Raw genomic sequence first — 55316 nt, 5'->3', positions numbered from 1 at the left:
CCTGCTCGCCCGCGGGCCGCCAGGCCTCGGCCGTCCCGCCGGCCGCCGCCCCCGTGGCCCGCAACGCCGACGGCTTCCCGCAGCCCGATCGGCCGGTCGCCCGCATCGTCGCCTCGGAATGGTCGTCGGGCCCCAGCCGCGACGCCGCCGACGAGTCGGGCCAGCTCATCCGCGGCCTGGGCATCGCCCCCGGCATGGCGGTGGCCGACATCGGCGCGGGCTCGGGCTACCACACGCTGCGCCTGTCGCCGGCGGTCGGGCCCAAGGGCGTGGTCTACGCCGAGGACATCGTCGAAGCCTACCTCTCGGGCCTCAAGCGCGAGGCCGAACGGCGGGGCCTGAAGAACGTGAGGATCGTGGTGGGGACCGCCGACGATCCCAACCTGCCCAAGGGGGCGGTGGACCGCGCGGTGCTGGTCCACATGTACCACGAGATCACCAACCCCTACGCCCTGCTCTGGAAACTGGCCGGCTCGCTCAAGCCGGGCGGCCAGGTGGGGGTCATCGACCTCGACCGGCCGACCACCCGCCACGGCACCCCGCCGGCCCTGCTGAAATGCGAGTTCGAGGCGGTGGGCTACCGGCAGGTCAGCGCCGCCACGATGCAGGGCGGGGTCGGCTACCTCGCCATCTTCGAAGCCCCGAAAAGCCGGCCCAAGCCCGCCGACATCCAGCCCTGCAAGGCGCCGCCCGAAGGCTAGGGCAGCCCGGCCCAGAACGTCCCCTGCGGCCCGCCCTCGACGGCCACCACGGCGCCGCGCGCCAGCTCCAGGCCCGACTGCCGATAGCCGCCGGGCGCGAGGCTCATCGCCCCGCCGTTGGTCATCACCACCATCACGTCACCAGTCCGCGGCCAGGCGACCGCCAGGGCCTGGTAGCCCGGATAGTTGAGGCCCCAGTGCCAGACGGCGGGTTGCGGCTGGGTCTGCAGGCCCACGCCCAGGCCCCAGGCGTTGGTCGCGTTCGCACGGACCAGGGGCTTCAGCATCTCGGCGGCGATGGCCGGGTCGATGGTCTGCGGATCGATCAGTTCGTGCAGGAAGCGGGCGTAGTCCTGGGGCGTGGTGATCAGCCCGGCCGCAGGCAGGGCGGTCGGCTTGCGCAACGCCATCGGTAGCGGCGGGCGGAGGGCCAGGGTCGCGACGACGGCGAGCGCGAGGGCCGCGGCGGACAGCTTCGGCCAGGCTCCCCGCCGCGCGGCGAGGATCGCCGCCGCGCCCGCCACGGCGACCAGCGCGGCGACCGCCGCCGCGATGGCGGGATTGGCCGGCCCCGCCATCCGGGCCGTGGCCCCGATCCCCGCGGCGAGGGCCGCCGCGACGATCAGCCGGGGCGGCCAGGTCCGCAGCGCGCGCCGGCGCGGCCGGGCGAGCCGCACGAAGTGGGCGTGGCCGCCCAGCAGCGGAAGCCCGACCACCGCGGCGACCAGCGCCGCCACCGCGAACGGAAGCGCCACGTCGACGCTGGGGCGGGCCAGGTCCGCCGGCTGTGGTCCGCCGAAGCGGCTATGGGTCATGCCGAGCGCGGGCAGCACCTCGCGGTTCATATGGTCGGCGAAGGTCTGGCCCGTCGCCGCCTCGATCGCCTGGCCGACGAACTGGAAGCCCGCGCCGGCGTAGGCGAAGCGGCCGGCGGGCCCCGTGGGCTCCGGATGATCGGAGAGCGCGTTGTCGAAGCCGGCCGTGTGGCTGAGCGCCTGGCGAAGGGTGAAGGTGTGGCCCGCGCGCGAGATCGGCGCGTCCAGGTCCAGGCGGCCCTGGCGGGCCAGGCGCGCCGCGGCATAGGCGGTCAGGGGCTTGGAGAGCGAGGCGCCCTCGAATGGGGTCTGCGGCGTCACCGGGCGGCCGGTCAGCAGGTCGGCCCGGCCCGCGGTCCAGAGGATAGGCGGGACGCCTTTGCGGATCACCGCGACGGAGACGCCCGGCAGGCTGCGCCATGCAAACCTGCCGGCCAGCGCCGTGTCGAGCCGCGCCGGGACCTCGCCCGCCGCCGCCGCGGGTGCGGCCGGCTCCTTCGGCGAATAGGCCGGCCGCACGATCGCCGCCAGCGCCGCGACCAGCATCGCCGCCAGGAACAATCCGTAGCGCATCCATCCCCCCATGGCCCGGCGTCATGGAGGCCGCTTGCCCGTGGCGGCGCACGTGAATTCGGCGAAAGGTTCGCGCGGGCGCTCCTGACGCGGCGCCATCACGCGGCCGCGCTGGTCTTCCCGCAACGACAGGGGAAGGACGACGCCCTGAAGGATTTCGCCGGCATCCGGCCCTGCAAGGCGTCGGCGGCCGACTAGGCCGCCGCGCCGACGGGGTTCAGGCGAACGCGGCGCGCGCCCGGCGGCGCATCGCGCCCCCCACCATCCCGAAGCCGGCGATCAGCAGCGCCCAGGTCGCCGGTTCCGGCACCCCGCCCGTACCCGGTCCTCCCGTGCCTGGGCCCCCCGTGTCCGGCGAGCCGCTCACGGTCAGGAACCCGTGCTGCTCCGGGCCCAGGACGATCGATTCGTGGACGCCGTTCGTGGCGAACGCGCCAAGCTCGAAGTAGTAGTAGAAGTGGTTTTCCCCGCCTTCATAGTTCAGGCCGAAGTCGACCCAGTTGTAGTCTGGACTGGGGAACGTGAAGCCCTGGTTGAGGCAGGACGTGGCGCCGCCGTTCGAGGCGACGACGCTGCACGAGGTGAGCGAGGCCAGGGGAACGACGGTGTTCGACGTCACATAGTCGGCCAGCGTCACTTCGAATGATCCGGTGAAGGTCGTCGATCCGTCCACGAAATTCTCGGACGAGTCCGCGACGAAGGAATAGGTCACCGCCGCCTGCGCCGCCATCGGCAGGCCGGCCAGCGCCGCCGCCGCGGCGAGTTTCAGAATCGTGCGCCTCATGCAATCCACCCCATGCCAAACGACTGCCGCACACCCCTTCGGCGCGGTCCGGAAGTCGTAGGGGGTCGTCCCCCGGGGGGGCTTCCACCAGATGGTGGAGGCCCACTCGCCCCCAGGGCGAAGACGGCGGCGGGACACGGGCGTCAGCCCCGGGGCAGGGCGAGGCTCGCGGCCATGCGGACGAGATCGGCCTGACGGCGCAGGCCCGTCTTGTCGAAGATGCGCAGCAGGTGGGTGCGCACCGTGCTGACGCCGATGCCCATCTCGGCGGCGGCTTCGCCGGGCGTGTGGCCGAGCGCGATCAGCTCGAAGACCCGCGCCTCCTTCGCGCTCAGGCCGAAGAGCTGGGCGATCAGGCTTCCGGCGTCGCTCGGCGCGGGGCCGGCGGAACTGACGAAGATGGCGGCGACGGCCTCGTTCACCAGGCCGGGCCGCAGCGTCCCGCCGCCCAGCGGCAGCACGTGCAGCGCGTGCGGCGCGCCGTCGCCGGCGATCACGGGGATGGCCAGGCCGCGGTGGCCGATGTCCGCCTCGTCGGTCCCGGCCGTCGCGATGGCCACCGCGAGCGCCTGCGTCGCCGCCGGCCGGTTGGTCACGAGGCGCCGTCCGACCTGGGTCAGGGGATCGCGCCGGCCGAGCAGGGCCTGGGCCGGGCCGTTGGCGTAGAGGACGTTGAGCTGGCCGTCGGTGATCAGGATCGGCGCGCCGGTCGCCTCCACCACCGCTTCGAACGTCGCCGCCGCCACGGTCTGGGCGTCGAGCAGCCGGCTGATCGTGACGGCCCGGCGCAGATGCGGCGCCAGCCCGCGCAGGGCCTCCCGCTCAGGCTCGCCGATCGGCCCGAGGCGCTCGTGACGCGCGAAGCTGCAGGTGGAGAGCGAGTGCGCGTCGCGCGTCAGCCCCACCGACACCGAGTCGAGCAGGCCCTGCGGGCGGCGCCACTCCGAATAGAAGCGGTTGTCGCAGGCGCCGGCGAGAACCGCCGGGTTCATGTCGCTGAGCAGCACCGGCTCCTCCAGCGGCGTCGCGGCGATCCGCCCGGCGCCGCCCCACAGCGCGATGACGTCGGGGCCGTACTGGCCGATGCGCTCCAGCCAGGGGCTCGGGATGCCGCTGGACACGTTCAGCAGGACGGCGCCGCTCGGCATCGCCTGGAGGCTCAGCGCCGCGTGGACGAAATGCAGGGCGTCGCCGATATGGGCCAGCGCCCGCGGCCAGAGCGACGGGTCCAGGGCGCAATCGTAGATGAGGCCTATCAGGTCGGGCAGAAGCTCCGGGAAGGACCGACTCGCTGTGCTCACGCTCGCACCTACGCCAGGAAGACGCCGGCCCGCCCGCCCGGGCCCTTCCCGCCCGCGCGGGCCAGCCCGGGGCCGCCGCACACACGCCGTGGACGTTGGCGGCGCCGTCGGGCGTCGTCAAAGCCTAATTGGGCGGGCGGCCCACCGCGCCACGGGTCCGGTCAAGTCTTGGGCGCGGCGCTCCTGACGCAGCGTCATCACACGGCCGCGCTAGTCTCCCCGCAAAGACAGGGGAAGGACGACGCCATGAAGGAATTCGCCGGCAAGCTCGCCGTGGTCACCGGGGGCGGCACGGGCATGGGCCGCGAACTCGCGCGCCAGCTCATCGCCGAGGGCTGCTCGGTGGCCATGTGCGACGTCTCCGACAAGAACATGGCCCAGACCATCGCCCTGGCCGAGGCCGACGGCGTGCCCCAGGGGTGCAAGATCACCGCCCACGTGGCCGACGTCTCCGACGAGGCCGCCCTGGTCCGCTTCCGCGACGAGATGGCCAAGGCGCACGACGCCGACCACCTGCACCTCTTGTTCAACAACGCCGGCATCGGCGGCGGCGGCTCGATCGTGGCCGACGACCGCGCCGAGTGGGAGCGCACCTTCAACGTCTGCTGGGGCGGGGTCTATTTCGGCGTCCGCACCTTCCTGCCCATGCTGCTGGCCGCGTCCGAGGCCCACATCGTCAACACGTCCTCGATCAACGGCTTCTGGGCCAGCCTGGGTCCGCACGTCTCGCACACGGCCTATGCGGCGGCGAAGTTCGCGGTGAAGGGCTTCACCGAGGCGCTCGTCACCGACCTGAGGCTGAACGCCCCGCACGTGAAGTGCTCGGTGGTCATGCCCGGCCACATCGGCACCTCCATCGCCGCCAACTCGCGCAAGGTGATCCGCGGCACGGAGGAGGACGCGCTCACCGCCGACGAACTGGCCCGCGCGCGCCTGCGCATGACCCGGGCGGGGATCGACGCCGCCGCCGTCCCCGACGCGGCCATCCAGGCCATGGTCGCCGAGCAGGCCCGCCGGTTCCTGGAGGACGCCCCCATGACCGCCGCCGAGGCGGCCACGGTGATCCTCGACGGGGTGAAGGCCGAGCGCTGGCGCATCCTGGTCGGCGAGGACGCCAAGATCATCGACCGCATGGTGCGCGAGGCGCCCGACCAGGCCTACGAGCTGGATTTCTTCCAGAAGATAGCCGCCGCCGCCGGCTGGCAGCTCAACGGCATCGTGGGGAACCGCCAGGAGTAGGGGCCTTCGTCGCCCACACGGCATCTTAGGAAATCCCTGTTCTGATTGGCGGCTACCGTTCGACGCCGGGGCCGCCGCCATGACCGATCTTCACCGCCGCCGCCTGGTCTGGGCGCTGGGCGCAGCCCTCGTGGCCGCGCCGGCGCTGGCCTGGGCCGAGGACGATTTCGGCGCGGCCGAACCGCCGCCCAAGCCCAAGGCCAAGGCGAAGCCCAAGGCGAAGGCGGCCGCCAAGCCCGCCGCCGCGCCCGACCACGCGCCCGCGCCCGCCGCCGACGCCGGCCACGCCGCCGCGGCGCCGGCCGTGCCGCCGGAGGAAGCGCTCCAGCGGCTGATGGCCGGCAACACCCGCTACGTTCAGGGCTTCGTCGCCCACCCGAACGCCGACGCCGCGCGGCGGGTCGAGGTGGCCAAGGGCCAGCATCCCTTCGCCGTCATCCTCACCTGCGCCGACAGCCGGGTGCCGCCCGAGCTCATCTTCGACCAGGGCCTGGGCGACCTGTTCGTGATCCGCGTGGCCGGCAACGTCGTGGACGACGCGGTGATCGCCTCGATCGAATACGCCGTGATGCACCTGGGCGTGAGCCTGGTGATGGCGCTGGGCCACGAGCGCTGCGGCGCCGTCACCGCGGCCATGGACGCGCTCGCCGGCAAGGGCGACCCGGCCGACCGCGAGACCCTGATCGGCTCCCTCGTCGCCCTGATCGCGCCGGCCGTCCGCGCCGTGCCGGCCAACGCGCCCGACCGGGTCGACGCCGCGGTCAACCTCAACGCCGCCAACGCCGCCGCCGAGATCTTCGCCGGCAGCCGCCCGCTGCGCGCCAAGGTGCTGGCCGGCCAGCTCAAGATCGTCGCCGCCCGCTACGACCTCGACGACGGGACCGTCACGCCCACCAAGACCGTCCAGGGCTAGAGATCGCCGGCCGGGTCAGACGGTGCGGCCGCCGATCGGGCCGCGGGGCGTGTAGCAGACGCAGGACTGGTTCACCGGACCGGGCTGGGGCATCCAGCACCAGAGGTACGGCGTCAGGCAGATGCTGCCGGGCGGATGGGGAGGAAGCTGCGCGAAGCTCGGCGTCGGCGCGACCAGGCCGGCGGCGGCCAGCGCCGCGGCGACGACCAGCCTGACGAGGCGTCTCGGGCAGTTCAGGTTCGATGTCATTTCCGCCTCCTCGAAATCAGTTCGTCGCGCATGTGGTCTGGCCCCCCGGCAGGCGCACCATCTGGCTTGCAAGACAGCCCTTACCCTGACCCTCATTGTGGGCGCCCGCCGTCGCGCCGGAGAGGAATGTGGCGACGTAGCGGTTGATGCAGGGCTGGATGACGCGCAGGTCCACGCTGCGGTGCAGGACTTCGCAGATCTGGGTCGAGACCATGGTCGATGTGTTGCGGACAGCTTCGAACTGCCTCTCCTGCAACGCCGCCGTCGTCTTGGCGTCCTTCTGCTTCTCGTACTGCCGGTAGGCGGTGAAGCCCGTTCCGCCCGCGCCGGCGACGATGAGCGCGATGAAGGCGACCACGCCGATGCGCGCGACCTGCTGGACGTGATTTGCGTGCTTGAGGAAGCGCGCGGCCTTGTCGAACTCGCCGCCGTATCGGTCGGCCCACTTCGGCGTCGGGTTCCGCTCCTTCCACCATGCATTGTAGGCGCTCAGTTCGGGCGCCGAGAGCGGCAGGGCGACGATATCGCTGTGCGGCGCGGCCGCATTGACCAGCCGGGTCCAGTTGACGCCTTCGGTGACTTCCTGGGCGAACCAGACCGAGAGGCTCCGCCACTTGCGGATCAGGCTTTCGTGCGCGAGATCGACGCGGGCGTCATCTCCCGCTTCGGGCTTCGAGATCCGCAGAAAGCCGCATTCCGGCGCGGCGAACGCGCGGACGACGTCCCGAACGGTGGTGATCGGAAGGCCCGTCTCGGCGGCGAGCTGGTTCAGTGAGCGCACGCGACGGACGGCCAGGGAAAGCGACGGGCCCGTCGCCAAGGCGCGAAACACGCGGCCGACGACCCGCTGGGTGTCCTCGCCGAACGTGGCCTTCAAGTCCTCGACGACTTCGGCCGCGTGCTTGGTGAGGGCCCCCTCGATCCCGCCGATCGCCTTGTAGTCATCCAGGGTCAGGACCGACTCGGCGCCGTGCTTCAGGCGCCACATCCGGTTCAGCACGTGCTGCATGAGCGGCAGCTGGTCGGCTTGGCGGGCCAGCTGCTCGGCTTCGTCCGAGGTCTCCGCGCGATCCCAGGGCGCATACTGGCCGAGGTCCTCCAGCAGCCGGTTCACGAGCTCCGGCTGGATCTTGCCGTTCACGCGCAGCGCGGGACGCTCGATCGCCTCGCGCACCTCCTCCAACGTCATCTGGCTGGTGAGGAACAATCCCTCGCCGATCTTCCGCGAAAGCTCCGGCAGCAGGCTGCAGGCGTCCAGGTATTCGGAGCGCATGGTCAGGACCACGTTGATGCGCCCGGACGGCTCGACCGACGATTCCAGCAGGAGGCGGACGAACGCGTCCCGCTCCTCCCGCTGGGCGTAGTCCTTGTAGCGGAACAGCTCCTCGAACTGGTCGACGAGGATCAGCAGGTTCCAGTCGTCGGGGAAGTTTCCCGCATCCACCCATTCGACGAGGGCTTCCGGCCCCAGCCGCAGGATGCCGTCGAGCACGTCGATCTCGACCTGCTCGGGGGGCTCGGGCCGCGCGGCCGTGAGCAGCGCCCTGGCCAGGTTGCGAAGCGGCTCGGCCTCGGGCCGCATTTCGGCGATCTTCCAGCGATGGCTGGTCGTCGGGTGATCGCCGCGCCGAAGGGCCCGGATGAGCCCGGTCTTGACCAGCGAAGACTTGCCGCTGCCGGAGGCGCCGACCACGGCGAGGAACCGCGTCCTGGCGAGCCGATCGATCATCAGGTCGACCGAGTTCTCCCGGCCGAAGAAGAGGTCGGCCTCGTCCTGCTCGAACGCGCGCATCCCCGGGTACGGGGCGCGGGAGTCCGCCGCCAGCCGGCTCGCCTCGAACCGGATCGCTGTCGCTTCCGCGGCTGTCGACGCCGTCTGGGGCGACGCGGCGCTCACGTATGCAGCTCCTCGATGAACGCCTTGAGCCGAGTGGTCCTGGGCCCGGCGCCGTTCCGGCGCGGCCGGACCGTCGTCACGGTGGCGTCCGACAGCGGGGTCGCGTCGTCACCGATCGAACAGATCCCGAGCGCCTTCGGATCGGGCCTCTGCGCCCGGCTGATGTCGAACCGGTCGAGGTTGTCGTCGATCCAAAGCGTGTCCGGATCGGTGTCCGGAACGAACATCAGGATCTCGGCCTCGCTGAACATCTGGTCCCGATGCCGCCGGATCTCTCCCGCCGTCGCGCCCATCGGAAGGGCGACGCTGAATTCGGCGGCCTCGAAGATACGCCGCAACTCCTCGGCGTGGCCGATCCGCGTGCGCGGCGCATAGATGAAGACGTTCGCCGGCGGCGACCTCGGGGCCGCCGCCGCCAGCGCGATCTGCCGGATCTCGGCCTTGAACTCCTCGAACCCCCGGATCGGGCACGACGACTCGGCGACAAGCTGTCGATGATTGTCGTCGTCGATCTCGTCGAGCCGCAGGTCGGGCAGTCGCCATTGGCGGACGGGCTTTTCCAGGGCGTGCGCGGTTTCGAGTTCGTACTGCGCCCGGCCATCCGGGAAGCCGCCCGTCTCGAGGGGCGCCTCGACGCCCAGCAACTGGACGAAGACCGACGCGCGCCGCAGGTCCGCCTCGAACGCCTTCATCGTCGCCGAGCGATCCGGAAGGCAGGGCCTCGCCGGCAGGACCGTGATCGGATTTGCGCCCATGGCGAGGGACGCCGCAAGTTCGTCCACCCTGGGCTCCATGTCGCGGCCGACGACGCCGACGACGACGCACGGTTCGGGGCCGGATTTCGGACGCGCTGCGGTTCCGCCGGCGCGCCCCGGCTTCGGAGCTTCGGGCTGCGGAACCGAGTCGGGCTTCGTGAGGCTCATCGGGTTCAGCGACGCCACGCCCCTCGGCGGGCGATTGGCTTCGGGCGCCATCCGCTGAAGCGTCGTGCGGATGCGCTCGCCGACCGTGACGACAGCTCTCTTGTAGTCGGACGAGCTGCGATGGAGCTCGATCGGAAAACGCGTCTTCTGGTCGGGCCGCCAGAACCACACCTGGCGCAGTTCGTTCAGCGGGCTGGGATAGCCGCCGGCGTCGGGATCCAGCGGCAGGACTTCGGCGCAGACCAGCCGCTTCGACGCATCGGGCAGCTCCGCGAATAGCTTCAGCTCCGCGAGGGGCCATTGCCGCACGATATAGTTCGGCGAGCCGATGGCCAGGAACACGGCGGACCGGCCGACGGCCTTGAGGATGTCTTCGAGGCGCGGCGCGGTGATCTCGCCATCGAACTGATCGAAGAAGATGCGCGGCGGATTCTGCCAGCCGAGGCGCGCGCGCAGGTGCCCTTCGACGCGCTCGACGATCTGGGTGACCGGTCGGCCGATCTCGCGCCCGTTGTCCCTTTGGGCGTAGCTGACGAAAAGCTCGTAATCGTAGTCATCGGAATATGACACGCGCGCTCCCCCAAAGACACGCTCGGCGTAACGATGATATTGCATAATGAAACTCATAGTTGCATCATGTCAATGTGCAGCTACGGGGGTGCGGGATGAGCAAGCAGCGTCAGCTCAGAGGCGTGATGATTGCCGGCGTCGCAGTTGTCGTCGCCAGCGGCGCCGGCCTCGGCCCAACTGCTTTTGCCGCGACTACGCAGCCCGTCACGGCGGACTTCCCAGCCTATTCCGGCGGCTATTGCGCCAAGCAGACCGCGAATACAGCGCAAGTTTGCCAGAAAATGGAGGCCAATTCCAAAGAGGAACTCAAGAAGGACTGGCCGAAACTGGATGGGGAAAAGCGGATCAGCTGCAAGACGCTTGGTATTCAGGCCGGGGAATCCTATTCTGTCACGCTGATGTGCGTCCGGCCGCAGGTCGAGTGAGCAGGCGGCCCGCGGCGCCGTAGCGCGCGCCGAGGCTCGATCGGCGCCAGCCTCCTTTCGTCGCGCCGGCCGGGCCGGACACGGTTCAGAACTATGTTATGTTGAGTCTTCGGCCTGGCGTTTGGTGTGAGGTCTGTTGCGCCTATGGGAGGCCGGGGATCGCCGCCTGACGCGATGATGCAACTGGACGCCGGCGCGCGGCTGCGCGTCAGCTGCGCCGGGCTCGTGGCGGCGTTGGCGGCCGCCATCCTCATGGCCTTTGTCGGCGGCGGCCTGCGCCAGTCGCTGTACGACGTCTATCAGCGGGTGCTGCCCGCGCCCGAGCCGTCGCACCGGGTGCACGTCGTCGTGGTGGACGCCGAGAGCCTGCGCGAGGTGGGCGGCTGGCCCTGGTCGCGCTTCTACCTGGCCCGGCTGATCGAGCAGATCGCCGACCGCGGGGCCGTCGCCATCGGGCTCGACATGCTGCTGGTCGAACCCGACCGGCTCGACCCGACGCTCTTCGCCGGCCTCTACACCGAGCTGCCCGCCCAGACCGCCGCCGAGATCCGCAAGCTGCCGTCCATGGACGCGATCCTGGCCCGCGTCATCGGCCGCAACCCCGTGGTCGTCGCCCGCGCGGGCGTCCGGCCGGGATCGTTCGACTTCCTCGACCAGGCCGCCGCGCCGCTTCCGCCCGAGGTGGCGTTCCGGGGCGAGGCGCCGGCCCGCGTGCTCACCTTCGCCACCGCGGTCTCCAACCTGCCGATCCTCGACGCGGCGGCCCTGGGCCACGGCCTCGTCAACGGCGATCCCGATCCCGACGGGCTCGTGCGTCGCGTGCCCCTCGTCGCCCGCGCCGCGGGCCCCCTGACGCCGGGGTTCGCGCTGGAGATGGTCCGCGTGGCGACGGGCGCGCAGCAGGTCGAGCTCGTGGGCGATCGCGGCCGGCTTCGGGCCGTGCGCGTGGGCCGCCGGACGATCCCCGCCACCGACGACGGCCAATTCCTCATCCGGTTCGGCGACTGGCGGCGCACCCAGACCACCTCGGCCGTCAACCTGCTGCGCAAGGGCGCGCCCAAGGACCTATTCAAGGGCCAGATCGTGCTGGTCGGCCTCACCAGCGCCGGCGTCGCCGAGCAGGCCAGCACGCCGCGGGCGCGGGCGGTCACCGGCGTCTTCGTCCAGGCCCAGGCGGTCGACGCCATGCTGCGCGGCGCCGGCCTCGTCCGCCCCGGCTGGGCGCCGGCCGCCGAGTGGGGCCTGGCCCTGGTCCTCGCCCTGGCGGCATGGTGGGCGCTGCCCCGGGTGTCGTTCGTGGTGGTGGGCGCCGTCGCGGCGGCCGAGCTCGTCGCGGCCTTCGCGGGCAGTGCGCTCGCCTTCCAGGAGGGCTGGCTGGTCGATCCGATCACGGTCCAGGCGCTGGCCACGGCCACCCTGCTGACCATGGTCACCATGCTCTACGTCGAAGGCCGCCGGCTGCAGGCCCGGCTGCGCCTCGACCTCGACGCCGAGCGCGACCACGCCGCCGAGCGCCAGCAGCTGCTCATCAACGAGCTGAACCACCGGGTGAAGAACACGCTCGCCACCGTGCAGTCGATCGCCGCCCAGTCGTTCCGGCCCGACCGCAGCCCCGCCGAGGCGGGCGAGGCCTTCGTCTCTCGCCTCATCGCGCTCTCGACGGCCCAGAACCTGCTCACCGCCGAGCGCTGGGAATCGGCCGACTTGCTCGACGTCGCCCGCGTGGCCGTGGCCCCCTTCGACGACGCCGACGGCGCCAGCTTCACGATCCAGGGCCCGCCCGTGCGCCTGGAGGCCAACCATGCGCTGGCCATGGCCATGGCCCTGCACGAGCTGGGCGTGAACGCCTCGAAGTACGGCGCCCTGTCCACCGTGGGCGGCCGCGTGCGCGTCTCCTGGAAGCGGGTGGGCGGCGAGATCCATTTCGTCTGGCAGGAAGCCGGCGGGCCGCTGCTGTCGCCGCCGACCCGCCGGGGCTTCGGCACGCGCCTGGTCCAGGACGCCCTGGCCCGCGAACTGGGCGGCCGGGTCTCGGTGGAATACCTGCCCGAGGGGCTGCTCTGCGAGATCGACTTCCCGCACACGCCGCCGCCGCCGCCCGCCTGAACTGGACCGCCCGCGCGCGCCGTGGTGTCCTCCCGGTCCGCGGGCACGGGGAGCGTAGCAGGGCATGTCGGTCAGCAACCTCGATCGCCGCGCCGTCCTGGCCACGGGCGCCGCCGCGCTCGCGGCGGGTGGGGCGGCGGCCGCGCCGCAGCGGCCGAACCTGATCCTGTTCTTCACCGACGAGATGCGGGCCGACGCCCTGGGGTGCTACGGCAATCCCGTCTGCAGGACCCCCAACTTCGACCGCCTGGCCCGCGAGGGCGCGCGGTTCGCCAACTGCCACACCCAGTTCACCGTCTGCGGCGCCTCGCGCTGCAGCCTGCTCACCGGCTGGCCCGCCAGCGTGCGCGGCCACCGCAGCCTCTACTACTTCCTGCGGCCCGACGAGCCGAACATGTTCCGCTACCTGCGCCAGGCGGGCTACGACGTCTTCTGGTTCGGCAAGAACGACGCCCTGGCCCAGGCCAGCTTCCCCGACAGCGTCACCGAATGGCGCGCCAATCCGCCGCCCTCGCCGGGGATGATGAAGGCGCTGGGCGCAGGGCCGCTCACCCCCGGCGCCATGTCGATGCTCTATCCGCCGTTCGGCGACCGCACCGAGACCGGCGACTACGTCAACGTCCGGCGCGCCATCGAGGTGCTGGAGCGCCAGGCGCACGAGCGGCCGTTCTGCATCTTCCTGCCGCTCAGCGAGCCGCATCCGCCCTATTCGGCGCCGACCGAATTCAACGACCTCTACAAGCCCGGCGAGGTGGGCCCGCTGGTCCCGCCCGGCCTGCCGAAGAAGCCCAGGTTCCACGCCGACATCCGCGAGGCCTACGGGCTGGACAAGCTCGCCGACGCCGACTTCCGTCGCGTGCGCGCCGTCTACTACGGCCAGGTCAGCTATTCCGACTGGCTGCTGGGCGAGCTTATGGACGCGCTCCAGCGCACCGGCCGCGACCGCGACACCGCCCTCTTCGTCAGTTCCGACCACGGCGACTACGCCGGCGACTACGGCCTGGTGGAGAAGTGGCCCTCGGGCCTGGAGGACTGCCTCTCTCACGTGCCCCTGATCGGCCGCATCCCCGGTGGAAAGCCCGGCGTGGTCGAGCACGGCATGACCGAACTCTACGACCTGATGGCCACGATGCTGGAGCTGGCCGGGACCCGGGCCGCTCACACCAACTTCGCCCGCAGCCTGGTTCCCCAGCTCATGGGCCAGCCGGGCCGCCCGCGCGAGGCGGCCTTCACCGAGGGCGGCTACAACCTCAGCGAACCCCAGGCCTTCGAGCCGGTCGTCGAACTGGCGCTCTACAAGCCCAAGACCCTGCTCCAGCACACCCACCCGGAGGCCGTCTCGCGCTGCGCCTCGGTGCGCACCGCCACCCATCGGCTGGTCGTGCGGCCCCAGGGCCAGGGCGAACTCTACGATTGCGCCGCCGATCCCGGCCTGACGCACAACCTGATCGACGACCGCGGCGCGGCGCACATCCGCGCCGACCTTGAGCGGCGCCTGGTCGACTGGTACGTGGAGACCACGGGCGTCCCCCCGCTCGACAAGGACCCGCGCGGCCTGCCGCCCTATCCGCCCGCGCCGTAGTTCAGCTCCACGACCACGCCCGAAGGGTCGGTGACGAACACCTGGCGCAGGCCCAGCGCCGGGACCGTGCGTTCGACAAAGTCGACGCCCAGCCGCGTCAGCCGCGCCCGCAGGCGCGGCCAGTCGTCGGCAAGGAACGCCACGTGATCCACCGCGCCGCCGGTCCCGCCGCCGCGATCGCCGAGGTAGGCGCTCAGCGCCTCGTCCGTCCCGTCGTCGCCGATCAGGTGGACGACGCCGAAGTCGGCCTCGTCATCGCCCAGATAGAGCCAGGCGCCGGGGAAGGGGAACGGCGGGCGGCTCCCGTCGCGCAGGCCCAGGACCTCCGCGTAGAACCGCCGCGAGGCGGCCAAGTCGCGGGCGCGGATCGAAACGTGGGCCAGCCGGCTCAGGCTCATTCCGCGGCCCCCGCCGCCAGCAGGCCGCGGCGTTCCATCAGCGCCCGGGTCATCGCCGCCTCCAGCGGGGCGAAGCGGGCCGCCGCCTCGGCGCCATCGAGCGTCAGGTCGGGGTCCAGCCCGTCGCCCAGCCGTTCCAGCTGCATGTTGAACCAGCCCAGCATGTGCAGCAGCTCCAGGCGCGCCTCGGGCGCCGGGGCGGCCTCGATCTCGCCGGCCAGCAGCCGGGCGGGCGTCTCGGGCGCGGCGATCATCGGCCGGCCCAGGCCCACCACGTCCAGCTCGCCCGCCGCCAGCGCTTCCGCCATCACCAGGCGCGTGCGGAAGCCGCCCGTCACCATCACGGGCATCCTCGCCGCGGCCCGGGTCGCGCCCGCGAACGCCAGGAAGTAGGCCTCGCGCCGCGCCGTGCTGGCGGCCTTCCCGTCGGCGCCTTCGTCCTTCACCGCCACGCCGACGACCTTCGGCTGCTCCAGCGAGCCGCCCGACAGCTCCAGCAGGTCGAGGCCGGTGTCGTTCAGCATCCGCACCACCTCCACGCTGTCGGCGTGGGTGAAGGCGCCCTTCTGGAAGTCGGACGCGTTCAGTTTCAGCCCGATGGGGAAGGCCGGCCCCACCGCCTTGCGGACGGCGGCGACGACGGCCAGCAGGAACCGCGCCCGGTTGGCCAGGCTCCCGCCCCAGCGGTCCTGGCGCCGGTTGGTGTGCGGGCTCAGGAACTGCGAGATGAGATAGCCGTGGGCGCCGTGCAGGATCACGCCGTCGAAGCCCGCCGCCTTGGCGCGGACGGCGGCCTCGGCGAACTGGTCGATGGCGTGGCCGATCTCGGCCTCGGTCATGGCGCGGGGCCGGGCGAAGGCGTAGCCGGCGCCGCGCATCACGTCGATCTCCACCGCCGAGGGGGCCAGCGGCTCGGGGTTGATCGCGGCGATCACCTGGCGGCCCGTGTGGCTGAGCTGGGCCCAGAACTGGGCGCCGCCGACCTTGCCCGCCGCCGCCATGCGGGCCAGCGCCGCCATGCCCGACTCGTCGTCCAGCACCACATTGGCCGGCCGCTCCAGGTGCCAGCGGTCCACCTGGATGTTGCCCGAGAACAGGAGCCCCGCGCCCGAGCGCGCCCAGCGCCGGTACAGCGTCTCCAGCCGCTGCGTGGCGTGGTTGCCGGGATCGGCCATGCCTTCGCTCATGGCGGCCTTGGCGAGACGGTTCGGCAGGACGGCGCCGCAGGGCAGGGCGAGCGGGCTGGCGAGGGTCGAGATCATCCGAAGCTCCGGGGTCTGGGCCCCGAGGGGCGGTCCGCGCTTCAAGCTGGTGCTTCGCCGATCAATAGAGAATAATCCAATGGGGAGACGCATTATCTTCTGGAAGTAGAGAATGCTCGACGACCTCAACGAGCTGCGGACCTTCCAGCGGATCCTCGCCACGGGCAGCCTGTCGGCGGCCGCGCGCGAGCTGGGCGTGGGCTTGGGCGTGGTCAGCAAGCGCCTGCAGACCCTGGAGCGCCGCACCGGCCAGCGGCTGATTCACCGCACCACCCGCCGTCTCTCGCCCACCGCCGAGGGCCTCGCCCTGCTGGCCCACGTCGACCGCGTCCTGGAGGAGCTGGCCGCCGCCGAGGCGCAGCTGGCCCACGGCCGCGCCGAGCCGCGCGGCCTGTTGCGGGTGGCCGCCCCCGTGTCGTTCGGCCGGCTGCACGTGGCGCCGGTCGTCGCCGACCTGGCCGCGCGCCATCCCGGCCTCGCCGTCGACCTGCGGCTCAGCGACGAGGTGGTCGATCTCGTGGACCAGCGCATCGACTTGGCCGCGCGCATCGGCGCGCCGCCCGACGGCCGCGCGGTCGCCCGCAAGCTGCTCGACAACCGCCGGATCATGGCCGCCGCGCCGGCCTATCTCGACGCCCGCGGTCGGCCCACCCATCCGTCCGGGCTCGGCGAGGGCCACGCCTTCCTCCGCTATGGCGAGGGCGACGATCCGTGGCGGCTGGAGGACGGCGCGGGGGCGGCCGTCGAGGTGGCCGCCCCGGCGCGCCTGCGCTCGGCCAACGGCGACGTGGTCCACGACTGGGCCATGGCCGGCCACGGGATCATGCTGAAGTCGCGGGTCGACGTGGCGGCCGATCTCGCCGCCGGACGCCTGGAGCAGGTCGCGCCGGGCTGGGCCAGCGGGCCCGCGCCGGTCTACGCGATCTTCCCTTCGAAGGCGCAGCTCCCGCTCAAGACCCGCGCGCTGCTCGACGCCCTGGTCGCCCGGCTGGCTGGGGGGTTCTAGGGCCTTCCCGGATCAAGTGGAATCACTTGATCCGGACAAGAAGGCTCGATCTTCAAAAGTGTCGAGCCCGTCCGGGCGGGTGAACCGGTATCCACTTCACCCTGACGGGCTCTAGGCGGCCGCAGCGGCCACGGCGGTGGCCTGGCGCCGCCGCAGGATCGTCTCGGCGCAGGCGTAGGTGCGGGCGTTGTCCACGTCGATGGCGTGCGAGCCGTCGGCCAGGATCACCGGCTCGACCTTCAGGCCGAAGCGGCGCGAGACGCGGGTCAGGGCGCCGCGCAGCGTCAGCCGGGCCATCAGCATCAGCGCCAGGTTGACGGGCCCCAGCGCCATGACCATCCGCAGCGGCTTCTTGGCGAACTGGCCCCCGCTGCGGAAGCTTTCGGCCGCCGCCAGCGCCTTCGGCCCGGCCAGGGCGTAGAGGTTGCAGTTGGAATAGGCCGCGTCGGCGAAGCGGTAGAAGCGGCGCTGGCCGTCGGGATGGGCGGTCTTCACCGCCGCCTCGGTCGCCATCGCCAGGGCCACGTCGGCGCCGCCCGCCAGCGCGTCCAGGATCTCGCTCACCGCGCCGGGCGTCAGCAGCACGTTGTCGGCGGTGGTGATCAGCATCGGCCCGTCCACGCCTTCGGCGGCGGCGTAGACGCTGTCGGCGAGGTTGTCGGCGGCCGGCGCGAACTCGACCACGGCGCGGCAGCCCGCGAGCGCGGCGGCCATCGCCGGCATGGTTTCGGGCTCCACCACCACCCGCAACCGCGTCAGCCCGGGCGTGGCGGCCAGCGCCTCGGCCACGTGGCGCGCCAGCGGCTTGCCGCAGAGGGGGACGAGGTTCTTGTTCGCCACCCCCGCCTCCTCGACCAGGGCGTCGGTCCGGCCCGCCCGCTGGCCCGCCAGCAGGATGGCCGTGAAGGCCGCGTCAGGCCGCGACATCGATCCGCCGGCCCTGGAGGTCCTGCCGCCGCAGGCTCTCGGCCAGGATGGTCTCGATCAGCTCGGGGTGGCTCCAGCCGATCTGGCCGGCGGCCATGGCGATGGTCTTGCGGGACCAGAGGTTGCAGTTGAGGTTCACCTCAAGGAACAGCACCTCGCCCGTGGCCGCGTTCAGGCGGAACTCGAAGCGGCCGTAGTCGAAGGGCTCGAACTCGGCCATCAGCTCGCGCGCCGCGGCCTCGACCAGGGCGGTGCGGTGGGCGTCGGCCAGCGGCCGGATCTCATAGGCCTGCTCGCCGCCCAGGCTGCGCTTCTCGGCGTAGGTGCGCAGGCGCTCGGGGTCCTGCTGCTCGACGATCTGGGTGGGCAGGATGAACGGCGCGCCGTCCACGGTGATCGCCGAGACCTCGATGTCGTGGCCGGGGATGAAGGCCTCCACCAGGGCGTCGTGGCCCTGGGCGTGCAGGCCGGCGACGGCGGCCTCCACCTCGCGCCAGTCGCCGGCGTCGCTGACGCCCCAGCTCGCCGAGGAGGCGTTGGGCTTGATGACCAGGTGACGCCCGCGCGGGCAGAGCCGCGGGTCGACCGGCGCGCCGCGGCGATAGACGGTCCAGGGCGCGGTGGCCACGCCGCGCGCCACCGCCACACGCTTGCTCAGGTGCTTGTCGTCGGCCAGCCCGCGCAGGATCGGCGAGGCGCCCAGGTAGGGCAGGCCCAGCCGGTTGCAGAGCAGCGGCAGCAGCATCTCGGAGTTCAGGAAGCCGCCCCGGTTCAGCAGCGGAAAGACGAAGTCGGCCTTGGGCGGGTCGAACAGCACCCGGTAGTCGTCGGCGATCGCCAGGTTCAGCCCCATGGCCTCCAGCGCCAGCCGCATCTCGCGGTGATAGACGGCGTGGTTGCCGTCCTCGGGGTGCAGGCCGCCGTTCCAGCGCGCATGCTTGGCGATGAACAGCACCCGCAGGTCGCGCTCAGCCGCAGTGAGCGCCCGCGGCGCCACAGCCCGGTTCATGGTCTCACTCCCCCGCATCATCCAAGCGCGACCCGGGCCGGATCGGCGGCGGATCGCCCTCGGATTCGAAGGTCCGGGTCTCGTGAGTTCCGGCCGGGCCGGCTTGTGGCCTGGCCGGGCGGAGCCTCGCCGCGCTCCAACACGAGCGGACCTGTCCTTGAGGTAGACTGCGCCTGTGACGGGGCCGCTAAGCTTTCGTTGCAAGATGATGAGCCAGCAGCGCGCCGTAGCGGCCCTGGGCCAGCCCGCGCCGCGCCGCCCGCTGCGGCATCAGCACCCCGGGCTTGCCGTTGCCCTCGATCAGCAGCGGCCCGTCGGGCGTCAGCGCCACATCCCAGCCGATGAGGGCGTAGTCTGAAAAGGCCTCGCCGTGGGCGCGCCGCGCCAGCGCCAGGGCGGCGTGCCAGTCGGGCAGGCTCCGGCCCGTGATCGCCCCGCTGGTGACGGGGTGGACGTCGTGGTCGCCGCCGCCATAGCCCTTGCACGCCGGCCCCAGCGTCCCGGTCTCCAGATCGACCGCCGCGATCAGCCCGCCGGCCTTCATGTTGTCGACGCACGCCGTCTCCACGGATGGGAAGCGGAAGGTGGCGCTCACCGCCTCGGGCCGGCCAGCCTCGTCCAGCATGGTCACGATCCGCACCGTGGGCAGGGCGTTGAGCGCCAGGTCGGCCAGGGCGGGATGGGCCGCGACGCGCGGCTGGACGATCAGCCTCGCGCGGCCCGCGCCGGCCAGCTTCGCCCGCAGATCGGCGGCGTCGGCCACGGCGCCCAGCATCCGCACCCCGTCGCCGCCCTCGCCGTCGGCCGGCTTGGCCGCCAGCGCCCGGCCCGCCGGATCGGCCCGCACCTCGACGTGGCCCCCGGCCGCGACGGCCACCGTCTGCGGATGCGGCAGGCCCGCGGCGGCGCAGCGGTCGTGGAAGCGCGCCTTGTCGGCCAGCGCGCAGTCGCGCGTCCAGCCTCGCGGATTGATCTGCTTGTTCAGCGCCGCGTCCTCGAAGCGGCGGATGTAGGCGCCTAGCGCCCCGGCCTCGTCGATGCGGAAGAGGGCGATGTCGTTGGGGTCGGCGAAGCGGGCGCGGGCGATCTCCACCGCGCGCCGCCGCCAGGCCTCGTCCAGGCCGAACTTCCTCTGCACCTGCCGCGCGCGCCAGGGGATCCAGGCCCGGAAGGCTAGCCCCACCGCCGCGTCCAGCGCCGCCCGCGCCGGCCCCCGCGCCTTCGCCCGCCGCGCGTAGTGCGGGCCCAGAACCTCGGCCGCCACCGGCCGGCCCACGCCCGGAAAGATCGCGTAGGCCTTCTTCAGGAAATAGAGGCGGTCGTAGCCCATCGGGCCCGACCGCTAGCAGCGGCGTGTGACAGCTTGGCGTGTCATCGGACGTAGATCGCGCCCGCGGGCAGGCGGGCCGCCTCGACGTGCTTCAGCACCACGCGACCACCCTCCAGCTCGATCACGGTGTCGCGGCCCGCCTGGCGGATGCGAAAGGCGGTCCCGGGCTCCAGCTCGACCCGGTCGCCCTCGGCCGCGCTGAAGTCCTCGATCAGATCGAGCCCCGATCCCGCGAAGGCGTGGAAGGTGTCCGCACCGCGGCCGCCCGCGAGGGTGTCGTCGCCGCGGTCCCCGGACACCCAGTCGTCGCCGTCGCCGCACTCGATCCGGTCGTCGCCCTTGCCGCCGCGAACGGTGTCCCGGCCGCCGTAGGCCTGGATGGTGTCGGCGCCGTCCTGGCCGAGGATGGTGTCGTCGGTCTCGGCGCCGTCCAGCCGGTCGTCGCCGGGGCCGCCCGCGATCACCCGCACCGGCGCGCCCGGGCCCGGCCGGACCTCGCGGTCGCGGGCGGGCTCCCATAGGCCGGGGTATCGGCGCCTGAGTTCCGCGCCGTACCGGCGCGAGCCCTCCAGCGTGAAGTGCTGGTTGTCGAAATAGAGGTACTGGCCGCTTGGCGAGAGCACGTCGCACGCCAGCTGCGGCCCACACTGGACGTCCAGGGTGCTGATGTAGCGGACGCCGGGAAACCGGGTCCGCGCGAAGAACGCCTTGAGCGCCCGGTCGCGCCTGGCGACCTCCGGCCTCTGGTATCGCCGCGAAAATCCGTTGATGCCGTTCACGGTGGCCAGGTGCTGGCGCTGGGCCAGCTTGGAGATCGTCAGCACGTCGTCGGTGAACTGCATCTGGGGACCGAACACGTAGATCGGCGCCGCCGTCCTCGCGCGCAGGCGTTGGAGCATGTCGGCCAGGCCCGCCTCGTCATAGCCGCCCCAGCGGTCGTGCAGATAGACGGCGTCGGCGGCCGTCAGGTTCCGGCTGGCCAGGACCGCCTTCAGGCGCTCGGCGCAGTGCGGGGCGTCCGATGGCGACACCGCCTGCCGGCCGAAGTTGAAGCACTGCCAGTCCGTTTCCACGAGCGCGATGTCGCTGAAGCCCGCCTGCGAATTCACGGCGTAGGCCAGGTCGTAGGCGTGGGAGTCGCCGACCACGAGCAACTGCCTGGCCGCGTCGGTCGACAGGTTCACATCCTTCGCCGGCAGGGCGCGCCAGTAGCGGCTTCGCTCGGCCATCAGCTGATCCGCGGTCAGCAGGGCGTAGGGGAAGCGGTCGGGCAGCCCGTCATTGGCCCGGATGTAGAGCGGCAGGCCCAGGAGCGCGGCGCTCGCCAGCGCCGCGACGGCGGTCGCGGGGCGGTTCAGCCGGTCGAGCAGCCCGCGAAAGCCGCGCTCCAGCAGGAGCCAGCTCGTCGCGCCGATGGCCAGGGACGCCGCGACGATGGCGCAGGTGATCGCCGGGGTGATCGGGATCCGCGAGATCCGCAGGAAGCTCACGATCGGCCAGTGCCAGAGATAGATCGAATAGGAGCACAGCCCGACGAAGACGAAGGCCCGGGTCGAGAGCAGGGCGGTGACGAGGCTCGGCCCGAACAGCGGCGCCGCGATGATCAGCGCCGCGCCGAGGCAGGCGGGGAGCGCCGCCAGTCCCGGGAACGGCGATCGCGCGTCGAGCAGAACCGCCGATCCCAGGATCAGCGCCAGGCCCAGGACCGAAGCGGCGTTCGCCGTCGCCGCGCTCGCGCGCCGCGGCCGCCAGGCCATGGCGAGAAGCGCGCCCGCCAGGAACTCGCAGGCCCGCGAAGGAATGAGGAAGTAGGCGGCGGTGGACCGGAGGCTCACTTCGTATTGGGCATAGGCCAGCGAGGCCAGGGCGAGCAGCGCCACGAGGCCGATCCGAAGCCGGCCCGAGCGGAGGCCGAGGAGGACGGCGAGGGCCGCCGGCCACAGGAAATAGAACTGCTCCTCCACCGAAAGCGACCAGACGTGCAGGAGCGGAAAGGCGGTCGCGTCGGCCGAGAAATAGCCGCCCGTCTTGAGCCAGAAGAAGACGTTGGAGGCGAAGCCCGCCGCCCACAGCGCGCTTTCCGACAGCAGCGAGTAGTCGCTGGGGATCAGCAGCCGCCAGCCCACCGCCAGGGTGGCCAGGATCATGGCGTAGAGCGCCGGCAGCAGCCGCTTGGCGCGCCGCCAGTAGAAGTCGGCGAAGCGGAACCGTCCGGCCTGCCGCTGAGCCGCGATCAGCGAGGTGATCAGGAAGCCGGAGATGACGAAGAAGACGTCGACCCCGACATAGCCGCCCGACATGAACGGCGCGCTGGCGTGGTCGAGCACCACCAGCATCACCGCGACCGCTCTCAGGCCGTCGATGTCGGGGCGGTAGGCGATGTCGCCGGAGGCGCGGCCGGGCCGACGCGTCGCGGCGTCCAAATTCACCCCTACTCGGAACACCCGGACGCCCTGACAGATCGCGACGAACCTCGCAACCTGAGCACGATGTCCGGGTCGGAGTCTCGCGGAAATAGGGCGTCGCGGCCGGGGAGGCCCCAGGCGCGCCGCCCGGCGACTAGTTCCGCTTCGGGATCACCACCGGCAGGGTCTCGTAGCCCTTCACGAAGGTCGAGTAGACGCGCTTGGGCTCGCCCGCCAGCTCCACCTTCGGGAAGCGCTTGAGGATCTCTTCCCAGATGATGGTGAGCTGGAGTTCGGCCAGGCGGTTGCCCACGCAGCGGTGGATGCCGAAGCCGAACGAGATGTGGTGGCGCGGCCGCTCGCGGTCGATGATGTACTCATCGGGCCGGTCGATCACGGTCTCGTCGCGGTTGCCCGAGACGTACCACATGACCACCTTGTCGCCCTTCCGGATCGTCTTGCCGCCGACCTCGCAGTCCTCCAGCGCCGTGCGGCGCATGTGGGCCAGCGGCGTCTGCCAGCGGATGGTCTCGCTCACCATCGAGGGGATCAGGCCGGGGTTGTCGCGCAGCTTCTGGTACTGGTCGGGGTTCTTGTTGAGCGCGTAGATCGAGCCCGAGATCGTGTTGCGGGTGGTGTCGTTGCCACCCACGGTCAGCAGCACCACGTTGCCGAAGAACTCGCGCGGCTCCATGTCGCGCGTCGCCGGGTGGTGGGCCAGCATCGAGATCAGGTCGAAGTGCGGCTCGGCGTTGATCTTCTGGTTCCACAGCCCGGTGAAATAGGCGTGGTACTCCTGGAAGATCGCCATCTTCTGCTCGAGCGTCTCGACGATCGCGCCCGGCATCGGGGCCGCCGTCACCACGTCTGACCAGTAGGTGATCTTGCGCCGGTCGGCCTGCGGGGCGTCGAACAGCGTGGCGAGCGTCATCGCCGTCAGCTCCTTCGAAACCAGGTCGACCCAGTCGAACTCTTCCCCGATCGGCAGGTTGTCGAGGATGCCCGCGGCGCGCTCGCGGATCAGCGGCGCCATCTCGGCCAGGGCGTGGGGCGCCACGGCGGGCTGGACGGCCTTGCGCTGCACGTCGTGCTTGGGCGGGTCCATGGCGATGAACATCGGCAGCGGGTCCATGTTCTGCTGGCCGCCGGCGATGGTGATGCCGCCCTTCATGAAGTCGGACGAGAACACCTGGTGATTGGTGTCCACGGCCATGATGTCGGCGAACTTGGTGATCGACCAGTACGGGCCGAACTCGTGCTCGGCGCAGTAGTGGACCGGGTCCTCCTTCCGCAGCCGCTCGAAGTAGGGCCACATGGCGTCGGCCTGGAACAGCTCGGGCTGCGCCGGGTTCAGCTTGTCCAGCGGCAGCGAATAGGCGTCGTGCCGCGCCTGTTCCTTGGTGATCCGCGCCGCTGCGTGTCCGTCGGCCGCCATGCCGTTATCCTCCCGGTCGTTGCGGCGCCAGTGAACGCCGATAAGTTCGATTTGAACAGGGGTAAGATCGTCACGTCTTCCCCGGATTGGGGGCGCGGCCGCACCCGCGTCGCCCTGGCCACGAGGAGGCGCCCAAGATGACGGCCTATCTGGTGCTCGACCTGACGGTGAACGACCTGCGGGGCTTCATGCCCTATGTCGAAGCCATCCCCGCCTTCATCGCCAAGCATGGCGGGCGCTACGTCTCCAAGGGCGCCGATCCTGAGGTGATGGAAGGCGACTGGACGCCCCAGCGTGTCGTGATCCTGGAGTTCCCGTCGCGCGACGCCGCCAAGGGTTTCCTCGCCGACCCCGACGCCCAGGACCTGTTCGCCCGGCGGCATCGCACCACCACCAGCCGGCTGGTGCTGGTCGACGGCGAGGCCTGAGCTGACGCGAAACCGCGCTCGCGTCGGAAAGCGCGCGTCGGCGACCCCAGCGGGCTGGACCGTGCGGCGGGCCCTGCCGATGGTCGGCCCATGCTGAACCGTCGCCTCCTCGTCGCCGGCCTGGCCGCGCTCGCCGCGCCGCTCCCCGGCCGGACCGCCGAGCCCGTGAAGATCGCCTTCGTCGACACCGGCAACACCGGGCGCAGCCTGATGGCCGAGACCCTCGCGCGCGCCGAGGCCGCCCGCCGCGGGCTGCCGGTGGCGCTGATTTCGCGGGCGGTCGATCCCGACCCGTTCGACGAGGCGCCCGAGGCCAACGCTCAGGCGCTGCTGGCCGCCCGGGGCTTCGACGTGTCGGGCCATCGGGCGCGGCGGCTTGAGCCGGGCGACGTCGCCCACGCCGACCTGGTGCTCACCATGACGGATTCACACGTGGAGAAGGTGCTCGCGCTGGCCCCGCAGGCCGCGGGCAAGGTCTTCACCCTGGCGCGCTACGCCACCGGCGCCGACGAGCCGATCCCGGACGCCTGGGGCAAGCCCATGGCCGCCTACGAGGCCGTCATCGCCCAGCTCGACCGCCTCGTCCCCCTGGCGCTCGCCAAGGCGACGGCGGGCCGGACCTGAGCTTCGTCAGCGCCCCGCGGGCGGCGGGCCGGGCGGCGGCGGGAAGTCCAGCGGCGCGACGGCGGCGCCCGGCGAACCCGCGACAACCGCGCGATAGAGGCCTTCGCCGACCGGGCTGTAGGTGATCGCCTCGGTGACCACCAGCACGCCGGCCATCGCCGCCAGGCCCCAGAGCCAGGCCGGATGGACCCGGCCGTTGCGCCGCGCGTCCCAGGCGATGCCGGCGAGCGGGAACAGCATGCAGGCCGCCAGGGTCGCCTCCCACGCCCAGGGCGCCAGAAGCGGCAGCGGCAGCAGCCGGCCGAAGGCCGGGCCCAGCAGGATCGACATGGCGCAGAAGTGCAGCCGGCGGTGCCAGTCGGTCTGCCGCCGCAGCAGGATGGCGGCGGAGGTCAAGGCGATGAAGCCCAGCAGCGAGACCGGGTCGAACACCAGGAACTGGAGCGGCTGGAAGAAGAACGGAACCGCGCCCCGGCGCAGCATGGCCACGGTCACCATGCAGCCCAGGATCAGCATCGGGACCATCCACGCCGCGCCGATCCACCCCAGGCGGCGGTGCAGGTCCGTCCGGCCGGTCGCCGCGAAGCCGTTCTGCAGCACGTAGAGCGTGACCCAGCCCATGAACACCAGGGCGTGGGCGTGCACCAGCGGCGGCGAGGCGAAGGTCGAGCGGCCCATGGCGAGCTGCAGCGAGAACCCCGCCGCCACGGTCATCGCCATGACGATGGCGCTGGTGAAGAAGAAGCGTGAGTCGTCGCCCGCAACCGCGCGCGGCCCGTCGGCAATCGTCGCCATGTCGAAGTCCCCCCGGATGGTCGCCGAGAAATACCGCGAACGTGGTTTTGCCGCCAGAGGATCTCGAGCTCGCGCGTGAGGCGCCAGGGGTCGCGAGATACGTTTAGATTCAACGCGATCGCCCAGTTCGCGCGGCGCGGGAACAGACCTCGCTGCAGCGTCCTCAAGCTCCCTGCTCGAGCCGCGTCATCAATGGCGTGACTGTGAAGGATCCTATCCTCCACAGGCGTCGCCAAGTCGCCGCTGAGTTGAATCCTTTGGTGGAGTCCGCATGGGTGGCTAGGCTGCTTGTTGGGTCGCGAAGACCGTGGGGGACTTTCTGTGTCGAATAGGGTGCTTTGCGCCGCCGGCGTGGCCGCTGGTGGATTGTTTGTCTTGCTATGTGGTCCTGCCAGCGCCGCGACGGCGATCTCTGGCTCTGTCGACGCTGCGGTCATGGCCACAATGGGCTACGGCCCGGCGGTGACCGCCTCCGATCAGCATACGGATACGGCCGCTGGTCTACCCGGCGCTCTCTCCACTCAGGCTCACACGGTCGCCGAATACAATGGCGACACCGTCGTCGTGGACGTCGCGAATTCGGCCGCGTGGCAAGACGCCGATCACGGCCAGTTCGCCTTCAGCGCATCCTGGGATTTTTCGTTCACCCAGCCTTCGACTGGAAACGAGACGGCGCAATTTGGATTCCATCCCCTGTTCACGGGTGACTGGACATATGTCTTCACGGCGAACCGCGATGGCGAAATCGTCTTCGACTATGACCTCACCAGTACAGGCCAGACGTTTGGCATCGGGGGGTGGAGCGTGCGGTGGCGGCGCCAGGGCGTCCCTGGAACGAACGGCGAGTTCCTGACAGGCAACATCTTGATCGATGACCCCGACGGCTTCGTGCAGGTTCAGGGCAGCCATGCCGTGGAACTGGCTCAAGGCGAGACCTACACGTTTTGGCTTGAGAACAACGGGAACGTCAGCAACGGTAGTGAAACTCGCGCCGCAGCGACTAACGGAACGATCAACTGGCACATCTCCGGTGTGCCGGAGCCGACGACCTGGAGCCTGATGATCTTCGGCATCGGCATGGCGGGCGCCGCCATCAGGTCGAAGGTGAAGCTTCGCGCTTGACGCTGAGCCTCGACGTCGCCCCTCAGGCCCCCTGTTCGAGCCGGGTCATCCAGTAGTCGGCGTCGAAGTCGGGCTCGCCGCTGAGGTAGCGCCACAGCTTCACGCGGTTCACGTACTCCAGCCGGCCGGTGTCCTGCTCGAACCAGGGCTCGGGCGTGGTCAGGATGGCGGCCACGGTGTCGGGCTCGGGCAGCGACTTGCGGAAGAAGATCGGCCGCTGGGCCGGCTTTCCCTCGGGGGGGCCGATGTCCCAGCGCCGCACCTGCGAGCCCGAGGCCTGCATGCGGATCTTGAACATGGTGCGCGTGCGCTCGGCCTGGTTCACCCCGCCGCCGTGCCAGACCCCGTGGTGCAGGAACAGCAGCGTGCCGGCCGGGCAGACCATGTGCTGCTGGCCCTTGATGTTCTGGTAGCGCCCCAGCGCCACTTCCGAGACCTTGCGCAGATGGGTGCCGGGGATGAACCGGGTGCCGCCCATCTCCCGCGTCACGTCGTGCGGGTAGTACATCACCTGCACGTCGAACGCCTGGCGCGGGTCGATCGTGGAGTCCTGGTGGGTGTGCTGGCTGACGTTCTCGCCCTCGCGGTGGTAGGCGGGCGGGAAGGTCACGTGCAGGAAGTGGTGGTCGAAGATCGGATCGTCGCCCAGCAGGCTCTCGATCGCCCCGCGCACCAGGGGCAGGTCCAGGATCCGCGCCAAGGCGCTGCCCGGGGCGTAGGCGCTGGCGAGCGGGACGCCGGCCGGCACCTCGGGGATGCGGCTCTGGGCCAGGGTGCGCATGTAGGCGGCGAGGTAGTTGCCGCCCGCCTCGGCGTCCGGCGGCTGGCCGGCCTCCTCCAGGAACTGGCGGTTGATCTCGTCGGGCACGACGGCGTCGAAACGGAGGAAGCCGCGGGCCACGAAGCTCGCCATCTGGGTGGTGGAGAGCAGGGGCAGCTTGTTGTCGAGAATCTCGCTCATTGTGCGGTCTCCGCGAGCTGCTCGAAGAAGAACTCGTACTTCAGATAGGCCAGGTCGAACTCCTCGCCGCGGTGGTGCGGGAGCAGTTGCGAGGCCTGGAACAGGCGCCATCCGTCCTTCAGGGCCGCCAGGCCGGTCGGATAGGGCGGCTCGTCCTGGTCGCCCGCCATCCGCAGGCGCTCGCCGGTTCCATCGTAGACCGCCCAGCCGATGGTGGGCGAATCCAGCGCGCTGTTGGCCAGGTACAGCACCATCACCTTCTGCCGAAGCGCCATTGACCCGTCCCCCCGCGGCCGCCTTGCGGGCCATCGTTGCGGCGAGAGTTCGGCGGATCGCCCCGGCGCGCAAGCCTGACGCCACGTCAGACGTCGGACGCCGGGCCGATTGTATCGCCCTACGAAATTCTACTCAGAGGGGAACCGCGTTGTCTCCGTTCGTCGAACACGTTCACTGTGCGCGTTCGCTGAATTTGGGGGACTGGATGAAGACGATTTTCGCCGCCACGGCGCTCTCGGCGGCCATGCTCGGCCTGGCCGCCGGCCCGGCCGCCGCCGACATCATCGGCGGGGTCGACTTCCCGCAGGGCGCCATCTCTTTCGCCGACGAAGTAATTTCCTACGCCCCGGGGCTGGAGGGCAATTCGCCGACGACGCCGAACCAGGGCGCGTTCAACGCGCTGGGCGTCCCGGACTACGCCGGCCAGGTCAATTGCACGGTGCAGACCGATTGCCCGTACGTGACCCTGGGCGTGGGCGGCCAGCTCGTCCTGAAGTTCACCGACAACGTGCTCACCGGCAGCGGTGACTCCGCCTTCGACCTCTGGATCTTCGAGGTGGGTCCCGACGTGGAGGACACCACCGTCGACGTCTCGGTCGACGGCCTCACCTGGCTCTCGGTGGGCGGCGTCGGCGGCTCCACGGCGGGCATCGACATCGACGCCTTCGGGTTCGGGACGGGTTCGGCTTTCCGCTATGTGCGCCTGACCGACGTGGCCAGCGAGGGCGGCACGGGCGGCACGACGCCGGGCGCCGACATCGACGCGGTGGGCGCGATCAGCACCCGCCCGGCCTCCACCGTGCCCGAGCCGGGCGCCTGGGCGCTGATGATCCTGGGCTTCGGCGGGGCCGGCGCGGCGCTGCGCCGCCGGCGTCCCGCGCTCGCCTGAGCGAACCGTCCCGCCGCGCGCCTCGCGCTTAACGCGCGAGGTGCTTGTCGAAGAACGCGGCCATCTCGCCGAAGGCCACGGCCGATTCCGGGCCGTCGAAGGCGAAGATGTATTCCGCGTGGCTCATCGCCTCGTACGCCTCCAGCTGCGAGGTCACCCCGGCGGCCCGCAGGGCGCGGTGGGTGCGCACCGTGTCGCTGAGCAGGATGTCGCGCGTGCCCGTGGTCAGGATGCTGGGCGGGAAGCCGGCGAAGTCGCCGTAGACCGGCGACACCAGCGGATCGCTCACCGGCGCGTCCCCCGCGTACAGCTTCGCCATGGCCTGGGCGAAGGCGTCGAAGCGCGAGAAGATCCCGTCCACCTCGGCGTTCACCTGATAGCTGTCGCTGGCGCCGGTCAGGTCGACCCAGGGCGTGCCGAGGCCCAGGGCGCCCGGCAGCGGGCGGCCCAGCGCCTTCAGCTTCAGGGTCATGGCCAGCGTCATGCCGCCGCCCGCCGAGGTGCCGAACGCCCCCATCTTCGCCGGGTCGTTGTCCTTCAGCAGCGCCGTCCACACCGCCACCGCGTCGTCGACGCCGGCGGGGAAGGGGTGGTCCGGCGGCATCCGGTAGTCGACCGAGATCACCTTCAGCCCGCTGTAATGGGCGCCCAGCACCGCCTCGCCCGTGCTGGCCTCGCCGCCGTTCATCACATAGCCGCCGCCGTGGAAGTGCACGAGCAGCCGCCCGCCCGCCCTGGCCGCGTCGTAGCCCGCCGGAACGATCTCGCGCACGGTGACGCCCGCGATCTCGCCCTTGGTCTCGGTGTGCGGGAACATCTGCGCCAGCACCGGCCTCAGCGCCAGGGTCTGGGCGTCGGCGCCCGCGATGAACGCCCTCCACGCCTCGGCCGTCCGCGGCGCTTCGTTCATCGGGATGCGCGGGGCCGCGGCCAGCATCGAGATCGAGCGCTGGAGCTGCGGGCTGACGGTGGACGGCACGTCGAGCCGCTTGGCGGGAATGTCGCGTGGCGTGTGGATGGGTCCGGTGTCGTCCATGGCGTCTTCCCCCAGCATTGGGCGTGTCCCCGCCCGTCCCGGCCATCCTCGCCGCTCGGCCGCGGATTGGCGAGTCCCCGCGGCTCGGTTATCCGGGCGCTCCGTTCGCTTGAGGAGCCGCCCGATGTCCGACGCTGTTGCGCCCACCCTTCAGACCACCCTCGGCCAGGTCCGGGTGGCGTCGAACGAGGGCGGCCGCGCCGTCATCGAGTACGAGGTCGGCCCCCACATGTGCCACTCGGGCGGCGTGGCCCAGGGCGGCTTCGTCTGCGGCTGGATCGATGCGGCCATGGCGCACGCCTCCATCGGCCTCCTGCCCGACATGACGCCCATGTCGCTGGAGCTGAAGGTCAGCTACTTCGCCCCGGCGCGCCCCGGCCGGGTGATCGCCGAGGGCTGGATCGAGCGCCGCGGCCGCGCCACCTGCTTCGCCGAGGGCCGCCTGACCGATCCCGCCGGCAATGTGCTCGCCAAGGCCAGCTCCACCATCCGCCTGATCCCCCGCGAGGCCGTCGAGGCCGCCGCGAAGAAGGCCCTCGGCTAGCCTTTCGACGCGCCACCCCCATTCGGGTGAGGCGAGCGCCCGGGGCGGCCTGCGATAGGCGGCGCGGGCGGCGACCGCATCGGGCGGCGCGCCTCAGGGGATAGTCATGAGTTTCAAGCGTGGGTTGGCCGGCCTGGGTCTGGGCGCGGCGCTGACGATTGCGGCCTGCGGTTCGGCGCAGGCGGCGGCGATCGACGTGGTCGCCTATACGACGGGGGGCGTCACAGTCATCGACTTCGAGGACGTCGCCTCGACCGTCTATCCCGGCGTCACCTACGACGGCCTGCTCACCTCGCGCGGCGCCGTCTTCGGCGAGCGCTTCCAGGGCCAGACGCTGTCGACCGTCACCGACATCTACACCGGCGCGCCGCTCGACGTCCTGTCGGGCGCGCCCGTCGGCCCGCTCTCGCTCGTCGCCGGGGCGGCCGGCCAGAACCTCGCCGTCGGCCAGGACGGCCTGACCGCCAACCTCGTGCCTTGCGGCGCCTACGGCTGCTCCAACCCCAACGGCTACGGCGAGGGCGCCTTCGCCGTGCTGTTCTCGGGGCCGATCTCCTACTTCGGCTTCCAGCAGCTGTTCGGCAGCGGGCCGGGCCTGACCACGGTCGACTTCTTCGACACCTCGGGCGGGCTGATCCAGCGCGTGACCGTCAACACCGTGGGCGCCTACGCCTTCGCGCGCGCCGGCGGCGTGAAGGACATCGCCGGGGTTTCCGTCTTCACCACCGATCCCGGCGGCCTGTCCTACGACAACCTCGTCTACGACGCCCCGGCCGCGGCGTCGGGCGGCGGCGCGACGGGCGGCGTCCCCGAGCCGTCCGCCTGGGCGCTGATGATCCTGGGCTTCGGCGGGGCGGGCGCCATGCTCCGCCGCCGCCCCCGCGGGCCTGGGCTGGCGGCTATGCGAACCGCTGGATGAAGCCGAGGGCCGCGTCGGCCACCTCGCGCCAGCCCGCATCGACGATGAGCGAGTGGCCGCGGTCCGACATGAGGACGAACTCAGAGGCGGCGGCGCGGTTGCGCTTCTGGCGGTCGTAGACGGCCTGGGTCACGGCGGGCGGGGCGCTGTGGTCCTGGCCGCCCGCGACGATCAGCAACGGCCCGCGGCAGGGCGCCAGCACGTCGACCCGGGCCTCGGTCCAGGGGTCGAGGCCGGCCGTCGCCGCCTGCAGCACCGGCCGGCGCGGCGCCGGCGCGGCATAGGTCTCGAACAGGGCCTCGCCCTCGGCGGGGGACACGGCGTTGGCGAAGGCGTAGCGGAACTGCGCGGCGCTCAATCTCACCCAGCCCCGCGCGTCGGCGGGCGCGGCCAGCGCCGGCCACGCCGCGCGCAGCGCCGGGAGCGACAGCGGGGCCGCGCCCCGGAAGGGCGCCGGCGCCACGGCGACCGTGGCGGCCGACAGCCCCTCGGCCGCCAGCATCTGGGCGATCAGGGCGCCGAGCGAATGGCCGACGATCGCCGGGCGGTTGTTGAGCGCCTCGACGATGCGGGTGAACCGCCGGCGGGCCGCGCCCAGGGTCGCCCTGGCCGCGAGGTCGTCGCCGTCCGGCCACGCCGGCTGCAGCGACGCGTATCCGGCCTTCTCGAAGAGCGCGGCCCACGGGGCCCAGGCGCGGGCGCTCAGCCACGGCCCGTGGACAAAGAGCACCGGTTGCTTGCCCTCCGCGTTGGCGCGCTCCACCGCGCTGGCCCAAGAGGGCCCGGCCATGGTCAATGGCCCTCGACGGAGAACAGGATCTCGGAGAAGCCCGGAACGGTCTCGGCGCGGTTCCAGTCCCGCTGCAACTCGCAGATCAGCTGCACCCAGCTCGTCGGCTTGGCCCCCGCCTGGACGAGGCGCAGCAGCCCGGCCTGGTGGGCGAGGAGCGAGGTGCCGCCGACCGCGTCGACCACCGGATAGACCTCGAAGCCCTCGGCCATCGCGTCCAGCGCCGGATGCACGAGGCAGACCTCGGTCCAGAGCGCGGTCATGATCAGCTTCCTGCGTCCCGTGGCGCGGACGGCGGCCACGAAGTCCTCGTCCTCCCAGGCGTTGATCGACGTGCGGTCGATGGGCGTGATCTCGGGGAAGACCTCGGCGATCTGGTGGATCGTCGGCTGGTTGCGCCCGGTGGCCACGTTGACCGTCGCGATGACGGTCGGCAGGCCGTAGAGCTTCGCGGTCCTGGCGACGGCGGTGATGTTGGTCACCAGCGTCCGCTTCTCCATGGATTGGATCGAGCTCACCTGCACCGGTTGGTAGTCGATGATCACCAGCGCCGCGTTCTGGGGCGTCAGCAGATGATCGGTGGTCGGGTCGCGAATCTCGGCGAACGAGGTCATTGGGGGCTCCTTGCTGGAATGTTGGGGTCAGTGGCTCGCCGCGGCGACGTAGGTCGTGTCGCTGGGGCCCATGCCGGTCAGCCGGACGACGGCGGGTTCGCCGCGGGTGAAGGCGAAGTGCGGCGCGCCCGCGGGCTCGGTGTAGAAGCCGCCCGCGGTCAGCGGCTTCACCGCCGCGTCGCCGGCCTTGGCGCCGTATCCGAAGTACCAGGCCCCCGAAATCACCGTGGCGAAGCGGTCGTCGCGGTGGGTGTGGGCGGCGATCGCCGTGTTGGCCGGCACGTGGATTTCCAGCGCGTAGGGGCCGGGCTTGGCGGGGTCGCCGTAGAGCAGGACGGTGCGCAGGCCGGTCACGCCGGAGGTGCCCGCGCCCGCCCCGGCCATGGGCGCCGCCATCGCCTGGTCGAGCGAGATGGCCGTCGGGGCCAGGCGGTCGCCGGCCGGCGTCGCGGCGTGCGCGTCCAGGAATTCGTGGATCGCCGCCACCGTGGCGGCCGGCTGCTCTTCCATCAGCCAGTGGCCGGCGCCGGGAATCACCCGCTCCTCGACGTCGTTGGCCCCCGCCTCCGCGACCACCGCCATCATCGGCCCGAACGACTTCTCGCCGCCGATCGCCAGCACGGGCATGGTCAGCTTGCCGTGCGCCGCCAGCCAGGCGCGATTGTCGATGGCGTCCTGGTCGAAGGCGGCGAACTGGGCGAAGCCGGCGTGCATCCGCCCCGGCGCGGAATAGAGCTTGGCGTAGTGGACCCGGTCCGCCTCGGGGAACTGCGCCGGCACGGCCGAGAACTCGTTCCAGAAGCGGTCGAGGTAGATGCGCTCGCGGCCCGCGACCAGCCGCTCCATGTCGGGGCCGCCGAACCGGAAGTGCCAGAGCAGGGGGTTCTTCAGCACCTCGTCCCAGGGGCCGACCCCCGGCACCGGGGCGTCCATCAGCACCAGCTTCGCCACCCGGTCGGGATGCTGCTCGGCGAAGGCGAAGGCGACCATGTTGCCGATGTCGTGGGCGACCACGTCGGCGCGCGGCGTGTGCAGCGCGTCCATCACGCCGGCGATGTCCTCCGCCTCGTTCATCTTGTCGAAGCCGCTGTCGGCGCGGGCCGACAGGCCCATGCCGCGCAGGTCGGGGACGATCACCGTGTGGTCGCGGGCGAGGTCCCCGGCCAGCGGGACCCACATGTCGCCGGTGTCGCCATAGCCGTGCAGCAGCACCACGGCCGGTCCGGTTCCACCGACCCGGACGTGCAGGGTGGTTCCGTTGGTCGGGACCTCCTGGATGCGGAAGCCGGGGGGGAAGTCGAAGCTCGCGGCGGAGGCCGCGGGCGAGCCGAGCGCGGCGGCCGCGGCGCCGGCCAGGACCATCTGGCGGAGTAGGCTGGAAGGGTTCAAGGCGCATTCTCCATCGGACCTGGGGCGGGGCGGGGAGGCGCCGCGGCCGTGTGCAAGCTGCGCCACCCCGGCTCGCCCCGCTCGTTCGGTGTTGTTAAGAATCGCAAACGTCGGCCGGGCTGCCGCACTGCGCGCTTGCGCGCGCCGCGCGCGTGCGCTGCAAGTCGTTCTGCGGCGTGTCGCCGCTGCGTTTCACTTGCAACAGAGGTGCGGCCGCATGCCCGACGCCGCCATTCTCAGCTTCGATGGCTTCGAGCTGTCGATCGGGCGGCGTACGCTCTCACGCGACGGGCGGACCCTGCGTATCGGCAGCCGGGCCATGGACATCCTGCTCCTGCTCGCCGAACGCCCCGGCGAGCTCGTCACCAAGGAGGAGATCCGCGCGCGCCTGTGGCCCGACGTCTTCGTCGAGGAGGCCGGCCTGCGGGTCCACGTGTCGGCGCTGCGCAAGGCGCTCGGCGGTCCCGAGGGCGACCCCATCCGGACCGTGGCTGGACGGGGCTACATCCTGGCCGCGCCGGTCACCCGCCTTCCGGCGCAGGAGCCGGCGCCGCGGCCACCGCCGGACCACGGCCTCCCGATGCGCCTGGACCGCCTGATCGGCCGTGACGCCGCCGTGGCGAGCCTGGCGCAGCAGGTTCTCGAAAAGCGGTTCGTCACTGTCCTGGGTCCCGGGGGGATCGGCAAGACCAGCGTCGCGCTGGCCGTGGCCGCGCGTCTGGCCGAGGCCTTCGCCGACGGCGTGCGCTTCGTCGACCTGGCGACCCTGGACGACCCGGAGACCGCGGCGGGCGCCCTGGCCATCGCCCTGGGCCTTCCCGCCGTTTCGGAAGTCAGCCCGAAGGCGCTGGCCGCGCCGCTGGCCGGCAAGCGGCTGCTGGTCGTGCTGGACAACTGCGAGCGCCTGGCCGACGCCGCCGCGACCGTCGCCGAGGCCCTGTTGCGCGCCGCGCCCGGTCTCTGCGTCCTGGCCACCAGCCGCGAGGCGCTGCGGGCCGAGGGCGAGTGGGTCCACCGCCTGCCGCCGCTGGCCACGCCGTCGACGATCCCCGGCCGCCCCGACGAGGCCCTGCGCTTCAGCGCCGTGGAGCTGTTCGTCGAGCGGGCGAACGCCGCGAGCGGGGGCTACAGCCTTTCCCCGGCGGACTGCCCGGGCGTGGCGGAGATCTGCCGCCGGCTCGACGGCCTCCCGCTCGCCATCGAGCTCGCGGCCACCAACCTCGCCAGCCTCGGCGTGAGCGGCATCCTGGCGGGCCTCGATGACCGCCTGACCCTGCTGACCGGGGGCCGGCGCACGGCCCAGTCGCGCCACCAGACCCTGCGCGCCGCCCTCGACTGGAGCTTCGACCTGCTGGACCCCGAGGAGCAGGCGGTGTTCCGCCGCCTGTCGGTCATTGCGGGCCGGTTCGACTTCGACCTGGCCTGCGCCGTCGCGAACGGCGCCGACGGCTCGCCGCAGCACCTTCGCCGGATCGCCGACGACCTCACGCGCAAGTCGCTGATCGCAACCGAGTCTCGGGCTGGCGGCGTCCGCTATCGCCTCTTGGAGACGAACCGGGTCTACGGCGCGGAGAAGCTCGCGGATTCGGCGGAGGCCGACATCGTCATGCGGCGCTACGCCGAGGCGACGCTGGCGTTCTTCCGCGCCGACGGCGGATCCTGGGCGACCATCGGCAGCGACGCCTGGCTCGGGCTGCACGCGGCCCGTCTGGAGGACGCGCGCGCGGTGCTCGATTGGACGTTCGCCGGGCGCGACGACGACACCCTGCTGGGTCGGGCGATCACGACCGAGCTGACCAAGATCTGGCTTCACCTTGGCCTGGTGCGCGAGTGTCTCTCGTGGTGCCGGCGCGCGCTCGCCGCGCCGCTCCCCGCCGGCGCCCACGCCGAGGCCTTCGAGATGCAGATCCAGCACGCGTTCGGCGTGGCGCACGGGTTCACGCTCGGAAATGACCGCGGCGGACGCCCGCCGCTCGTCGCCACCCTCGATCTCGCCCAGCGGCTGGGCGACCACGACTACGTGATGCGGGGCCTGTGGTCGATGGCGAGCCTGGAGCTGAACGAGGGCAAACTGGATCGGGCGCTCGACTACGCCCGGCAGCTCCGCGACACCGCGGCGGGCGCGCACCAGGCGGCCGAGCAACTCGTGGGCGAGCGCCTGATGGGCTGCGCCCTGCATCTCCTGGGCCGCCACTCCGAGGCGCGCCCGGTGCTGGAAAAGGTCGGTCGGGCCTTCGCGGAGGTTGATCGGAGCGCCTACACGAGCCGCTTCCAGTTCGACCAGCTGGTGCTGACGCAGGGGTTTCTGGCCTGGATCGACTGGATCGGGGGCGACGCCGAGGCGGCGCGCGCGGGCATCGAGGCGACGGTGGCCGAAGCGGTGCGCGGAGGCCAGCCGGCCTCCCTGGGCTTCGCGCTCGACTCCGCCATCACGCTGGCGATCCTACGCGGCGAGCTGGATGCGGCCGAGCGGACCTCGCGCCGGCTGGGCGAAATGGGCGCGAACATCGGTTTCGACATCTGGATGATCCGCGCCGAAATCCAGCGGGCGATCATCCAGGTTCGGTCGGGCGACGCCGCCGGCGGTCTTCCGCGGTTGCAGGCCGCGCTTCCGCGCTCCGCCTGGAGCATGGCGACCTACCGCACGCCCTACTTCCTCGCCGAGATGGCGCAGGCCGAGATGGACATGGGCGCCCCCGAAAAGGCCCTGGCGGCCATCGACGACGCCATCGGCTGGTTCGGCGGAACCGACGACTTCTGGTGCGCCCCCGAGTGCTTCCGGGTGAAGGCCGAGGTGCTGCGGCGGCACGGCGGCGCCAACGCCACGCGTGAGGCCGACGCGCTGCTCGAACGCGCCCACGCCGTGGCCGAGCGCCACGGCGCGCAGGCCTGGCTCCGCCGCCTTGCCTCGGCCGACGGCCCTCAGCCCATCCGGTAGAGCCCGCACAGCTTGTTGCCGTCGGGGTCGCGCAGGTAGGCGAGGTACAGCTTGCCAGTGGGCCCCTCGCGCACGCCGGGCGGGTCCTCGATGGAGACGCCGCCGTTGGCCACGCCCGCGGCGTGCCAGGCGTCGGCCTGCTCCGAGCTCGCGCAGGCGAAGCCGATGGTGCTGCCGTTGCCCACCGTGGCGGACTCGCCGTCGATCGGCAGGGAGGCGGCGAACACCCCGTTGGGCGTCATCCAGAACACCCGGTGGCGATCCACGAAGCCCGGCCCGGCGCCCAGCGCGCCCAGCACCGCGTCATAGAACGTCTTCGCCCGCTCCAGGTCGTTCACGCCCACCATCACATGCGAATACATCTTCGGGTCTCCTCCTCGGGCGGCGCGCGCCTGCGCCCCGCGTCCCGCCACACCTAGGCGAAGATCGCGGCCCTGGCGACGCTCTCCCCGCGTCAGCCGCGCCCGCAAGTTAACGATTTCCGAAAATCGGTCCGAAACGCTGTCGCGGCAGTCTGGCCCGGACAGTTTCCGAGAGAGCGGACGCCTCGCCATGACCTATGTCGCCCTGCCCGTGGCCGGCGCCGCCGACCGGCAGGTGTTCGTCAATCCCGAGCAGGTCGTCTGCCTCATGGACGAGGGCCCGCGCCGCACCCAGGTGGTCACCACCGGGCTGTCGTCGGCCGCCTCGATCACCCTCGTGGTGGGGCTGGCCGCCGACGAGGTGGTGCGGCGCCTCCAGGCCGGCGGCGCGGCTTGAGGCGCCGGTTGAAACTTTCGCCCGCGTCGCGGGTTTCCGACGGAATCGAAGGGGGTGGCTGACATGGCCTATGTGCTGGACGAACTCGATCGCGATCTGATGCGCGCGCCCTCCACGGGCGACGGCGCGGCCGTCGGGCCGCTGGCTTCCACCAGCGAGGACCCGCCGGACGATCCTGACAAGCAGGACGACGACGACCTGGAGATCGAAGGCTCCGACGGCGACGACCACATCGTGGGCGGCCGCGGCCAGGACCAGCTCCATGGCGCCAAGGGCGACGACGACATCTCCGGCGGCGATGCGCACGACGCCCTCAACGGCAACGCCGGCAACGACACCGTCTCGGGCGGCGACGGCGACGACTGGGTGCTGGGCGGCAAGGACGACGACGTGCTGCACGGCGACGCCGGCGACGACCTCGTCTACGGCAACATCGGCGACGACTCCGCGACGGGCGACGACGGCAATGACGTCGTCCGCGGCGGCCAGGGGAACGACACCCTCGACGGCGGCGCCGGCGACGATTTCATCTCCGGCGACAAGGGCGACGACCTCCTGACCGGCGGCGCCGGCGCCGACACCTTCAACGTCTTCGCCGGCGGCGGGGACGACGTGATCACCGACTTCCACGCCGCCGAGGGCGACCGCCTGCGCATCGAGGGCAATGTCCCCTACACGGTGGAGCAGGTGGATGGCGACGTGGTCGTCCACCTCACCGGCGGCGCCAGCGTCACCCTGCAGGGCGTCGACCTGGCGACCCTGCCCGAGGGCTGGATCGTCTAGCGCCACCTAAATTCCGCCCGCATCGCCGCGTCTCCTGCGGCGATGCGACTGGCGCCCGAGACTTTCCGCAACGACGCGATCTGGTGGATCGGCGCCATCGCCGCGGCGGTCGCGGTGGTGTTCTTCGTGCTGAACGCGATGGCCCGCCGCCCGCAGCGGCCGCCCGACGACGAGAGCTAGACCTTCTCCGCCGAGCCGCTATGCCTGGGCGCCCGCACGCAGCGCACCCGGGAGACCGCCCCATGCCGACGATCGCCACCCTCACCTGGGGCGTGAAGCAGAGTTTCCGCGGCTATGTCGAGGCCTCGGGGGGCACGGTCGCGGCCGGGGCCGGCGCCGAGCGCGCGCCCGACGGCGCCTTCGCCTTCGCCGCCGCCCCGGGCGGGAGCCTGGCCCTCGACGCCCAGGGCCGGCCCCAGGGCATCGGCGGCTTTTCAGGCGAGGTCGCCTTCGAGGCCCACGGCGGCATGCTCAAGGTCTTCTTCGCCGATCCGGCCGTGGAGATCGGCGCCGACGGAGCGGTCCTCACCGTCGCCGACAGCCCCGCCCGCGACCGCCGCATCGCGCTCGCCAAGCTCGACCTTTCCGCCGCCGCGCCCGGCGAGGCGGGCGAGACCGTCATCCCCGCCGCCATCACCCTCGACGGCATGTTCCTGCTGGGCGACCACTACCCGCCCGGAACCCCGCTCGATCCCGTGCGCCTGGGCTAGAGGCCTTCCCCCGCTACCGCCGGTTCGCGAAGTCCAGGAACCGCTGGCGCAGCGTCGGGTCGGTCTTGAAGGCGCCGGTGAACTGGGTGGTGATCGTGCTCACGTGGCGGTGGTGCACGCCGCGGGTGGTCATGCACTGGTGCGTCGCGTCGATCATCACGGCCACGCCGGCGGGCCGCAGGTTGTCGCTGATCGCGTCGACGATCTGCTGGGTCATGGTCTCCTGGGTCTGCAGCCGGCGGGCGTAGATCTCGACCACCTTGGCCAGCTTGGAGAGGCCCACGACCCGGTTGGTCGGCATGTAGGCCACGAACGCCTTGCCCAGGAACGGCGCCATGTGGTGTTCGCAGTGGCTCTCCACCTCGATGTCGCGCAGCATGACGATGTCGTCGTAGCCCTGGACGTCCTCGAAGGTGCGGCTCAGCTCCTTGGCCGGGTCGAGGTTGTAGCCCTCGAACCACTCGGCGTAGGCGTCCACCACCCGCTTCGGCGTGTCGATCACCCCTTCGCGGCGCGGGTCGTCGCCGGCCCAGGCGATCAGCGTGCGCACGGCCTCCAGGGCCTCCTCGCGCGTCGGCCGCGTGAAGGGCTCGAGGTTTCCGTCGTCGGACCCGATGAGGGTTCGCTCGCGCGAAACAGCGTCCATGTCTGAGCGTTCTTCCCAGGGCTGAGTTGCGCCGGGGCGAAGGCCCCGGAAATGACGCGTGCCACCCTTTTCACATCGGACGTCGGGCGCATGGCCTCCAGTCCGGACGGTCTGTATATGGGGCCAAGCCCTTAGCGGGCAACCGTGCCGCAACGTTAGCTAGACCATGAGCCTGAAGCTTTACGACACCATGACCCGCGCCAAGCGGGAATTCGTCCCCGCCGACCCCGACCGGGTGACGATGTATGTCTGTGGGCCGACGGTCTACAACTACGCCCACATCGGCAATTTCCGGCCGGTGGTGGTGTTCGACCTGCTGTTCCGCGTCCTGCGCCGCCTCTATGGCGAGGGCCACGTCCTCTATGCGGCCAACGTCACCGACGTGGACGACAAGATCAACCGGAAGGCCGCCGACGAGGGCGTGCCGATCTCGGTGGTCACCGACCGCTACCTGGAGGCCTACAACGCCGACGCCGCGGCCCTGGGCGCGCTGCCGCCCACCTTCCAGCCGCGCGCCACCCAGACCATGGACGCGATCATCGCCATGATCGGCGACCTCGTGCGCAACAACGCCGCCTACGCCGCCGAGGGCCACGTCCTGTTCGCCACCGAGGCGTTCGCCGACTACGGCAAGCTGTCGGGCAAGCCGCTGGACGACCTGATCGCCGGCGCCCGCGTCGACGTGGCGCCCTACAAGAAGGACCCCCGCGACTTCGTGCTCTGGAAGCCCTCCAAGCCGGGCGAGCCGGTGTGGGAGAGCCCGTGGGGGCCGGGCCGTCCGGGCTGGCACATCGAGTGCACCGCGATGATCGCGCAGAGCCTGGGCCTGCCGATCGACATCCATGGCGGCGGCGTCGACCTCGTCTTCCCGCACCATGAGAACGAGCTGGCCCAGGGCGTCTGCTCCGGCCACGGGCGCGACTACGCCCACTACTGGCTGCACAACGGCTTCCTCAACATGGCCGACGAGAAGATGAGCAAGAGCCTCGGCAACGTGGCGCTGGCGCACGATCTCCTGAAGTCGTGGCCGGGCGAGGTGCTGCGCTGGGCGCTGCTGTCGGGCCACTACCGCCAGGGCCTCGACTGGACCGACAGCCTGCTCGACCAGGCCAAGAGCGCGCTGGACCGGCTCTATCGGGTGCTGGACGATTCCGCCCGGTTCCTGGCCGGCGCGCCGGCCCCCGACGGCGCCCAGAGCCCGGCGGGCGCGGCCGAGCATGCCGAGGTCGAGCGCGCCCTGCACGACGACCTGAACACCCCGGCCGCCTTCGCCGCGCTGTTCCAACTGGCCGACAAGCTCCGCGCCGCGGTCATGGCCAGGGACGCACGCGCCGTGGCCAGCAGCCGCGGCCTGCTGCTCGACGCCGCCAACCTGATGGGCTTCCTCACCGCCGACCCGCAGGCCTGGTTCCAGAGCGGCGCCGACGACGACCTCAAGGCTCGGGTCGAGGACCTGATCGCCGCCCGCCAGGCCGCGCGCGCGGCCAAGGACTGGCCCGAGGCCGACCGCATCCGCGCCGAGCTGGCCGCCCTCAACGTCGAGGTGATGGACGGGCCCAACGGCGCCACCTGGCGCGTGAAGGAGCAGGCGTGATGGCCTTCAAGCCCGGTCCCGACCTCAAGGCCGGCCCGTTCGGGCGCAAGGGTTCGCTGGGGCCGAAGATCACCACGCCCGGCCAGGTGAAGCCGCCTCCGCCCAAGGGCCCCAGCGGCGTCCGCGTCGAGGACCGCATCGGCGTCCAGGCGCCGGCCGAGGTGGTCTGGGAGGTGGTCTACGACCTGGGGCGCTGGGCCGACTGGAACCCCACCTATCCCCGCGCCGAGGGCGAGATCCGCATCGGCGGGACGCTGTCGCTCACCCTGGCCCTGCCCGGCGAGGCGCACCAGGAACTGCGCCCCAAGGTGCTCGAATGGGTGCCGAACGAACAGCTCCACTGGCGGCTCACCATGCTGGGCGGGATGATCAGCACCCTGCGCTACATCGAGATCGAGGCGCTGGCGCCCGAAAGCTGCGTCGTCAGCAACGGCGAGTTCTTCGGCGGCCTGATGGGCCCGTCCCTGGGCCGGCGCATGGGCCGCACCGTCCGTCGCGGCTTCCAGGCGATGAACGAGGCGCTGAAGGCCCGCGCCGAGGCGATCTGGGCCGAGCGGGAAGGGTAGGGCGTCATCCCGGACGAAGGGCGCGCGGCGCCCGAAGATCCGGGACCCAGCCGCTCAAACGCCGACGCGGTCAACCGGAGCAGCTTCACCGCCGTGCGGCTGGATCCCGGCTCTCCGCGCTCGTGCGAGCGCTGCGGCCGGGATGACGCTGTCGCGTGGCCTCCGCTTCCCTACGCCGCCTCGGCCAGCCGGATCCGTTCCGTCAGCGGCGCGCGGATCGTGCAGATGATGCCCGTCTTGGCGAACTCGATGGTCACCTCGCCGCCGAGTTCGCCGGCCACGCCGTGCTCCAGCAGGCGCGAGCCGAACCCGCGGTCGCGCGGCGTGCGCACGAGCGGTCCGCCGGTCTCGCGCCAGACGATCCAGACGTGGTCGCCGCCCTGCCGCGTCACCTCGATATCCACCCGGCCCGCGCCCAGCCACGCGCCGTGCTTCAGCGCGTTGGTGGTCAGTTCGTGCAGCGCCATGCCGAGGCTGACCGCCAGGTTCGGGTCCAGCCGCAGGTTGGGGCCGGTGTACGTATAGGGGCGCCCATAGGGCTGCAGCGTCGCCTCGGTCAGCTCGCGGAGCGTCGCGCTCTCCCACTGGTGCTGCACAAGCAGGTTGTGCGTCGACGACAGGGCGATCAGCCGGTCGATGAACAGGTCGCGCGCGTCCTCCATCCTGTCGGAATCGCGCAGGGTCTGGGTGGCCACCGACTGCACCGAGGCCAGGGTGTTCTTCACCCGGTGGTTCAGCTCGTCCAGCAGCAGCTTCTGGCGCGCCTCGTGCTCGCGCATCTCGACCATGGTGTCCATGGCGCCGCGCAGCTCGGCCAGCGCCCGGTCGCGTTCGGCGAGGCTCGCCTGCAGCATGCGGGTGGAGGGCAGGGCCAGGGCCTTGGGCAGGAGCGGCCAGATCGCCACCGCCGTCGCCAGCGAGACGGCCGCGGTCGCCACCTTGAACAGCGCCTCGATCCCGTAGTCGGCGTGCCAGAGCGTCCAGACCGCCATGAAGTGGGTGACGCCGCACAGCAGGATGAACGCGACGAACATCCACACCAGCCAGCTGAAGCGCACGTCGGGCCGCCGGTAGACGAACGCCCCGAGCGCCAGCGGGATCGAGAAATAGGCCAGCCCGATCACGGTGTCCGACCCGGCGTGAGTCCACAGCAACGCCGGCCGCCACAGCAGGCATATGCCGTGCGGATTGAGCGCGCCGGTTTCGAAGAAGCCCCTGACGGCTTCCCAAACCCCGTTCATCGACACCCTCCCGAATCATCGGGACCCGACCAATTGGTACAACCTCTGGATGATGACGTCATCGCATATGGTGTAGCTTTGGCCCCTGGCTTGGCGCGGCGCCTTGCCTTCGCCATGCTGAACGTTCAAGTCGGGGAAAAGTATCGGCATGGGGAGTGTCATGACTGGCCGGATCGCGCGCACCGTGGCGGAGTCGACGCCCCACTGGCCGGAATCGCCCCGCCCGCCCAAGGGCGCCCCGAACATCCTGGTGGTCCTGTTCGACGACGTTGGGTTCTCGGACTTCGGCTGTTACGGCTCGCCGATCCGCACTCCCGTCATCGACCGGCTGGCGTCCGAAGGGCTGCGCTTCTCCGGCTTCCACACCACCGCCATGTGCTCGACCACCCGCGCGGCCCTGCTCACCGGGCGTAACCACCACTCGGTGGGCGTGGGCTGCCTGGCCAACTTCGACTCGGGCTTCCCGGGCTACCGCGGCAAGATCGCCCGCGAGGCGGGAACCCTGCCCGAGATGCTCAAGCCCCACGGCTACCGCAGCTACATGGTGGGCAAGTGGCACGTCACGCCGCTCACCGAGACCGGTCCCTCCGGGCCGTTCGACGGCTGGCCCCTGGGCCGTGGCTTCGACCGCTTCTACGGCTTCATGGACGCCGAGACCGACCAGTACGCGCCCGAGCTGGTGCGCGACAACACGCCGGTCCCGCCGCCCGGGACCTACGCCGACGGCTATCACCTGACCGCCGACCTCGTGGACCAGTCGATCCGCTACATCGCCGACCACACGGCCGATGCGCCCGACACGCCCTGGCTCCTGTGGCTGGCGCCCGGCGCCTGCCACGCGCCCCACCAGGCCCCGGCCGACCTCATCAAGGGCTACGACGCCGTCTTCGCCGAGGGCTGGGACGTCGAGCGCGAGCGCCGGCTGGCGCGCCAGAAGGCCATGGGCCTTGTGCCCCCCGACACCCGCCTGCCGCCCCGCAACGACGGGGTGAAGCCCTGGGCCGAGCACACCGACGACGAGCGCGCCGTCTTCACCCGCCTGCAGTCGGCCTTCGCCGCCATGCTCGACCACGCCGACACCCACCTCGGCCGCCTCGTCGACTTCCTGGAGCGCGCGGGCCTGCGCGACGACACCCTGATCCTGGTGATGAGCGACAACGGCGCCTCGCAGGAGGGCGGCCCCAACGGCTTCGTCAACGCCATGGGCCCGTTCAACTTCCGCGGCGAGCCGATGGCCGAGAAGGTGGCCCGCATCGACGACATCGGCGGCCCCGACACCCACTCGAACTTCCCGTGGGGCTGGGCGATGGCCTCCAACACCCCGCTGCGCCGCTACAAGCAGAACACCCACGGCGGCGGCATCCGCGATCCGCTGGTGGTCTCCTGGCCCGCGCGCCTGCCGCAGGCGGGCGAGATCCGCGACCGCTTCGCCCACGCCTGCGACGTGGTTCCCACCCTGCTCGACCTGATCGGCGTCGAGCCGCCCGCCAGCGTCCAGGGCGTGGCCCAGGCGCCGCTGGAGGGCGAGAGCTTCGCCGCGGCGCTCACCGACCCGGCCGCCCCGTCGCGCTCGAAGTCGCAGTACTTCGAGATGTTCGGCCACCGCGGCCTCTGGAAGGACGGCTGGAAGGCCGTGGCGTTCCACCCCTCGGGCTACGCCTTCGACGACGACAAGTGGGAGCTCTACCACCTCGACGCCGACTTCTCGGAGACCGACGACCTGGCCGAGCGCGAGCCGGAGAAGCTCAAGGCCCTGGTCGACGACTGGTGGGCCGCCGCCGAGGCCCACAAGGTGCTGCCGCTCGACGACCGCTTCGGGCCCCGGTTCGCGGAGAACTCGGCCCGCTACCACGGCGCGCGGCCGCGCTTCGTCTTCCACGCCGGCATGGGCCACCTGCCCACCGACGTCGCCCCCGACGTGCGCGCTCGCACCTACCGGATCGAGGCCGACGTGGCCCGCCTGCAGGGCGGCGAGGAGGGGGTGCTGATCGCCCACGGCGACGCCACCAGCGGCTACAGCCTCTATCTCAAGGGCGGCCGGCTGCATCACACGCTAAACATCGGCGGCCAGAAGACCACCGCGGTCTCCGACGCTCCGGTCCCGGCCGGCGCCACCCGGCTGGGCGTGCTGGCGGTCCGCGACGAGGCGGGCGCGCGCACCTTCACGCTCACGGTCGACGGCCGCGCCGCCGGCTCGGCCGTGGCCAACACCGGCTTCAACACCCTGATCTCGTGGTCGGGCCTCGACATCGGCCTCGACCGGGGCAGTCCCGTGGCCGACTACGCCGCCCCCTTCGCCTTCACCGGGACGCTGAAGAAGGTCACCGTCTCCATGGACGCCGACCAGGCGCTCGACGGCGAGGCCGTGGGCGAGGCCGAGATGGCGCGGCAATAGCGGCATGACCTATCGCCTCTATGGAACGCCGGGCTCGCTCTACACGGGCAAGGCGCGGTCCTACCTGATCAAGCAGGGCGTGCCGTTCGAGAACCGCGCGGCCGGCGAGGCCCGCTTCCGCGCCGAGATCGTGCCCAAGATCGGCCGCTGGATCATCCCGGTCCTGGAGACGCCGGCGGGCGAGCTGATCCAGGACGGCTCGGAGATCATCGCCCACTTCGAGGCCGAGGGGCGCGCGCGGCTCCCGGCCTATCCCGCCACGCCCCTGCACCGGCTGGTCGCCCAGGTGTTCGAGCTGTTCGGCGGCGAGGGCCTGCTGCGCCCGGCCATGCACTACCGCTGGAATTTCGACGACACCAACCGGGCGTTCCTGGAGCGCGACTTCCCCGCCGCGCTCGCCCCCACCGGCGCCTCCGAGGCCGCCCAGGCCGAGGTGTTCGCCATGGCCAGCGGGCGGATGCGCAAGGCGATGGCCGGCTTCGGCGTCTCGCCCGAGACCATCCCGGCGGTGGAGGCCGCCTACGCCGAGTTCCTGCGGCTGTTCGACGACCACCTGGCCGGCTCGCCCTACCTGCTGGGCGGGGCGCCCAGCCTCGGCGACTACGGCCTGATCGCCCCGCTCTACGCCCACCTCGCGCGCGACCCCTATCCGGCCCGGATGATGCAGCGCACGGCCTTCCGGGTCTGGCGCTGGGTCGAGCGCATGAACGCCGCCGACCAGGACGCCGGCGAATACGGCTGCCCGCCGCCCGAGCTGTTCGCCGACGACGCGGTCCCCGAGACCCTCAAGCGCCTGCTGCGCTTCGTGGCCGAGGACTACCTGCCCGAGGTCGAGGCCTTCGTCGCCTTCACCAACGCCTGGCTGGCCGACCATCCGGGCCTCGAGCCGGGCACGAACGGCATGCCCCGCACCCAGGACCGCGTCATCGGCCAAACCGCCTTCGCCTGGCGCGGCCACGAGCTGCGGGTCAACGTCATGCCCTACCGCGTCTACCTGCTCCAGAAGGTCCAGGCCGTGGTCGACGAGGCCGCGCCGCCGGCCCGCGCCGCCATGCGGGCCCTGCTGGACGAGACGGGGCTCTCCGGCCTGCTCGACCTGCGCGTCGCGCGCCGGGTCGAGCGCCGGGGCCAGCTCGAGGTCTGGGGCGCCTAGAGGCCTCTAGATCGAAGGACGTGCTCTAGAAGTTCGCCAGGCGGCTACTGTCGCCAAACCATCGCTTGACGCCGAGGGCGCGGGCGGGTCGGAGATGGCCCTGCAGCAGCCGGAGCCCGCCATGCAGATGTCCCGCCGCGCCGTCCTCGCCGCCGGAGCCGCCGCGTCGATCGCCGCGCCCGCCGCCGCGGCCGCCGATCCCGCCGTCCTCGCCCGCGACGAGGGCTACTGGGCCAAGGTGGGCGGCCTGTTCGACGCCCCGCCGCCCGGCGTCATCCAGCTCGAGAACGGCATGTTCGGCGCCATGACCCGCGCCGTCCGCGTCGCCTACGAGCAGAAGGTCGACCGCATCAACCGCGAGACCACCCTCTATCTCCGCGGCCCCGTGAACGCCGACGTCCAGGCCGTCCGCGCCAAGGCCGCCCGCCTGCTGGGCGTCGACCCCGACGAGATCGCCTGGACCCGCGGCGGCACGGAATCGATGCTCACCCTGATCGGCGGCTACAACCGGCTGAAGCCCGGCGACGCCGTCCTCTACGCCGACCTCGACTACGACAGCATGCAGGCCGGCATCCGCTCGCTGGCCAAGGTGCGCGGCGTCCGCGTGGTGAAGATCGACCTGCCCGAGCCCGTCTCCCGCGACAGCCTGATCGCCGCCTACGACGCCGCGCTCACGGCCAATCCCGACGTGCGGCTGATGCTGCTCACCCACCTCAGCCACCGCACCGGCCTGATCCCGCCGGTCAAGGAGATCACCGCTCTGGCCCGCTCCAGGGGCGTCGACGTGCTGCTCGACTGCGGCCACGCCCTGGGCCAGACCGAGTTCGCGCTGCGCGACCTCGGCGTCGATTTCGCCGGCCTCAACCTGCACAAGTGGATCGGCAGCCCGCTGGGCGTGGGCCTCGTCTACATCCGGAAGGACCGCATCCCCGACATCGACGTCTCGATCCTGGAGGGGCCGTCCCCGCGCATCGACGCGCGCATCCACACCGGCACGGTCAACTACGCCGCCGTCCTGGCCGTCGCCGACGCCATCGACGCCCACGAGGCCATCGGGCTCGCCAACAAGGCCCACCGCCTGCGCTACCTGCGCGACCGCTGGGCCGAGGCGGTGCGCGGCGTTCCCGGCGTCGAGGTGCTGACCCCGAACGACCCGGCCCTGCACGCGGGCATCACCTCGTTCCGCCTGGCCGGCCGCACCAGCCCCGCCGACAACATCGCCCTGAAGAAGGCCCTGTTCGACCGCTACCGCATCTTCACGGTCGAGCGCCTGGGCGTGGCCCGGGGCGCCTGCGTCCGCGTCTCCCCGTCCTTCGTCAACGACGCCGCCCAGATGGACAAGCTCGCCGCCGCCATCCGGGAACTGGCGAAGGCCTAGAGCCTGTATTCTATCCCGCTCGTCCCGGCGAAGGCCGGGATCCAGATGGAGGGCTCTTGAGGTGGGTTCTGGAGGCTCCGAGGCCAGCCAATCCGCCTCGGCGTTTCGAGATCTGGATCCCGGCCTTCGCCGGGATGAGCGGACGTCGTCGAACTCGCCGGCTTCGACTTGAGTTCGGTCCCTAGGCGAGCGCGGTCCCGCGTCGCCGCAGCGCCGCGCCGGCGCCGGCGAAGCCCAGGATCATCAGCGCCCACGTCGCCGGCTCGGGCACGCCGCCCACGCCGCCGTAGGGCGTCGGCTGGCCGCCGCCGTACAGGCTGGCGACCTCCTCGCCGGTCAGCGCCCGGTCGTAGGTCTGGATGAAGTCCACATAGCCCGGCGCCTCTTCGGCCTGGTCGTCGATGAAGAACAGCAGTGCGCCCGGCACGGTCGAGCTGCCGAAGGCCGCCGTGGTCAGCGCCGACGCCCCGTCGAGGTAGACCGTCGCGCCCGCCGTGCTGCGGCTGAAGACCAGGTGGTGCATCTCGCCCAGCGAGAACGCCGCGCCGTCGATGGCGCCGCCCTCGTAGTAGTCCACCTTCGGCCCGCCCGAGCTGTGCACGTAGAGCCCGTTGTCGGTCCCGCTGCCGTTCAGGATCCGCGAATAGGCCCCGGCGCTGTCGAAGCGGAAGAAGATCTCCACGGAATAGACCGCCGGGTCGGCGAACGCGCCGGTCAGCGACAGGCCCTCGCCCGCGTCGAAGGCGACCCCGCCGGCTCCCAGCGTCGCGCTCCCCACCAGGCTGAGCGTGGCCCCGCCGATGCTGTCGGCCAGGTCGCCGTCGAGGGCGAAGCTGTGGTCGGGCATGACCACCGCGTGCGCGGCGGCCGGGATCGAAAGGGCCATCGCCAGCAGGGCGGCGTTGGCGGCGGTCTTGAGCTTCACCTGAAAGTCCCCCGAAGTCTGTCACCCCAGACTAGGCGCCGGCGCCCGGCGGAGCCTCCCCCGTTCGGGGGTGTCGAAGCGGCGGAATTGACACGGCCCCTCCCACCCCCGACCTAGGAGCCATGATCGACGACCTCTACTCGGCCAAGGTGCTGCGGCTGGCGGCGGTGACGCCCCGCCTGGGCCGGCTGGCCGACGCCCACGCCTCCTCGGAGAAGGTCTCCAAGCTGTGCGGCAGCCGGGTGACGGTCGACGTCAAGGTCGACGGCGACACGGTCGTCGACTTCGCCCAGGACGTGAAGGCCTGCGCGCTCGGCCAGGCCGCCGCCTCGGTGCTGGGCGAGCACGTCATGGGCGCCAGCCTCGCCGAGATCGAGGCCGCCCGCGACGGCCTGCGCGCCATGCTCAAGGCCGGCGGCCCCCCGCCCGCCGGCCGTTTCGCCGATCTGGCGCTGCTCGAGGCCGTAAAGGACTACCCCGCGCGCCACACATCGACGATGCTGGCGTTCGAGGCCGCCGCCGAGGCGGTCCGCACCGCTGTGGAGCGTAACGCCGATGCCGGACTTCATCTTCCTGATGCATGACGACGCCCCCGGCGGCGCGCGGCTCGACTGGGACCCCTACCTCACCCGCCTGCGCGAGGCGGGCGTCTTCCAGGGCGGCAGCGCCATCGGCGCCGGCGCCTGCGTGAAGAAGTCGGGCGAGGCGCCCGAGCCCACCGCCCACATCTCGGGCTTCGTCCGCGTCACCGCCGACAGCCTCGCCGGCGCCCAGGCCCTGCTCCCCGGCAACCCCGTCTTCGAAGCCGGCGGCACGGTCGAGATCCGCGAACTCCCCGTCGGCAGCTAGGCGCTCCGCCGAAGGCGCGATCGTCTCAAACCACGGATTTCACCGATTCCACGGATCGGCGCCGGCGCCATCCGTGTCCATCCGTGCAATCCGTGGTTCCAAATTCCTCCCGCCGCCTGCGGCGGGGGAGGAAGGTCACAGCGCGAACGAGAACCCCCCGTTCACCGGATAGACCTGCCCCGTGATCCAGGCCGAGGCGTCGCTGGCCAGGAACTGCACCATGTTGGCGATGTCATCGGGCCGCCCGGGCCGGCGGATGATGTACTTCTCCAGCGTGCGCTTCAGCCGCTCGGGGTCGCCGTTCAGCGTGCGCTCCACCGCCGGCGTGGCGGTCAGCGCGATGGCCACCGAATTGGCCGTGATCCCGTAGCGGCCCAGCGAGCGCGCCACCGAGCGCATGAAGCCCGCCGCGCCCGCCTTGGCCCCGGCGTAGATCTCCAGCCCCGCGTCGCCCCACCGGCTGGCGTCGGAGATGATGGTGATGATCCGCCCCGGCGCCTGGCGCTCCAGCATGCCGGGGATCACCGCGGCGGTGCAGTTCATCACGCCGTACAGGTTCACGCCGATGAAGCTGTTCCACACCTCCGGTCCGGTCTCCCAGAACGGCTTGCCCAGCTCGGCCGAGGGGTTGGCGCCGGCGTTGCCGGCGTTGTTGACCAGCACGCCCACCGCGCCCAGGTCGGCGGCGGCCTTGGCCACCATTTCCTTCACCGCGGCGTGGTCCGAGACGTCGCATTGCAGGGCGATCGCCTTGCCGCCGGCCGCCTTGATCTCCTCGGCCACCGCCTCGGCGCGCTCCAGCACGTAGTCGTTGACCACCACCCCGCCCGAGCCCTTGGCGTCGGCCAGTTGCAGCGCCACCTGCCGCCCCACGCCCTGTCCGGCCCCGGTCACCAGCGCCACGCGCCCGCCCAGGTCGAGAATATCGCTCATCGGTGCTCCTCCCATGCCTGCGCGTCCTGCGCGCTTGAGCGGAAGGATGAGGCGCCTGACGTGGGGGACGGCGACACCGTTTGCGGTTCCCCGGCCTTCCCGTCGCGCCTTGGTCGCTTCGTCGATTCTTCGTCGCAGCCCGCTCTCCGCGCCGGCCGTTCTGCGCCATGACCCCCCGCGCGTCGCATCTTGAGACGAAATTGGAGGTCGAACAGTGAAGTGGGGTTTGTTGGCGCTCGCCGCCTTTGCCGTCTTGCCGGGCCAGGCGGCCCACGCGGCGCAATTTGTGATCACGTCGGACATCTACGGCCCGACCGGCTACGTCACCAGCTACGTCGGGCCCGGCGCCGAGAACGCAACGGTCGGCGCCATCTCCGACGGCGGCCGCGACGCCTTCGACGGATGGGGCTTCTACAAGGCCACGGGCGGCTTCGCGCTCTCGCGCCAGACGGAAGCCTTCACCGACCAGAACCTGTTCCGCTTCTTCGACACCTTCACCAACACCGGCGCCGAGACCGTGACCCAGACCGTCACCTTCTTCGGCAACCTGGGCTCCGACAGCTACACCTACACCGAGGCGCGCGGCCCCGGATATCTGGTGACCTGCCAGCGCCTGAACGGCGTCTGCGTGGGCGATCCGGTGGTGGGCGCCGTCCATGGCGGCAACGGCCTGGGCGTCCAGACGCTGGCGGGGGAGGAGTACCGCGTGAACTACACGCTCACCCTCGCGCCGGGACAGAGCGCCAGCCTGCTCAACTACGCCGTCCTCGCCTCCACCCTGGTCGGCGGCACGACCCGCGACGACGTGGTGATCGCCGCCGAGCGCGCCTTCGCGCTGACCAGCGATCCCTTCCTCGACGGCCTCACCGCGGCCCAGCGGCGCCGGGTGGTCAACTTCGACCTCGACGTCCCGCAGGGCGTGCCCGAGCCGGCGACCTGGGCGATGATGCTGGCCGGCTTCGGCCTCATCGGCGCCGCCGTGCGCCGCCGCCGCGCCCGGCCCCTCGCGTTCGGGCAGGCCTGACACCCTTTCAGCTCCTCTCCCACGACGCTGGCGCGTCCGGGAGAGGAGCAGGGCGGATCATCTGACGCCTACCTCCCCCGCCAAAGGCGGCGGGAGGGGGACCATCGGCCGAGGCCGCAGGCCGAAGAGCCGATGGTGGAGGGGGCAGGCCGCGCGCACTGCGCCGTGACCGCCTGACCGCTATCAGCTCGGGATGGGTATCGTGTCCCCGGAATCCACCGTCATCGTTCCGCCTCCCATGCCTGCGCGTCCCGCGCTTGGGAGAGGAGTTAAAGGTCCCTGACGTGGGGGACGGCGAGGGCGAGGCGGACTTCAATTCCGCATTCCGGGCATTCACTTCAAGGCGAAAAGTGGACGCCTTGTGACTAGGCCAAGCGCATCCCATGGGGCAATCTCGACGAGCGAGCTGACGAGCTGTGCTCCGTCTAACTAACGTTCCTCAAGACTTTGCTTTGGCCACGCCTCCCGAGGGAGTTGATTAGCCCAACCGACGTGCGTCAATTTCGGGGAGCGCTCGCCAACCCATTGCTCGAACGAGCTGAGAGACTGAAGGCTTAGAACGTGACAGATCAATACGCCGACGACTTGAGCGATGAAGACACTCCCCCGGCTGCTGGCGGCATGGTGGTCGCGGCAGGCCTGTCAGACAAGCAAATCGAAAAGACGTTCGAAACCGGGCGCCTCCGCGTTGTTCAAGAGAAGAACGATCTCTTTCTGTCTCACGTTATCCAATTCATTGGCGGTTCAGGCGAGGGTATTTGGAGCAACTTGCGTCCTGAATATCAGCGTAGATTGAGGTGGGACGTTAAGAAGAAATCGAAATTGATCGAGAGTTTCATAATGAATATACCAGTGCCTCCGGTATTTCTGTACGAGAAGGATCTCGGACGATTTGAGGTTATGGATGGTCAGCAACGACTCAATACTATTGCGGAGTTTTTCGGGAACAAATTCAGCCTCGAGGGCCTGGATATATGGGAAGCTCTGAACGGAAGAAACTATAGTACGCTGCCACCTCTGGTTAGAAGGGGATTAGATAGGGCAAAAATATCAGCTATTACTCTAATGTCTGATAATAGCTCGCCGAAGGAAGACAGTATAGACTTAAGGGCTCAGGTATTCGATCGGCTAAACAGGGGTGGTGAGCGTCTGAATCAACAAGAGTTGCGAAATTCGTTGTACTCCGGTTCATTTAATTCCTTACTTATTTCGCTTTCTGGCCTCCCCGCCTTTACGGATGCGTGGGATATCCCCAGCCATAAAGACAATACGCTTGCAGACGATTCGCTCAGCCCGGCGCTTGTCGAGAACCCTCTATTCAAACGAATGGCAGACGTCGAAATCGTGCTCCGCTTTTTCGCGTTCCGCGGGCCCAAGAAGCTGTCCGGCTCCGTCAGGTCCATGCTTGATGAAACCATGAAAGAATGGCGTCATTTCAGTCAGGACAAACAAGAAGAATTCGAAGCTGAATTTAAAGCCGCATTAAGCTTGTGCATCGACGTGTACAGGGAGGATACCTTCCGACTGCCCCGGCAGAATCCAGGCAAGCCGGGTCGTCTATCGAGGCCACTATACGATGCTGAGATGATCGCAATGTTCCATCTAAGAGAATATTCCGGACTCATCAAAGCAAAGCGGGACTCCATTCGTCCGGCTGTTCTCGCCCTAGCGGCGCCTAGCGGCGAAAAATATGATTTGATGGTTGGGCGAGGAAATACTGCGACCACGATTGAGGAGCGCATTTCTACGGTAGAGAGCGTAATTCGAGAAATTATAGATGTCTAAGTTGGGTGATGCGAAATCTATAGCAAATCATTATATAGATGAGATTTCATCTATGATCGAAATTCGCGCTGCCTATAGCAATATTGTAGTTGGCCGTGCGGGGCAATTGTTTCAGACGTTTAAAGATGATGAGCGCGCAAAAGGTGCGCTAGAGATTGCTCTTAGGCATAAGACTGTTGATGCCGCCGCGTTTTACAGGCCGCTAATTGTTCAGCTTAACGGCGTATTTGAGCGATATATTCGCGACTTAGTTAGAGCAGTCATTGAAGATCGATTTGAGACTGCAAAAAGTTATCAGGCGTTGAAAAGAACCTTTCGGAATAGTCATGTATATCACGCATCTAGGATTTTATACTATATTAAGACAGGATCAATCATGGGTTCAGCGTATAATTTTGATTCACTTCTTGACAATCTTGGAATAAATCTTTCTGGTAGTGCGCCTATAAAGCTCAATGCGGAAATTTATACAAAGATAATGGGGAATTGCACATCAGATCGCCTTAAGAGTCTTTTTGTCGACCTCGAATTACCTGATCCATTCGGTGATCGCCTCGGTAAGAATGCCCAGTTGAAGGCCTACTTCGCCGACAAGGCGAAGGGGCGGGTAGCTGAACGAGCCAGCGAGGAGTTGGATCGCCAAATTGATCTCCGAAACAACATTGTGCATGGCGAGATGACGCTGTCGGTCGATCTTGCTCAACTCAACGATAGTCTGGCCTATTTCAGAGCCCTCATCGATGGGCTGGATGAGCTAGTCAGAGTCTGATTTCTCCGCGCGTGCTTCTAGTCAGCGAACAGGCCGCCAAAAATTGCCTGAGCCTACAGGCGGACCTTCCCAGGGTCGCCTAGGAGGCACGAACTCCCCCTACGTCCGCTTCTGTCGCACCGGCCCTCCACACTCCCGCCATGTCCACCGCGGCGACCGATCGTGACCTGGGGATGCTGGCCTGGCTGGCCGAGCGCGACATGGAGGCCGTGGCCCACGCCCATGCCCGCTTCCTGGCCGCGACCGAGCCCGACGACGTCGCCGCCCTGGGGCGCACCTATCAGAAGGTCTCGCGCTGCCTGCGCAGCACGCTCGCGCTGAAGATGAAGGCCGCCGAGCGGCGGGCCGAGCGCGCGGCGCCTCCAACCGCCCTGTCGTCCATCGAAGCCCTGGCCCGCGACGCGCAGGTCGACGCGCGCACCGTCGAGCTGCAGGACGCCATGGACCGCATCGCCGCCGCCGCCGTCCCCGACCCCGCCGAGCGCGACGCCGTGCTCGACAGCTTCGACTACATCCTCGACGACTGGTCCGAGGCGGCCGACTACCTCGACGCCGACCTCGACGACCTCGTGGCCCGCGCCTGCCGCCTGCTGCTCCTGCCCCAGGACCTCGCCGCGACCTGGCGCACCCT

Annotated in this window: 54 protein-coding genes (1 of these 54 running past the window's edge); 29 read left to right on the top strand and 25 right to left on the bottom strand. The window is 70.8% G+C overall.

What is annotated here, in order from left to right; translation table 11 throughout:
- A protein-coding gene (locus GC203_RS01785) for a methyltransferase domain-containing protein (RefSeq protein ID WP_293450723.1) crosses the window boundary here: on the top strand, positions 1-701 show its 3' portion. It extends 43 nt beyond the left edge of the window; only the last 701 of its 744 coding nucleotides appear in the window; its start codon lies off the left edge, out of view; the stop codon is at positions 699-701.
- Here GC203_RS01785 and GC203_RS01780 read toward each other — a convergent pair.
- The 3 genes from GC203_RS01780 to GC203_RS01770 all read right to left on the bottom strand — a co-directional run bounded on the left by GC203_RS01780 (position 698) and on the right by GC203_RS01770 (position 4174).
- Positions 698-2089: a serine hydrolase domain-containing protein gene (locus tag GC203_RS01780; protein WP_293450721.1), complete on the bottom strand. Its 1392-nt coding sequence runs from the start codon at positions 2087-2089 to the stop codon at positions 698-700. The genes GC203_RS01785 and GC203_RS01780 overlap by 4 nt on opposite strands.
- Before the next feature lie 217 nt (positions 2090-2306).
- Entirely contained in the window at positions 2307-2873 is a 567-nt protein-coding gene (locus GC203_RS01775; protein ID WP_293450719.1) for a PEPxxWA-CTERM sorting domain-containing protein, read from the bottom strand.
- A 143-nt stretch (positions 2874-3016) separates the two neighbouring features.
- Positions 3017-4174 carry a LuxR C-terminal-related transcriptional regulator gene (locus GC203_RS01770; RefSeq protein WP_293450717.1) on the bottom strand — a complete coding sequence of 386 codons (1158 nt, stop codon included), beginning with the start codon at positions 4172-4174 and terminating at the stop codon, positions 3017-3019.
- Between the two features lie 246 nt (positions 4175-4420).
- Here GC203_RS01770 and GC203_RS01765 point away from each other — a divergent pair, with 246 nt between their 5' ends.
- Together GC203_RS01765 and GC203_RS01760 are read left to right on the top strand one after the other, a co-directional pair.
- On the top strand, positions 4421-5413 hold the full coding sequence (locus GC203_RS01765; RefSeq protein ID WP_293450715.1) for an SDR family NAD(P)-dependent oxidoreductase: 993 nt from the start codon (positions 4421-4423) through the stop codon (positions 5411-5413).
- Positions 5414-5492: 79 nt separating this feature from the next.
- Positions 5493-6326 (top strand): carbonic anhydrase, encoded by an 834-nt coding sequence (locus GC203_RS01760; protein ID WP_293450713.1) that lies wholly within the window; start codon positions 5493-5495, stop codon positions 6324-6326.
- Positions 6327-6341: 15 nt separating this feature from the next.
- Here the strand turns inward: GC203_RS01760 and GC203_RS01755 are convergent, their stop codons facing one another.
- From GC203_RS01755 to GC203_RS01745, 3 genes are read right to left on the bottom strand one after another with little or no spacing between them, the layout of a single operon-like run.
- Complete coding sequence (locus GC203_RS01755) at positions 6342-6575, bottom strand: hypothetical protein (RefSeq protein ID WP_293450711.1); 234 nt, start codon at positions 6573-6575, stop codon at positions 6342-6344.
- Between the two features lie 16 nt (positions 6576-6591).
- Positions 6592-8472, bottom strand: coding sequence for a hypothetical protein (locus tag GC203_RS01750; protein WP_293450709.1), 1881 nt, complete (start codon positions 8470-8472; stop codon positions 6592-6594).
- On the bottom strand, positions 8469-9965 hold the full coding sequence (locus tag GC203_RS01745; protein ID WP_293450707.1) for a toll/interleukin-1 receptor domain-containing protein: 1497 nt from the start codon (positions 9963-9965) through the stop codon (positions 8469-8471). The genes GC203_RS01750 and GC203_RS01745 overlap by 4 nt, the downstream gene beginning before the upstream one ends.
- Positions 9966-10060: 95 nt before the next feature.
- On the opposite strand from GC203_RS01745, the gene GC203_RS01740 reads away from it, so the two are divergent.
- From GC203_RS01740 to GC203_RS01730, 3 genes are all read left to right on the top strand, one after another.
- Positions 10061-10390: a hypothetical protein gene (locus tag GC203_RS01740; protein WP_293450705.1), complete on the top strand. Its 330-nt coding sequence runs from the start codon at positions 10061-10063 to the stop codon at positions 10388-10390.
- A 177-nt stretch (positions 10391-10567) separates the two neighbouring features.
- Positions 10568-12496 carry a CHASE2 domain-containing protein gene (locus GC203_RS01735; protein WP_293450703.1) on the top strand — a complete coding sequence of 643 codons (1929 nt, stop codon included), beginning with the start codon at positions 10568-10570 and terminating at the stop codon, positions 12494-12496.
- Positions 12497-12560: 64 nt separating this feature from the next.
- Positions 12561-14078 carry a sulfatase-like hydrolase/transferase gene (locus GC203_RS01730; RefSeq protein WP_293450701.1) on the top strand — a complete coding sequence of 506 codons (1518 nt, stop codon included), beginning with the start codon at positions 12561-12563 and terminating at the stop codon, positions 14076-14078.
- Here GC203_RS01730 and GC203_RS01725 read toward each other — a convergent pair.
- Together GC203_RS01725 and GC203_RS01720 are read right to left on the bottom strand one after the other, a co-directional pair.
- Positions 14060-14476, bottom strand: a complete 417-nt coding sequence (locus GC203_RS01725; RefSeq protein WP_293450699.1) for a VOC family protein — start codon at positions 14474-14476, stop codon at positions 14060-14062. The genes GC203_RS01730 and GC203_RS01725 overlap by 19 nt on opposite strands.
- On the bottom strand, positions 14473-15738 hold the full coding sequence (locus tag GC203_RS01720) for a 2,4-dienoyl-CoA reductase (RefSeq protein WP_293450697.1): 1266 nt from the start codon (positions 15736-15738) through the stop codon (positions 14473-14475). Before GC203_RS01720 ends, GC203_RS01725 begins: the two co-directional genes overlap by 4 nt.
- 112 nt (positions 15739-15850) lie before the next feature.
- On the opposite strand from GC203_RS01720, the gene GC203_RS01715 reads away from it, so the two are divergent.
- Complete coding sequence (locus GC203_RS01715; RefSeq protein ID WP_293450695.1) at positions 15851-16744, top strand: LysR family transcriptional regulator; 894 nt, start codon at positions 15851-15853, stop codon at positions 16742-16744.
- 111 nt (positions 16745-16855) lie between these two features.
- On the opposite strand, the gene GC203_RS01710 is transcribed toward GC203_RS01715, so the two are convergent.
- The 5 genes from GC203_RS01710 to GC203_RS01690 form a co-directional block, all read right to left on the bottom strand.
- Positions 16856-17671 carry an NTP transferase domain-containing protein gene (locus GC203_RS01710; RefSeq protein WP_293450693.1) on the bottom strand — a complete coding sequence of 272 codons (816 nt, stop codon included), beginning with the start codon at positions 17669-17671 and terminating at the stop codon, positions 16856-16858.
- Positions 17658-18680: a hypothetical protein gene (locus tag GC203_RS01705; RefSeq protein WP_293450691.1), complete on the bottom strand. Its 1023-nt coding sequence runs from the start codon at positions 18678-18680 to the stop codon at positions 17658-17660. Before GC203_RS01705 ends, GC203_RS01710 begins: the two co-directional genes overlap by 14 nt.
- A 187-nt stretch (positions 18681-18867) precedes the next feature.
- Entirely contained in the window at positions 18868-20010 is a 1143-nt protein-coding gene (locus GC203_RS01700) for a sugar-transfer associated ATP-grasp domain-containing protein (RefSeq protein ID WP_293450689.1), read from the bottom strand.
- Positions 20011-20051: 41 nt separating this feature from the next.
- Complete coding sequence (locus GC203_RS01695) at positions 20052-22433, bottom strand: acyltransferase family protein (RefSeq protein ID WP_293450687.1); 2382 nt, start codon at positions 22431-22433, stop codon at positions 20052-20054.
- A 136-nt stretch (positions 22434-22569) separates the two neighbouring features.
- Entirely contained in the window at positions 22570-23850 is a 1281-nt protein-coding gene (locus tag GC203_RS01690; protein ID WP_293450685.1) for a cytochrome P450, read from the bottom strand.
- A 137-nt stretch (positions 23851-23987) separates the two neighbouring features.
- Here GC203_RS01690 and GC203_RS01685 point away from each other — a divergent pair, with 137 nt between their 5' ends.
- Positions 23988-24278: a DUF1330 domain-containing protein gene (locus GC203_RS01685; RefSeq protein WP_293450683.1), complete on the top strand. Its 291-nt coding sequence runs from the start codon at positions 23988-23990 to the stop codon at positions 24276-24278.
- A 90-nt stretch (positions 24279-24368) separates the two neighbouring features.
- The gene (locus GC203_RS01680; RefSeq protein ID WP_293450681.1) at positions 24369-24902 is read left to right on the top strand and encodes a hypothetical protein; all 534 of its coding nucleotides are present in this window, start codon (positions 24369-24371) and stop codon (positions 24900-24902) included.
- A 6-nt stretch (positions 24903-24908) separates the two neighbouring features.
- Here GC203_RS01680 and GC203_RS01675 read toward each other — a convergent pair whose 3' ends face one another.
- Complete coding sequence (locus GC203_RS01675) at positions 24909-25697, bottom strand: hypothetical protein (RefSeq protein WP_293450679.1); 789 nt, start codon at positions 25695-25697, stop codon at positions 24909-24911.
- 333 nt (positions 25698-26030) lie between these two features.
- On the opposite strand from GC203_RS01675, the gene GC203_RS01670 reads away from it, so the two are divergent.
- The gene (locus GC203_RS01670; protein WP_293450677.1) at positions 26031-26819 is read left to right on the top strand and encodes a PEPxxWA-CTERM sorting domain-containing protein; all 789 of its coding nucleotides are present in this window, start codon (positions 26031-26033) and stop codon (positions 26817-26819) included.
- 22 nt (positions 26820-26841) lie between these two features.
- On the opposite strand, the gene GC203_RS01665 is transcribed toward GC203_RS01670, so the two are convergent.
- Both GC203_RS01665 and GC203_RS01660 read right to left on the bottom strand, forming a co-directional pair.
- Positions 26842-27780, bottom strand: coding sequence for a phytanoyl-CoA dioxygenase family protein (locus GC203_RS01665; protein WP_293450675.1), 939 nt, complete (start codon positions 27778-27780; stop codon positions 26842-26844).
- Entirely contained in the window at positions 27777-28055 is a 279-nt protein-coding gene (locus GC203_RS01660) for a hypothetical protein (RefSeq protein ID WP_293450673.1), read from the bottom strand. The genes GC203_RS01665 and GC203_RS01660 overlap by 4 nt, the downstream gene beginning before the upstream one ends.
- A gap of 206 nt (positions 28056-28261) precedes the next feature.
- On the opposite strand from GC203_RS01660, the gene GC203_RS01655 reads away from it, so the two are divergent.
- The gene (locus tag GC203_RS01655) at positions 28262-28945 is read left to right on the top strand and encodes a PEPxxWA-CTERM sorting domain-containing protein (protein WP_293450671.1); all 684 of its coding nucleotides are present in this window, start codon (positions 28262-28264) and stop codon (positions 28943-28945) included.
- 28 nt (positions 28946-28973) lie between these two features.
- On the opposite strand, the gene GC203_RS01650 is transcribed toward GC203_RS01655, so the two are convergent.
- A complete protein-coding gene (locus GC203_RS01650; protein ID WP_293450669.1) occupies positions 28974-29981 on the bottom strand; it encodes an alpha/beta hydrolase in 1008 nt (335 codons plus the stop codon).
- Positions 29982-30105: 124 nt separating this feature from the next.
- Between GC203_RS01650 and GC203_RS01645 the strand changes: the two genes are divergently transcribed.
- Both GC203_RS01645 and GC203_RS01640 read left to right on the top strand, forming a co-directional pair.
- Complete coding sequence (locus GC203_RS01645; RefSeq protein ID WP_293450667.1) at positions 30106-30525, top strand: PaaI family thioesterase; 420 nt, start codon at positions 30106-30108, stop codon at positions 30523-30525.
- A gap of 106 nt (positions 30526-30631) precedes the next feature.
- Positions 30632-31444 (top strand): PEPxxWA-CTERM sorting domain-containing protein, encoded by an 813-nt coding sequence (locus tag GC203_RS01640; protein ID WP_293450665.1) that lies wholly within the window; start codon positions 30632-30634, stop codon positions 31442-31444.
- Here the strand turns inward: GC203_RS01640 and GC203_RS01635 are convergent.
- Genes GC203_RS01635 through GC203_RS01625 form a run of 3 tightly spaced genes read right to left on the bottom strand, consistent with a single transcriptional unit; the run spans position 31425 to position 34237 of the window.
- The gene (locus GC203_RS01635; protein ID WP_293450663.1) at positions 31425-32234 is read right to left on the bottom strand and encodes an alpha/beta hydrolase; all 810 of its coding nucleotides are present in this window, start codon (positions 32232-32234) and stop codon (positions 31425-31427) included. The two genes, GC203_RS01640 and GC203_RS01635, sit on opposite strands and share 20 nt — an antisense overlap.
- A gap of 2 nt (positions 32235-32236) precedes the next feature.
- Positions 32237-32848, bottom strand: coding sequence for a hydrolase (locus tag GC203_RS01630; RefSeq protein WP_293450661.1), 612 nt, complete (start codon positions 32846-32848; stop codon positions 32237-32239).
- A gap of 27 nt (positions 32849-32875) precedes the next feature.
- A complete protein-coding gene (locus GC203_RS01625) occupies positions 32876-34237 on the bottom strand; it encodes an alpha/beta fold hydrolase (RefSeq protein ID WP_293450659.1) in 1362 nt (453 codons plus the stop codon).
- Positions 34238-34454: 217 nt separating this feature from the next.
- Here GC203_RS01625 and GC203_RS01620 point away from each other — a divergent pair, with 217 nt between their 5' ends.
- Entirely contained in the window at positions 34455-37175 is a 2721-nt protein-coding gene (locus tag GC203_RS01620; RefSeq protein ID WP_293450657.1) for a winged helix-turn-helix domain-containing protein, read from the top strand.
- Here GC203_RS01620 and GC203_RS01615 read toward each other — a convergent pair.
- Positions 37160-37537, bottom strand: a complete 378-nt coding sequence (locus GC203_RS01615; RefSeq protein ID WP_293450655.1) for a VOC family protein — start codon at positions 37535-37537, stop codon at positions 37160-37162. The two genes, GC203_RS01620 and GC203_RS01615, sit on opposite strands and share 16 nt — an antisense overlap.
- A gap of 190 nt (positions 37538-37727) precedes the next feature.
- On the opposite strand from GC203_RS01615, the gene GC203_RS01610 reads away from it, so the two are divergent.
- From GC203_RS01610 to GC203_RS01595, 4 genes are all read left to right on the top strand, one after another.
- The gene (locus GC203_RS01610; protein WP_293450653.1) at positions 37728-37934 is read left to right on the top strand and encodes a hypothetical protein; all 207 of its coding nucleotides are present in this window, start codon (positions 37728-37730) and stop codon (positions 37932-37934) included.
- A 63-nt stretch (positions 37935-37997) separates the two neighbouring features.
- The gene (locus GC203_RS01605; protein ID WP_293450761.1) at positions 37998-38717 is read left to right on the top strand and encodes a calcium-binding protein; all 720 of its coding nucleotides are present in this window, start codon (positions 37998-38000) and stop codon (positions 38715-38717) included.
- A 42-nt stretch (positions 38718-38759) separates the two neighbouring features.
- Positions 38760-38897 (top strand): hypothetical protein, encoded by a 138-nt coding sequence (locus GC203_RS01600; RefSeq protein WP_293450651.1) that lies wholly within the window; start codon positions 38760-38762, stop codon positions 38895-38897.
- A gap of 62 nt (positions 38898-38959) precedes the next feature.
- The gene (locus GC203_RS01595) at positions 38960-39427 is read left to right on the top strand and encodes an HtaA domain-containing protein (protein WP_293450649.1); all 468 of its coding nucleotides are present in this window, start codon (positions 38960-38962) and stop codon (positions 39425-39427) included.
- Positions 39428-39440: 13 nt separating this feature from the next.
- Here the strand turns inward: GC203_RS01595 and folE are convergent, their stop codons facing one another.
- Entirely contained in the window at positions 39441-40073 is a 633-nt protein-coding gene (gene folE, locus GC203_RS01590; RefSeq protein WP_293450647.1) for a GTP cyclohydrolase I FolE, read from the bottom strand.
- A gap of 166 nt (positions 40074-40239) precedes the next feature.
- On the opposite strand from folE, the gene cysS reads away from it, so the two are divergent.
- Positions 40240-41667, top strand: a complete 1428-nt coding sequence (cysS, locus tag GC203_RS01585) for a cysteine--tRNA ligase (RefSeq protein WP_293450645.1) — start codon at positions 40240-40242, stop codon at positions 41665-41667.
- Entirely contained in the window at positions 41667-42233 is a 567-nt protein-coding gene (locus GC203_RS01580) for an SRPBCC domain-containing protein (RefSeq protein WP_293450643.1), read from the top strand. Before cysS ends, GC203_RS01580 begins: the two co-directional genes overlap by 1 nt.
- 170 nt (positions 42234-42403) lie before the next feature.
- Here the strand turns inward: GC203_RS01580 and GC203_RS01575 are convergent, their stop codons facing one another.
- Entirely contained in the window at positions 42404-43474 is a 1071-nt protein-coding gene (locus GC203_RS01575) for a sensor histidine kinase (RefSeq protein WP_293450641.1), read from the bottom strand.
- A gap of 160 nt (positions 43475-43634) precedes the next feature.
- On the opposite strand from GC203_RS01575, the gene GC203_RS01570 reads away from it, so the two are divergent.
- The 3 genes from GC203_RS01570 to GC203_RS01560 all read left to right on the top strand — a co-directional run bounded on the left by GC203_RS01570 (position 43635) and on the right by GC203_RS01560 (position 48400).
- Positions 43635-45869 carry an arylsulfatase gene (locus GC203_RS01570; protein WP_293450639.1) on the top strand — a complete coding sequence of 745 codons (2235 nt, stop codon included), beginning with the start codon at positions 43635-43637 and terminating at the stop codon, positions 45867-45869.
- Positions 45870-45873: 4 nt separating this feature from the next.
- Positions 45874-47022: a glutathione S-transferase N-terminal domain-containing protein gene (locus tag GC203_RS01565; protein ID WP_293450637.1), complete on the top strand. Its 1149-nt coding sequence runs from the start codon at positions 45874-45876 to the stop codon at positions 47020-47022.
- A 94-nt stretch (positions 47023-47116) separates the two neighbouring features.
- Entirely contained in the window at positions 47117-48400 is a 1284-nt protein-coding gene (locus GC203_RS01560) for an aminotransferase class V-fold PLP-dependent enzyme (protein ID WP_293450635.1), read from the top strand.
- A gap of 181 nt (positions 48401-48581) precedes the next feature.
- Here GC203_RS01560 and GC203_RS01555 read toward each other — a convergent pair whose 3' ends face one another.
- A complete protein-coding gene (locus tag GC203_RS01555) occupies positions 48582-49325 on the bottom strand; it encodes a LamG-like jellyroll fold domain-containing protein (RefSeq protein WP_293450633.1) in 744 nt (247 codons plus the stop codon).
- A gap of 122 nt (positions 49326-49447) precedes the next feature.
- Here GC203_RS01555 and GC203_RS01550 point away from each other — a divergent pair, with 122 nt between their 5' ends.
- Positions 49448-49909, top strand: a complete 462-nt coding sequence (locus tag GC203_RS01550) for an iron-sulfur cluster assembly scaffold protein (protein WP_293450631.1) — start codon at positions 49448-49450, stop codon at positions 49907-49909.
- Positions 49881-50174, top strand: coding sequence for a YciI family protein (locus GC203_RS01545; protein ID WP_293450629.1), 294 nt, complete (start codon positions 49881-49883; stop codon positions 50172-50174). The genes GC203_RS01550 and GC203_RS01545 overlap by 29 nt, the downstream gene beginning before the upstream one ends.
- Before the next feature lie 135 nt (positions 50175-50309).
- Here the strand turns inward: GC203_RS01545 and GC203_RS01540 are convergent, their stop codons facing one another.
- Positions 50310-51107, bottom strand: a complete 798-nt coding sequence (locus GC203_RS01540; protein WP_293450627.1) for an SDR family oxidoreductase — start codon at positions 51105-51107, stop codon at positions 50310-50312.
- Positions 51108-51393: 286 nt separating this feature from the next.
- On the opposite strand from GC203_RS01540, the gene GC203_RS01535 reads away from it, so the two are divergent.
- From GC203_RS01535 to GC203_RS01520, 4 genes are all read left to right on the top strand, one after another.
- Positions 51394-52131: a PEPxxWA-CTERM sorting domain-containing protein gene (locus GC203_RS01535; RefSeq protein ID WP_293450625.1), complete on the top strand. Its 738-nt coding sequence runs from the start codon at positions 51394-51396 to the stop codon at positions 52129-52131.
- A 561-nt stretch (positions 52132-52692) separates the two neighbouring features.
- Complete coding sequence (locus GC203_RS01530) at positions 52693-53916, top strand: DUF262 domain-containing protein (RefSeq protein ID WP_293450623.1); 1224 nt, start codon at positions 52693-52695, stop codon at positions 53914-53916.
- Entirely contained in the window at positions 53909-54685 is a 777-nt protein-coding gene (locus GC203_RS01525) for a HEPN domain-containing protein (RefSeq protein WP_293450621.1), read from the top strand. Before GC203_RS01530 ends, GC203_RS01525 begins: the two co-directional genes overlap by 8 nt.
- A gap of 140 nt (positions 54686-54825) precedes the next feature.
- On the top strand, positions 54826-55316 hold a 491-nt coding region (locus tag GC203_RS01520; protein WP_293450620.1), incomplete at its 3' end, for a hypothetical protein.

Source organism: Phenylobacterium sp. (genome assembly GCF_016124325.1).
Lineage (GTDB): Bacteria > Pseudomonadota > Alphaproteobacteria > Caulobacterales > Caulobacteraceae > Phenylobacterium.
The sequence above is the reverse complement of the archived record's forward strand: the minus strand, read 5'-3'. Positions and strand labels throughout refer to the sequence as shown.

Bases quoted from the DNA above. Each gene is read 5' to 3' on its own strand.
- GC203_RS01780 (WP_293450721.1), bottom strand. From the start codon at position 2,089: ATGCGCTACGGATTGTTCCTGGCGGCGATGCTGGTCGCGGCGCTGGCG.
- GC203_RS01775 (WP_293450719.1), bottom strand. From the start codon at position 2,873: ATGAGGCGCACGATTCTGAAACTCGCCGCGGCGGCGGCGCTGGCCGGC.
- GC203_RS01765 (WP_293450715.1), top strand. From the start codon at position 4,421: ATGAAGGAATTCGCCGGCAAGCTCGCCGTGGTCACCGGGGGCGGCACG.
- GC203_RS01760 (WP_293450713.1), top strand. From the start codon at position 5,493: ATGACCGATCTTCACCGCCGCCGCCTGGTCTGGGCGCTGGGCGCAGCC.
- GC203_RS01755 (WP_293450711.1), bottom strand. From the start codon at position 6,575: ATGACATCGAACCTGAACTGCCCGAGACGCCTCGTCAGGCTGGTCGTC.
- GC203_RS01740 (WP_293450705.1), top strand. From the start codon at position 10,061: ATGAGCAAGCAGCGTCAGCTCAGAGGCGTGATGATTGCCGGCGTCGCA.
- GC203_RS01735 (WP_293450703.1), top strand. From the start codon at position 10,568: ATGCAACTGGACGCCGGCGCGCGGCTGCGCGTCAGCTGCGCCGGGCTC.
- GC203_RS01730 (WP_293450701.1), top strand. From the start codon at position 12,561: ATGTCGGTCAGCAACCTCGATCGCCGCGCCGTCCTGGCCACGGGCGCC.
- GC203_RS01725 (WP_293450699.1), bottom strand. From the start codon at position 14,476: ATGAGCCTGAGCCGGCTGGCCCACGTTTCGATCCGCGCCCGCGACTTG.
- GC203_RS01720 (WP_293450697.1), bottom strand. From the start codon at position 15,738: ATGATCTCGACCCTCGCCAGCCCGCTCGCCCTGCCCTGCGGCGCCGTC.
- GC203_RS01715 (WP_293450695.1), top strand. From the start codon at position 15,851: ATGCTCGACGACCTCAACGAGCTGCGGACCTTCCAGCGGATCCTCGCC.
- GC203_RS01710 (WP_293450693.1), bottom strand. From the start codon at position 17,671: ATGTCGCGGCCTGACGCGGCCTTCACGGCCATCCTGCTGGCGGGCCAG.
- GC203_RS01705 (WP_293450691.1), bottom strand. From the start codon at position 18,680: ATGAACCGGGCTGTGGCGCCGCGGGCGCTCACTGCGGCTGAGCGCGAC.
- GC203_RS01700 (WP_293450689.1), bottom strand. From the start codon at position 20,010: ATGGGCTACGACCGCCTCTATTTCCTGAAGAAGGCCTACGCGATCTTT.
- GC203_RS01690 (WP_293450685.1), bottom strand. From the start codon at position 23,850: ATGGCGGCCGACGGACACGCAGCGGCGCGGATCACCAAGGAACAGGCG.
- GC203_RS01685 (WP_293450683.1), top strand. From the start codon at position 23,988: ATGACGGCCTATCTGGTGCTCGACCTGACGGTGAACGACCTGCGGGGC.
- GC203_RS01680 (WP_293450681.1), top strand. From the start codon at position 24,369: ATGCTGAACCGTCGCCTCCTCGTCGCCGGCCTGGCCGCGCTCGCCGCG.
- GC203_RS01675 (WP_293450679.1), bottom strand. From the start codon at position 25,697: ATGGCGACGATTGCCGACGGGCCGCGCGCGGTTGCGGGCGACGACTCA.
- GC203_RS01665 (WP_293450675.1), bottom strand. From the start codon at position 27,780: ATGAGCGAGATTCTCGACAACAAGCTGCCCCTGCTCTCCACCACCCAG.
- GC203_RS01660 (WP_293450673.1), bottom strand. From the start codon at position 28,055: ATGGCGCTTCGGCAGAAGGTGATGGTGCTGTACCTGGCCAACAGCGCG.
- GC203_RS01655 (WP_293450671.1), top strand. From the start codon at position 28,262: ATGAAGACGATTTTCGCCGCCACGGCGCTCTCGGCGGCCATGCTCGGC.
- GC203_RS01650 (WP_293450669.1), bottom strand. From the start codon at position 29,981: ATGGACGACACCGGACCCATCCACACGCCACGCGACATTCCCGCCAAG.
- GC203_RS01645 (WP_293450667.1), top strand. From the start codon at position 30,106: ATGTCCGACGCTGTTGCGCCCACCCTTCAGACCACCCTCGGCCAGGTC.
- GC203_RS01640 (WP_293450665.1), top strand. From the start codon at position 30,632: ATGAGTTTCAAGCGTGGGTTGGCCGGCCTGGGTCTGGGCGCGGCGCTG.
- GC203_RS01635 (WP_293450663.1), bottom strand. From the start codon at position 32,234: ATGGCCGGGCCCTCTTGGGCCAGCGCGGTGGAGCGCGCCAACGCGGAG.
- GC203_RS01630 (WP_293450661.1), bottom strand. From the start codon at position 32,848: ATGACCTCGTTCGCCGAGATTCGCGACCCGACCACCGATCATCTGCTG.
- GC203_RS01620 (WP_293450657.1), top strand. From the start codon at position 34,455: ATGCCCGACGCCGCCATTCTCAGCTTCGATGGCTTCGAGCTGTCGATC.
- GC203_RS01615 (WP_293450655.1), bottom strand. From the start codon at position 37,537: ATGTATTCGCATGTGATGGTGGGCGTGAACGACCTGGAGCGGGCGAAG.
- GC203_RS01610 (WP_293450653.1), top strand. From the start codon at position 37,728: ATGACCTATGTCGCCCTGCCCGTGGCCGGCGCCGCCGACCGGCAGGTG.
- GC203_RS01605 (WP_293450761.1), top strand. From the start codon at position 37,998: ATGGCCTATGTGCTGGACGAACTCGATCGCGATCTGATGCGCGCGCCC.
- GC203_RS01600 (WP_293450651.1), top strand. From the start codon at position 38,760: ATGCGACTGGCGCCCGAGACTTTCCGCAACGACGCGATCTGGTGGATC.
- GC203_RS01595 (WP_293450649.1), top strand. From the start codon at position 38,960: ATGCCGACGATCGCCACCCTCACCTGGGGCGTGAAGCAGAGTTTCCGC.
- folE (WP_293450647.1), bottom strand. From the start codon at position 40,073: ATGGACGCTGTTTCGCGCGAGCGAACCCTCATCGGGTCCGACGACGGA.
- cysS (WP_293450645.1), top strand. From the start codon at position 40,240: ATGAGCCTGAAGCTTTACGACACCATGACCCGCGCCAAGCGGGAATTC.
- GC203_RS01580 (WP_293450643.1), top strand. From the start codon at position 41,667: ATGGCCTTCAAGCCCGGTCCCGACCTCAAGGCCGGCCCGTTCGGGCGC.
- GC203_RS01575 (WP_293450641.1), bottom strand. From the start codon at position 43,474: ATGAACGGGGTTTGGGAAGCCGTCAGGGGCTTCTTCGAAACCGGCGCG.
- GC203_RS01570 (WP_293450639.1), top strand. From the start codon at position 43,635: ATGACTGGCCGGATCGCGCGCACCGTGGCGGAGTCGACGCCCCACTGG.
- GC203_RS01565 (WP_293450637.1), top strand. From the start codon at position 45,874: ATGACCTATCGCCTCTATGGAACGCCGGGCTCGCTCTACACGGGCAAG.
- GC203_RS01560 (WP_293450635.1), top strand. From the start codon at position 47,117: ATGGCCCTGCAGCAGCCGGAGCCCGCCATGCAGATGTCCCGCCGCGCC.
- GC203_RS01550 (WP_293450631.1), top strand. From the start codon at position 49,448: ATGATCGACGACCTCTACTCGGCCAAGGTGCTGCGGCTGGCGGCGGTG.
- GC203_RS01545 (WP_293450629.1), top strand. From the start codon at position 49,881: ATGCCGGACTTCATCTTCCTGATGCATGACGACGCCCCCGGCGGCGCG.
- GC203_RS01540 (WP_293450627.1), bottom strand. From the start codon at position 51,107: ATGAGCGATATTCTCGACCTGGGCGGGCGCGTGGCGCTGGTGACCGGG.
- GC203_RS01525 (WP_293450621.1), top strand. From the start codon at position 53,909: ATGTCTAAGTTGGGTGATGCGAAATCTATAGCAAATCATTATATAGAT.